Here is a 57671-nt window from a genome sequence, read left to right as displayed (position 1 = left end):
TGTTTTAATCGGTGGCGGGATCATGAGTGCAACCTTAGGGACTTACCTCAATGAGTTAGAACCTGACTGGAAGATCCAAATGTATGAACGCCTTGATCAAGTCGCCCAAGAGAGTTCTGCGGGCTTAAATAATGCGGGTACGGGTCATTCTGGCTTTATGGAAATGAATTACACCCCCGAAGTAAATGGTAAAGTAGACATTAAAAAAGCCATTGATACTGCTTCACAGTTTGAAGTCAGCAAACAGTTCTGGTCTTATCAAGTGAAAAATGGCGTTTTAGGTGAGCCTAAAAGTTTTATCAATCCTGTTCCTCATATTGCATTTGTTTGGGGTGACAGTGTTGCTTATATGAAAAAACGTCATGATGCGATGATTCAAAGTCCGATGTTTGAGGGCTTAAAATATACTGAAAATCCTGCCGAAATTAAGAAGTGGGCACCTTTGGTGATGCAAGGTCGTGATCCAAATCAAAAAGTTGCTGCAACACGTATGGAAGTTGGTTCAGATGTAAACTATGGTGCGATTACCTCCCAGTTAATTAATCATCTGAAAAAACAAGCTAACTTTAAAGTTAAAACTTCAACTGAAGTAACGGGTATCAGTCCAAATGCAGATAAAACTTGGACAGTTTCATTTAAGAACCTGAAAGATAAGACTGAAAGCCATATCAAAACACGTCATGTCTTTATTGGTGCAGGGGGTGCTGCTATTAGGCTTTTACAGATGACAGGACTTGAAGAAACTAAACAATATGCGGGCTTCCCGATTGGTGGTATTTTCCTGATGACGGATAATCCTGCGGTGACTTCACAACACACAGCAAAAGTGTATGGTAAGCCTGAGTTAGGTGCGCCTCCAATGTCAGTTCCACATATTGACACACGTTATATTGATGGCAAAAAATATGTTTTATTTGGTCCATTTGCGACGTATTCAAACAAATTCCTTAAAAATGGTTCTCAGTTTGATTTGATCGATGCGACCAATAAAAACAACGTGATTCCTATGGCAACGATTGGGCTTGAAAATCTGGATTTGGTGAAATATTTAATCAGTCAAGTTGCGATGTCACAACAAGATCAGTTTAATGAATTGAAGAAATATTATCCTGATGCAAAGTTTGAAGACTGGAAACTAAATCAGGGTGGTCAACGTGTTCAGATCATTAAGAAAGTTCCAGGCAAGGATGCAACTTTACAGTTTGGTACTGAGATTTTTGCCTCTAAAGATGGTTCGATCACAGCGTTATTAGGTGCTTCTCCTGGTGCTTCAACCTCTCCCTATATTATGTTGAATCTGATGGAAAAAGCATTCCCTGAACAGGTGAAAGGTAAGTGGAATCCGAAGTTACATGAGATTGTAAAATCGTATCAACAGGATTTGAATACTAACCCTGCTCTGCTTGATCAAGTGCGTACTTATACCAGTTCTACACTAGGTTTAAACTATACGCCTACACGTAAAGCTGCCAATGATGCAACGGTGAGTACACCTGCCGTGGCGAATGCCAACTAAAAGTATAATTAAAAATAAAAAACGAGCTTCGGCTCGTTTTTTATGGCTTGGTATTCTGTGATTATTCGATATCAAAGACCCATTTGTTAGCATCAAGATCACTTTATGTAAAACATACAATTGACCATTTGAATCTATGACTCTTTTAAAACATTGTGCTAACTTTTCAAATTTCTCAATAAGTTTATCTCGCGGATATATAACTTTTTTCTGTTTTAAACTATCTCGAACTATACAGTACACATCGCTATCACTAAACGGATTTTCGTCATCTGCCAATTGATAAGAAAAACTACCATTCAATTTTAAGATATCTGGTGAAATTTTTAAGATGTTGATTAAATTTGAAAATAAAGCATATGCTTGTATTGCCCCTTCTGTTTCAAAAACAGTTATCGCATAGTAGTCCAAACCAGTTCTTTTTGTATTAATAATAGGACTATAAGTGGGAATCCATTTTAAATAATCCATAAAATACAAAATGAAATCATCATGTATAGATACATCATAAGGTATATCTTTCATAACTATATCGCATTTTGAATACGGATAATTTACTTTATCTAAGACAACAAAATCATGTACTAAAGCCATTTATTCACCATTATTTTTTAAGTAATTTTCACGCTCTATTAAATCATCCCATTCTTTCCAACTATAAATTTTTAAATTTTCAATATTTGTTCCCACTAATAAAAACCGATCATCCCACGTTAAAACTTCATTTAAATCACTGGGTATTTTCTCAGAAAATTTCGGAAAAGCTTCAGGTTTAAAATCCATCAAACCATTTTCAAGCAAGGCTTTTACTTCTTTAGGATTTTCAGGAATTAAATGAAATGCAGGAATATTCTTAAAAATTTGTTCTACAATTTCGTTAATGTCATCATATAAATCATCTAAATACCATTTTTGGTCTGAACATCGCCATAAATATAGATCACATTTTTTCTGATGAATATTCAAAGTTTCTGTAATTGCATCAGGATCCTGATACCAAACTGAAAATTGCAAACTGCCCGTCGAAATAATTTGAAATTTAGGTAGTACCATGCAGTCATAAGGCTGCAAAATTTTCAAAAATAAGTTTTTTAAATTTTCTAACAAAATTTCAACATCATCCGTACTTTGAAAAATGTGTACAAACTCCGTCCTATAATCTTCTAAATTTGAAATGCTTTTCATTTTTATAATTAAAAATAAGGGCTGATAAATCAGCCCTTATTTTAACTACTTAATCAATTAAGACAATTGAGCAGCAGCAATTTTCTTCGTATCTACATCAGCAGCAGCATCTGTATATGTTTCCATCTTATCAAAGTTCAAGTATTGATAGATGTCAGCAGACATGCTGTCAATTTGAGCTGCATATTGTTGATATTCTTCTGGCGTTGGTAATTTACCAAGTACAGCAGCAACAGATGCAAGTTCAGCAGACGCTAAGTAAACGTTAGCACCTTGACCTAAACGGTTCGGGAAGTTACGAGTAGAAGTCGATACACAAGTTGTGTTCGGTGCTACACGTGCTTGGTTACCCATACACAATGAACAACCTGGCATCTCAGTACGCGCGCCAGCTTTACCATAAGTGTTATAGAAACCTTCTTCCATCAATTGACGCTCATCCATACGTGTTGGTGGAGCCAACCATAAACGCGTAGATAAAGAACCACTAGGAACTTTCTCTAACAATTTACCCGCTGCACGGAAGTGACCGATGTTCGTCATACAAGAACCAACGAATACTTCGTCAATTTTCACGCCTTGAACGTCAGATAATAATTTCGCATCATCTGGATCGTTTGGACAGCAAAGTACTGGTTCAGTGATCGTTGCAAGGTCGATCTCATATACTTTCGTATATTCAGCATCAGCATCAGCTTTAAGAAGTGATGGATTCGCTAACCATTTTTCCATGTTCTCAACACGACGTGCCATCGTACGAGCATCGCCATAACCTTCAGAAATCATCCACTTAAGCATAGTGATGTTTGAACGAAGGTATTCAGCAACTTTTTCTTCAGAAAGCGTGATCGAACAACCCGCAGCAGAACGTTCAGCAGAAGCATCAGAAAGTTCAAACGCTTGCTCAACAGTTAAGTCAGTTTCCATTTCTGTTAAGTCGATCTCAAGGATACGACCAGAGAAGATGTTTTTCTTACCTTTCTTCTCTACAGTTAAGTCACCTTCTTGGATCGCAACATAAGGAATCGCATGTACAAGGTCACGTAGTGTGATACCAGGTTGCATTTTACCTTTGAACTTAACAAGAACAGACTCAGGCATGTCAAGTGGCATAACACCAGTCGCAGCAGCGAACGCTACAAGGCCTGAACCTGCTGGGAAAGAAATACCGATTGGGAAACGTGTATGTGAGTCACCACCAGTACCTACTGTATCTGGAAGAAGCATACGGTTTAACCAAGAGTGGATGATACCGTCACCTGGACGAAGTGAAACACCGCCACGGTTCATGATGAAATCAGGAAGCGTGTGTTGCATTTGCACGTCAACTGGTTTTGGATATGCAGCCGTGTGACAGAAAGATTGCATAACTAAGTCAGCAGAGAAACCTAAGCATGCTAAGTCTTTTAATTCATCACGCGTCATAGGACCTGTCGTATCTTGCGAACCAACAGTCGTCATCTTCGGTTCACAGTAAGTTCCTGGACGAACACCTTGACCTTCAGGAAGACCACATGCGCGACCTACCATTTTTTGAGCTTGTGTAAAGCCTTTGCCTGTATTTTCAGGTTGAACTGGTGTACGGAAGAGTGTAGAAGGTGCAAGACCTAATTCTTCACGTGCTTTTGCAGTTAAACCACGACCAACGATCAAGTTAATACGACCACCCGCACGTACTTCGTCTAAAAGTACAGGAGTTTTCAGTTCAGCTTCAGCGATTTGAGCACCATCTTTGAATGCAGTTACTTTCGCAGCAGCATGGTCGATTTTTAATGTAATTTCATCACCCATGTTCATATTTTGAACATCGATTTCTACTGGTAATGCACCCGCATCTTCCATGGTGTTGAAGAAAATCGGCGCAATCTTAGAACCTAGGCAGTAACCACCATCTTTTTTGTTCGGGATGTGAGCGATTTCGTCACCAAAAAACCAAAGAACAGAGTTCGTTGCAGATTTACGAGATGAACCTGTACCAACAACGTCACCGACATAAGCAACTTGATTGCCTTTCGCAATGAGTTCTTTGATTTGGTTGAGTGGACCAACTTCACCAGGAACTTCTGGGTTGATGCCATCACGCACGTTTTTCAACATTGCATTTGCATGTAATGGAATATCTGGACGGCTCCAAGCGTCTTGTGCTGGTGACAAGTCATCAGTATTGGTTTCGCCAGTGACTTTGAACACTGTCAGTTTGATTTCTTCAGGAACATCTTTACGACTTGTGAACCATTCAGCATCAGCCCAAGATTGCATAACCGCTTTTGCATTTGCATTGCCTGCTTTTGCTTTGTCAGCAACATCATGGAACGCATCAAATACAAGAAGTGTTTTCTTCAATGCTTCAGCAGCTAACTCACCTAACGCTGCATCATCAAGCAATGCAACCAATGGGGCAACGTTATAACCACCAAGCATAGTACCTAGTAAGTAAACCGCACGTTCTTTAGAAACTAATGGAGAAGTTGCTTCACCTTTTGCCACAGCAGCTAAGAAAGCAGCTTTTACATAAGCAGCTTGGTCAACACCTGCAGGAACACGATTTTCAAGCAAATCAACTAAGAATGCTTCTTCGCCTGCTGGTGGATTTTTTAATAATTCAACTAATGCAGCAGTTTGAGCATCGTCAAGTGGCTTCGGTGGGACTCCGAGTGCGGCACGTTCTTCAACGTGTTGGCGGTAAGCTTCTAGCACGGTGTTATTCCTCTTTTTTAAAAAATTACTTGTAAATTCCAGCTTAGTAAAAGCTTTACAAGTAATATGGACTGTCAAATTTTACTAAAAATCAAGTCAAAAGTTAATGCAAGCAGCGTGTTAATTCGTGATGACCGTTATTTTATAAATAAATAGTGGCTGTATTTCACTAGATTTTATCCAACACATCTCACTTTGCCTAATTTCTTGCTCATTTATAAAATGAAAATGCTTACATTACGTTTAACAGATTATCATTCGTAAAAAAGGCAACTTATGTTGCCTTGATTGAATAGATTTTTAAATACCACCTTAGTGGACTGTGGTACTGCGTAAATAGTCTTGAAACGCGTCTTTACACCCTTCAAATTTGATGCAAATCTCATCTTCATGCAGCATTGCATGTGCTGCACTGGCAAATGAAATATGAACTTGATAGATCTTAGCACGTTCATCAATGATCTGACGAATATGCACTTGATCACCTAAACTTAACACATAATGACTTCCGCTAATCACAGCGACAGCTTGGTCATCTTCAACGAGCAAGTCAGCATTATGTAAATATGCTACAACTTCCATTTTGATGCTCCTTTGTTATTGTGCTTTCTATTTCTATATTTTATATATGCTTTTCAGTTTTTATGCTAATCATTTTTTATTGCAAAATGGTTCAAAAACACACTTAAAATGCAAAAAGCCATGCTGTACAATGGCATGGCTTAAGTTATTTCATTTAAATCTCTGCCAACTTAAGTTATTGGACATTCAATCGCTGTATAGACTTTTCCATCGACCATACTTTTCACTTCACGACAACCTTGTGCATCGGTTTGTGAACGCTGTAACATTGCAATGGCTTCAGGCACACCTGCGACAGCCGCTTCTTGTATCAATTGATAAGCTTTGTCCTGATCCTTTTTAATACCTAGCCCTTGATAATAGGCAAGCGCAAGATTTACTTTTGCTTTTTCCTCACCTAGTTCAATCGCTTTTTCTAATAATTGCACTGCTTTTTTGTGGTTTTGTTTTACACCATCACCACGACTATAAAGTGTCGCTAAATTGGTATAGGCTAACGTATTATTCTGCTTCACACCCTTTTCTAAATACTCAACTGCTTTTTTATAATCTTGTTTTACGCCTGTACCTTTATAATACATCCAACCCAAGTTGTTCAGCGCCAAGCCATGATCTTGTTGAGCAGCCGCTTCTGTCCACTTGATTCCCAAAGCCATATTTTTAGGTAAAAGCTCACCAGTTAAATAGTAACTCCCTAAAGTCGCTTGGGTGTGTGCATGTCCAGACTCAGCAACATCAGTTAAATATTGAGTGGCTTCTGCAATGTCTTGTTGCGATGGATTTGTACGATGCAGTAAAATCATCCCTGCCATATATTTTGACTGTGCATCGCCCAATGTTGCACCTTGTCTTGAGTACTGTAATGCTTTCTGGTCATCCTTACTAACTGTTTCTCCTTTGCCATACATTGCAATGAGTTTGTGAATAGCATCAATATCACCTTGCTTAGCTTTTTGAATCAGTTGTTTGACATCGGTTGAAGATGATTTTGAGTCTGCATAGGTCGGAATAGCGAATCCGATTAAGCATGAAAAACCGATTGCGTAAAAATAACGTTTCATTTGAGTAAATTGCATAACAACCTATAAATGCTCATTTTAAAATTTTATGATGTATTACATTATTATATTTAGAATAATATTTTAAGCCTAAATATTTTATTCCTCATTAGATATAAAAAACCGCTCTAATTAGAACGGCTTATAATCTGGCATTTTTTTAGGATCATGCGGTGTATTTAAACATTGCTCATAAGCTTGCTGTTTAAACTTCATTTGTACAGCATCTTTGTCTGCTTTTAACTCAGCATCAGGCACTGCATAAATTTTTTCTAAATACTCTAAAATAAAGCCTTTAGTCGTAGGATCTGTCACTTTATTGGCATAATCTAAAGCTTCTTTTTGAGTGATACCATTTTGACGATCTAAAGTAATTGAACGTGCTGCATTCCCAATACTAGTGCAATAACCTTTCCAAATTTCTTCAGGAGTTGCTGGCTTTTTTTCAGCACAACCCGATAAGACCACAACTGTACCAAGTACAGCGCAGATAACTGACTTTTTCATAAATCTCTCCTATCGTGGCTAATGATACTGAATTTAGAAGAAATTGGGAGTTTTTATTGTCAATTTTACCAAATTAGTTAACTCAACAAAAAACGAAGAGCATCAATGCTCTTCGTTTCTATAAAGCTTCTATTTTTAAGAATAGAAATGATGGTCTTTCGGTTTAAAGTTATTGGTTTTTAAGTGGTAGGTAAAACTAAAACCTGGATACATTGCAATAATGTGTCCACTTTTATTTTTATACCAACTATCACAACCACCTGTTTTCCAAACCGTTTTATCCATTTCTTTATGAATCATCGTGGTATATTTATCTTCTGCTTTTTCAGTTACTTCGATGGCTTTACGACCTTGATCGAGCGTTGCTTCAATCGCCTTCATAATATAGTTCATTTGTGATTCGATAATGAAAATTGCTGACGTATGTCCAATGGCTGTATTTGGTCCAATCACCATAAAGAAGTTAGGAAAATCAGGAATCGTTGTACCTAAATATGCACGTGGAAAATCGCTCCATTTATCGCCCAATGCCTGTTTCTTTTTACCAATGATTGGATAAGAAATTGGTCCATCTGTTGCATCATAACCTGTTGAATAAATAATTAAATCTAAATCAATATGCTCACCTTTGCTGGTGTTAATACCTGTTTTATCAATCGAGGCTACACTTGAATCTTTGGTATGCAAAGTAACATTATCTTGGCACATCGCAGGATATAAGGTATTAGAAATAATGATACGTTTACAGCCAATAGTATAGTCAGGTGTGACTGCGGCACGTAACTTCGGATCTTTGATTTGTTTCTTAATAAACTTTTCTGCCTCCCGCTGTGCAATCAAGCCGAGTGCTAATTTTGAATATTTAAACCCAATTAAGCGAGTTTCAAGTTGCCAATACACGGCTGTTCGCACAGCTTTATGAATGTATTTATTCCCGATCATTTTTTGTTGAATTGGGCTAAATTTATAGTCTGGTCGAGGCAATACCCAATGTGGAGTACGTTGGAAAATATGTAACTCTGCAACATCCCCCGCAATAGCGGGAATCACCTGTGCAGCACTTGCCCCACTGCCAATCACAGCAACTTTTTTACCTTTATAATCATAGCCATGATCCCAGTCATTGGTATGGAAGCTTTTGCCTTTAAATGTATCTTTCCCTTTAAAATCAGGAATAACTGGCGTACTTAATGGACCTGAGGCATTAATTAAAAACTGCCCATAAAAAGTTTCACCCTTTTCAGTTTCAACAGCCCAATGATGCTGTTCATTATCCCATTCAACTTTGGTGACATTACAGTTGGTTTTAGTTTTTTCACGTAATTTATATTTGTCAATCACATGGTTCGTATATACTTCCAGCTCTTTCTGATCGGCAAACATTTGACTCCATGCATAAGGTTCGTGCGAAATTGAATATAAAGGTGATTGCACATCCACCGCAGCCCCAGGATAACTGTTTTGGCACCATGTTCCCCCTACAAAATCTCGGCGCTCAAGAATAACAAAATCAGACATTCCTCTTTTTAACAAGTTAATCGCAGCACACTGCCCACCAAAACCACTTCCAATAATAATCGTTTGATATTTTTTCATATGACAACTCCATTGAGTTTATTTATTTTTACTCAACTCATAATTTCAATTTTCTGAACAAATTGTGGCGCCACTATCAAAATAAATCTGACAATGAATATTGTCAATATAAACCATAAAAAAATTATGTGATTTATTTATAAGCATAATAAAGCACACTCATGGTGCAACAAATATCGGTATTTGTCGGACAATATCCCTTTATTTTTAAAATTCTGACAAAAACATGAAAATACAAAACTTCTTTCAATTATTTATTTTATTAAATTAAACAATTATTTATAAAAAATAATCTACATTTAACAGCTAAATAGACTTTTAATTTACTAAGGTAGGTTTTGGATAAGTGGTTATTCAGCAAATAAATATTTATACCTCAATGATACATTCATCTCCAAGCCCCCCTAGGAAGGAGAGTTTTTTGTAATCATTTCATTTTAAACGTGTACTCAAATTATACTTTTGACCTTTAACTAACTTTGAGAATGCACTGATCATAAGATATTTTTAAAATATGTATAAAAGTACTTTGACAAACGCAGGTTTTTACCCCAATATTTTCTTACTCTTTAACACCTTAATAAAATCAATAAGTTATACAACCACGAAAAATTTGGGTATTTTGTGATTTTTACTGCTAAAGCCCTGTTATTTTAATGTTTTATTGCTTAATATTACTGTTCACTGCCATATAGGCAGCTTAGAAATGTTTCTATACATACACCGTTTTCTAATGTTGGTTCACTGCCATATAGGCAGCTTAGAAAGCCACGTCTAAGAACTTTTGCAACTTGAGAAGGTTCACTGCCATATAGGCAGCTTAGAAAAATTGCCGTTACTTCACCAGTTACAGCTTCTAGTTCACTGCCATATAGGCAGCTTAGAAATTTTTGATCTTGGAAATCACCCTCTGATTTATGTTCACTGCCATATAGGCAGCTTAGAAAATATAAATTTAATCAAGATTTTGCAAATAAAAGTTCACTGCCATATAGGCAGCTTAGAAAGCATGAAACGCCTACGACTGTATCGCTAGAGGGTTCACTGCCATATAGGCAGCTTAGAAATTGTCAAAATCACCGTAAATCGGAACAACACCGTTCACTGCCATATAGGCAGCTTAGAAAAAACTCACTAAACAGCTTCATTGCTTGGTCAAGTTCACTGCCATATAGGCAGCTTAGAAATTTAAGTAATCGACCTAACCAATTCCTAAGCAGTTCACTGCCATATAGGCAGCTTAGAAATCAATCGCATATGGTACTTTCAACCCCGGAGTGTTCACTGCCATATAGGCAGCTTAGAAAACTAACACAATACCGTGCGTTAGAAACGGTCAGTTCACTGCCATATAGGCAGCTTAGAAATTTATGTCTTGAATGGATTATTTTGCTTTATATGTTCACTGCCATATAGGCAGCTTAGAAATCGATGAACGATTATATAAAACTCGTGCATTGGTTCACTGCCATATAGGCAGCTTAGAAAGCACGAAACGCCTACAACTGTATCGCTAGAAGGTTCACTGCCATATAGGCAGCTTAGAAAACACGGCAAATCAAATCAAGCGTTAATGTTCCGTTCACTGCCATATAGGCAGCTTAGAAAAACCGAACAGCATCCAACTTATTTGGTGACATGTTCACTGCCATATAGGCAGCTTAGAAAAGTCGACAATTAGCACAGAACAGGGCTTTACTGTTCACTGCCATATAGGCAGCTTAGAAAAATCGATGAGCGAGGCATTAGAAATTTACAGGCGTTCACTGCCATATAGGCAGCTTAGAAAAAGTGCTTTGATCAAAAGTATTTGGGATGATAGTTCACTGCCATATAGGCAGCTTAGAAATCCATGATGAGAAGGTATCAAACATCATTCTGGTTCACTACCATAAAGGAATGCTTAAACCATAACCCTATAAGTTAATGCGAATTAAATTAAAATAGACTTTAACTCATAACCTTAAAATCTATTTCAAATAAACTCGCATGTTTAAACAGATTTAGAAGCGCCAGTGATAGAACAAATCAATCGCTTTTTCTAAAGACTGACTTGCTTCTAGATACAATCGTTTGTTCATTTGATAACGTAGGGTCAGCTTGTTCACTGGCGTAAATACGCCCACACCATAACGGATATATAAATCAGGAGTGATATAACCTGTTAAGCTGACTTGAGTATCATCACCTGTTCCTTGTGCATCTAATGCTAAACCACTTAGACCAAAAGTTTGTCCGATTTGGTTAGTAAAGGCGCGTGTTCCCCCCAAACCTAAACTAATTCCTGCAGCAGCAATGGTATTATTTACATCAGATTTAAAGCCCGCTTCATTGCTTAAACCGCTCGAACCTTCATTGATTCGTCCTGTGATTAAAGCATTCATCGCTTCTTGATCAGATAATCCTGCATCATTATAAACTTGAATATTTGGACTGCTTGCTGTGCCTGTAACACGTAAACCGACAATACTGCCTGAAATCGTTTTATTGGTATCCACATCCAAAGTTGGGTTTGCTAAAGCACCATTAAAACGAGCAATGGCACGATTTAGATCAAGTTTTTGCCCATAAGCTTCGATGGTTACTTTCTGACTCACGCCAATCGCACCATTTGCACGCATTGCAGTTTCTAAACCACGTTGCGACAAATACACTCGCCCAATCAATGGGATACGACTATTAAAGCCTTGGAATATCACTTTATTGCCTAGACTAACATCAATATCTGCACGAATATCCCAAGGTTTTGCTGATTTTAAAATAGCAAGTTGATCATCACCTTCATGCACTACACGTACATCTGGCGAAACATTGACAACAGTCGCACTTGACTCAGGCATTGAAATTAAAGCATTCGGTACCTCAACTTTACCTTTGACCGCAATACGCTTGCTTAAAGGATAAGCATCCATGGTCATATCCGTATCTACAACTGCCGTAATCAATGGCGCTTGACGTACTAAGAGTTTGTCACCTTTTAACGCCAATTGAATCCGAGGATCATTTTTCCAGTCAATACTACCAGTTAGCTTTCCTACACCACGACCACTGTTAAATGCACCATTAATGGTTGCTTGATCTTGATGAATATTGGAATATAACTGTACATTGGTCAGATTTACTGGCAATGAAATCATACTAATTGTGCCATTTTTCAGGCGCAATGCACCATCAAACAAAGGCTGTGACAAGGTACCATTAATTTTTCCAGCAAGGGACAGTGTTCCTTCCAGCTTACGTACATCTGCAATAAATGGTTTCAAAATTTGTAATTGCACTTCGTTAAATGCAACTTCACCCCGCATGTTTTTTTGTGCAGAATAAGGATCAATCACGACACTAGCATAACCTGTACCGACATTTGGCGCTTTCAGATCAACACGTGCCAATAAGCCTTCTGCAACACTTTTGATGATCACACTGGCTTCGTCATAATTCATAGAGGTTGCAGGGTCGTCAGGGTTTTCTGCTGCAATACCAATTTGCCCTTTTCGTGTCACCAATTTTGCATCAATTTTTGGTTTGCTATTTTGTGCCCAAGTTGCTTTGGCATAACCGTTAAGCTGACCTGTCAGTGCCAAACCTTCTGGCATAAAGGCTGCAAAATCATTTAAATCTAAATTCTGTGTAATGAATGACACATTTCCTTTGGCTGGACTGACCCGTACAGGTTGATCAAAACACAATTTACTTTGCTTACTTGACCAACAATGTTGTCCCACATACAGCTCAGATTTTGCTGAAGTAAAGATCACTGGTGCAGCTTGATCTTGAAGTAAATGCGCACGAACTGAGTCAAACTCACCTTTTTGAATTTGCCCTAGCCAATCGTTCTGTGCGTTAAAACCACCTGCAAATTGCATATAGAATTTAGAATAATAGTTCCAGCCTTGCAACTGTAATAAATGTGCTTTACGTGTCCCTGTTAAAGTGATCCCTGCATATTGAATCTGCCGTGTGCCACTGCGTAAATTATCCATACGCGCCACCATTTTTGCAGGTGTAGTATCTGAGGTTGGTAACTCACCAATTAAACTCATTTTTTCAATACTTATCGTATTGTTAAAACCAAATTTATCAACTTTTAAATTGGCTGTTGCACTAAGACGTGGTTGTGCTTGCAGGTTTAAATAACCGTATGCTGTACCTCGTAAACCTGGATATAACTCATATAGAGCAGGTGCATTAATTTTTAAACGTAAATTCTGTGCATTGCCTGTGGCTTGTACTTGGTTTTGTGCATAAGACAAAAATAAGTTATTGGCTTCAAACTGCTGTGGCATAAAGCCTTTTTGATTTGAATTTAATACAATGGCGAGGTTTCCTTTACCACGTAAAGGTTTATTATTAATTATTCCAGCCAAATTCAAATTTTGAATATTAATACGTTTTAAACGCTCTGACCAAGTGCCTTGTGTTTTAACATGACCCGATACTTCACCACGCACAGAGGATACAAAGTACTGTGGTTTAAAACGTACTAATGACGCATTCACATCCCAACCAATGCCATTGCTCAGATTCACCAAGCCACTGGCTAAGATTTTTCCTGCAATACCATCATGGCGTAATTCTGCAATTTTAATTAGCTCAGGTGTGCCAGAAACACGTACTTTCAGTAAGCCACTGCCTTGTTTTAATTGTGATGCATTTAAACTACCATCATAATTTACGGCAAAACCTTTGAAACCACCACCGGCTTTTTCATCTTTAAAAATTATTGCAGCAGTACTCGTCCCTTTGAGTTGAATAGTTTCAGCTTTGGCTTGATCGGCCATACGTCCTGTCAAATCAATCGCAGTGAAATGAATAATTTGCTGATTCGGTTTTGCATAGCCATTGGCTTTAATTCGACCATTTAATAAATTGACAGGGGCAGCGGTTGCAACTGTTTGTGGATTAAAGTCTTTTGCATTGAGTATCGCATTCCACTTCAACTGACGTTTTTCACTCGGCAGCTCCACTACAGCATTGCCTGTTAAGCTACCTTTAGCCGCCTGATAACGAAAGCTAGGCACATGTAGATTATTACCTTTAAGGTCAAGTTGGGCATTATATTGTCCCGCAGGCAATGAACCTTTTTCATGTTGACGCACTACGGTTGCCACGTGAATATTTTGTTTTCCTTCTACCAATGCTAATTTCACTTGACCATTTTCGCTGCTTAACCAACCAATATACGGCACTGCTCGATCAATATTTTTCCACTGCACATCCAACAACATCGGCTCAGGGGTTTTCTTTTTCTGCTCTGCCTGATCGAGTTTGACATGCCATGCTTCATATTTGTCAAAATCAACATTGGCAGTTAAATGCATACCTTGTTGCAATGCGCCTTGTGAAGCAATATTTGCGTCCAAACTTGGCGGTAGAAAATCTTGAATCGCTTGAGGAATCAATTTATCTTTTGGATTAATGTGGTCTAAACGTCCTTTCACATCCCAGCGAACCTGATCTTTCCAACTCACCAAACCGGCAAGATTGATTGCACCCCCCATGACTTGACCGTTAAAGTTATTGATATTTAACTGATTCATCAAATCGGTATGTGCCAAGGCTGTGTATTGACCTTGTGGAATATTTGTGCCACTTAGATCGGTATTTAAGTCTAGATCTAAACCGTTAATGTCCCCTTTAAATTTGGCAATACCATCTTTTGCTAACAGCTTTTGCTCAGGGAGAATGGGTAAATGATAATTTTTTAAAATCAATGCACCATTCATCGGGACATGTGGACGCATGGGATGTAACACTGCCCAACCTGTGAGCAAATCAGGTGTCTGAGTGGCTACACCTGCCTGAATCGTGTCTAAACTACCTCGTGCATGTACATAGATGTCTTTCACATTTAAGCTATGTAAAGAAGGAAGATTGACAATAGCTTTGGCTTTAAGTGGATATTTACCTTTAAAATCCATCATCCCTTCGGCATTCTTAACCGCCAAATAGCCCATATCCATACGAGAGTTTTTAAATTTCAGCTCTGTGCCAGACCATAAAGCTTCTTCTAAATGTACATCATTAAAATCAACCTTGCTGCTTGACGTTTGAATTTGTAGATGATCTACATCAGCTTGGTCTAAACGTAATACGAAAGGTAATTTAATTTCACTAAACTTAAATGGTTCATCACTTGGTGGTGATTTGCTAATCACTCTTAGATTTCTTACATCAGCATGACTTAAATGAATCTCTTTATCTAAAATTGCTCGCCATCCCAAAGACACATCGGCACGGTCAATTTTGACATCCACTGCGGACAAGGTAACTAAAATATTTTTTAAAATAATCCCTTGCAGTAAATTTCCACCTTCATATTCATAATGAATAATTTTTTGACTTGCCGCAACACGATCGAGTAAAAACTTACTCCCTTTATCTGTCGAAAACATCACAGCCAACGCAGCAACCAATAAAACAATTACCAAGCCGATTGAAAGCAATATATTGCGTAATATGTTGCGCTTTTTCGGTATCTGCTCAGCGTTTTGCTGAGGCGCTTGATCATTATTTTGAAGATCTTGCTGTTTTTCGTCAGCCATAATTATCCCAAATGCAAATTTTTATTGAATGAATTAAAGTTGTGAACCAATAAAGAAATGTAAACGTATTGGATGATCGGGATCAGAAATCCCTGATGCAACATCTAAACGAATCGGACCTATTGGTGATTTCCAGCGAATCCCTACACCGATCCCATATTCTGGATCATTAGAAAATTTTTCATCAAAGGCATTACCAAAGTCACTAAAGATTGCTGCACGCCAACCTTCTTTGAATTGATAATTGTATTCTAAAGAGCCTACAGCTAAAGCTTGACCGCCCATTTTATAGCCATATTCTTCTGGAGATAGGCTCTTATAGTCAAAACCACGTAGACTCTGATCACCACCTGCAAAGAACCGTAAATTATAAGGAACTTGATCAAAATCTTTGGCAAAAATATAGCCTGTTTCTAAACCTGCAACAAACTGATGGTCATCATTTTCACCAAGTGAATATAACCCTTTCCAAGTTGCATTAACGATCGCCATATCCGTATCAGACAACAAGCTTTTACTGCCGAGTTGGACTTTATAAGATTGTTTAAAACCACGTGTTGGATTTAGGCGATTATCACTGCTGGTTTTAGATGCCTCATAACCTACCAATAAAGACTCTTGCTCTTGATTTGCTCCAGGTACCAGAAATGCATCAGGAATATCATTGGCATCTACAATTCCTGTTTGTGTAACTCGATCTAAACGATAACGTAATCCAAAAACATGTTGCCACTCTTTACGAGAACCTTTAATCACACGGTCTGCCCCTGCTACTGCAGACTCAATGACCAAATTCATGTCATTGCCGATACCATCACGTTCTTCACGCTCATAACCGCCTACTAAGCTGATATAGTCATTCAGCGGATGGTTATAAGGAATATTATATCGACCATCAAAAGATTGGCGGATTTGTGAAAGCTCCATATTGGCATCAAATGAATGTCCATAATGGTTAACGATGGCACGGCGATATTGTCCACGTAAACGAACACCTGTGTCCGTACCATAACCAATACCTGCTTCCACACTATTTAAACGATCTGCATTTAAGGTCACGATTACAGGAATAACTTTTTCATCTCGCGCTTTTTGCTGTAATCGCTCAGTTTCTGATTGCTTTTCTTGTTGTTGTACTTGTGCGACCCGTGCACTTGGATCAATTTCAGCGGAACTTGTGCCTGCAAACTGCTTCTCATCCACCACATTTTGTGTGACTTCTTTAGATGAGAATTGCTGTTTATTGGCTTCTGCTTGATCTGTAAATGCCACCTCAGAGCGTTTTTCTTGATCAACCAAAGCTTGTAAATCTGGTGGCAGCTCTAAAGGTTTTTCAATCGGATCAGGTTTCACTGCATCAACCAAGGTATAGTTAAAATAACGAGAGTTGGTTAGATTGTTCGCCAAGGCGTTTACACGCCAAGCAGTATAATCAGCACCAGCTTTCCAAGGTGCCATAGATTGCAAAACTTTTAAATCAATTGGCAAAGGCTTACTCGGATCGCTCATTCTAAATTCGACTTCACCTAATTTATAGCGCTCACCTGTTTCATAACGAAGGTTAATATCTGCTTTATTTTGTGGTTGTAATACTTTGACATCATGTAAACGCCAATAGCTATCAAAGAATCCATTATTGTTGGCTGCATCGACGATACGGTTTTTTGTGGTTTCATAATGCCCATGATGTAAAATATCCCCTTCCTCTAAATCAGGAAGTACGCGAATGACTTGGAATTGGGCAAGATTTTCACCTGCACCAGAAAACTCCAGATTTTGCTTTTCAATCATCACAGGATCATTAGGTGTAACGATAACTTTGACTTTATGACCATTTTCTTTTTGAAATTTAAATTGTGCGTCATAATAACCTACAGCTTGTGCAGCTTGTTTTGCCAAAGTCCGAAGTTGGGGAACTGCAGAGTTAAAATCAGCAAATGACTCAGTGGTAAAACTAGAAAGTTTTGCCTTAATATTATCTGCCAATACTTTAGGCGCACCTTCAACCTCAGCATTGATCCGAGGAACCGTTGCGGTGTCAAATTTTGGTGGGCGGATACGATATAAAACACGTTTAAAAATATTGGCTTCTTTTTCTGATGCTGGCTGTTCTGTGGGTAATTCTGCTAAAGTTTTCCCAAACTCATTTTCTTGCACCACAATTTTATTATCAGCTTCAATGGATTGCATCAATTGGTTGATATCCACAGGTGCTTGCGTAATTTCAGTAATCTCTTGCTGAGTTGCATCATTGACTACGATTTCAGGCGCTTTTGCAGCGCCATTACGAAAGTTTTGCGCCTCAAGTTTAGCCTCTTCAGCGACTTTAAAAATCTCATTGGCTAAGTTGGCATCTACCGTATTTTCTGGTAATTCTTCCAATTGCTCAAATTCAATCGGTTTAAACTCATTTAAGGTTGCCGCAGTGTGTTCTTGTTGTTGCAACATTTCTACACTGTCTACAGCGATGGCTTTTTGATTTAACGCCTCAATTTTATCGTCTATTTTATCAATTTTGGCTTGTCCCAAGCCTTGTTGTTCAGCTGCATTTTCTAGTTGCTCTTGGGTATTTCCTGCAACAGTCGGTTCGACTATTTTGGTTTTAGATTCGTCAGCAGCATGTGTGATGGGTGCAGCAAATACACTCAAAAAAATACTTGTACACAACAGTTTATTTACATCATTTGTGCTAAAAATATTTTGCATACAATGTGCAAGTGCGGATTTTTTAAATTTGATTTTTGCTAGCATAGCAAGCTCTAAGCACCATAAAATATGATTGGAAAATGAATGAGTGATAAAAGTCCCCAATTCAACTTAAAATCACTTGGCTTTTCACATTATCTTGGAAGTTAAAATATCATACATGATTTTGCGATATAGTTACTAAATCCTCACATTTCTTAATATAACTTAAATGAATGGTTTTTCGATGGAAAAAAATGAACACATCTTAGGAACTCGCCGTTTTTTGCCCATGTTCCTGACCCAGTTTTTCGGGGCATTAAATGATAATGTTTTTAAGGGCTCATTACTCCTCGTCATTACTTATGGATGGATTCATTTAAATGGCATTGCAATCAGCACCTTGAATAATCTTGCTGCCTTACTCTTTATTTTGCCTTATTTTATTTTCTCTGCAACAGCAGGACAAATTGCAGATAAATACGAACGTTCCACTTTGGTTCGTATGATTAAAATTCTTGAAATTATTATTATGTTATTGGCAACTGCTGGTTTCTTAATGGGGAATTTGTGGATTTTATTATTTGCCTTATTTTTAATGGGAACACACAGTACTTTTTTTGGTCCTATCAAATATGCGATTTTGCCTGAAATATTAAAACCCAATGAACTCATGTCGGGTAATGCTTTATTTCAGTCAGGGACATCTATTGCGATTTTACTCGGTACCATCATTGGCGGTGCAGTTATTTCAGTTTCTAAAGGTAATTTATTATGGATTAGTTTAACCGTCGTTGCTATTGCTGTGATTGGTTTTATTGCCAGCCGTTTTATTTTAAAACAACCTACATTTAATCATCAGTTAAAAATTGATTGGAATTTTTTCCGTACCAGTTATCAAACTATCAAATATGCCAAAAGCCTGCCTTTAATTTTTATCGTTTTGTTAGGAAACTCGTGGTATTGGTTTTATGGTGCAACTTATTTAACCCAAATTCCACAAGTCACTTTGCAAAATCTACATGCCAACGAAAATGTCTCAAGTTTATTGTTAACTTTTTTCTCTGTCGGCATTGGGATTGGTTCTTTACTGTGTCGTAAGTTCGGCGGCAGTGAGGTTAATATTAAAATGGTACCGATTGGGGCGATTGGCTTGACTTTATTTGCATTTTATTTTGCAGCAAGTTTAGCTTTTATACCCGTACATACAGGTGAACTGCTGGGCATTGCTGCAGTATTTCAAGCAGGTTGGGCATATTATCATGTGATGTTTGCTGTGACTTTATTGGGGGTTTGTGGCGGTTTTTATATCGTGCCTTTATATGCCATGATGCAAGCCTATGCCCCAAAATCACATCGAGCACGTATTGTTGCTGCCAATAATATTTTTAATGCAATTTTTATGGTTTCATCCGCAATCTTCTCTATAATCATTTTAAGTCTGCTAAAACTCGATATTAAAATATTATTTAGCATGACAGCGATTTTAAGCGGCATATTTTGTATTTGGTTGTTAATGCGTTTAAAACCGTTAATAGCAACAACTCAAATCACACTGGAGGACTGACATGCGTCATTACACTGGCATCGACAAGTTTATTCATTCTTTTGATCAAGCCTTAAGAAGTTTAGTGCCTGGCACAACTTCTGCACAACGTAGCAATCCTTCTGAAAATACTGAAACTAAACTTGCAGTCAGTGAAGCGCGTCATGTGGCAGGTTTGATGCGTGTCAATCATAGTGGCGAAGTTTGCGCACAAGCGTTGTATCATGGGCAAGCTTTGACTGCAAAGCTACCAAATGTACGCCGTGAAATGGAATTTGCAGCCATTGAAGAACAAGATCATTTGGCTTGGTGTGAAGATCGTTTAAAAGAGTTAGACAGCCATACCAGTTTACTCAATCCTGTTTGGTATGGTTTATCTTTTGGTATGGGCGCAATTGCAGGTATTGCGGGTGATAAATATAGCTTGGGTTTTGTCGCTGAAACTGAACGCCAAGTGAGTTTGCATTTGCAACACCATATTAGTCAACTACCACCCCAAGATGAGCGTTCACGCAAAGTTTTAGTACAGATGAATGAAGATGAGTTACATCATCGTGATACTGCTTTGAAAGCAGGCGGTGTGGATTTACCACTCCCAGTCAAAATCACCATGACTGCGATTTCTAAGTTAATGACAAAGACCAGTTATTTTATTTAGACTTGTATCCGTTTATAGAATTAAGGAGAACAAGATACCGTCTCTCCTTAACTCCAAAACTTTAGTATCATAACAGGGTGCTATATATTTACATAGATTTACGCATATATCTCACCGCTATAACTGCAGTAAAAATAAGTATCAAAACCGACCATAAACCTAAAGCCCCACCACCTTTTTTATGTTCTACTTCTGGCGTTGGTTCTGGAGGATTGACTTGATTACTCAAATCTAAATCTACAATAATCGGATCATGATCTGAAGAGCGGAAAGCATCTGCTGCATAAAAATCAGCTTTTTGTGCCTCTGTTTTATACTCTTCATTATAATCCAAAGCTGTTGGTTCATCCGCATTAATATGCCACGCAAATGCGCGTTTCACCATTGGATAGAGATTTTGATCCGCAATAGCGTGATCTAAATTACCTGCGCCACCATAACCATTGGCATCACTTGCCACACCAAAGACATAACTATAAGCGGTTTTACCTTGTCCAACTTTTTCATCATTTAGCAGTACTTTGTATTTGGCATTTTCTAGTTCTAAAATAGGCGCTTCCCTGGCATAGCTGTTGAAGTCACCAACCAATAGATAATTAGGCTTACTGACTTGCGTTGGATTTTTAGCGATCCATTGGCTCAGTTTTTGTACTGCGGTTAAACGCGTTTGATTGTAACACCCTTGTCCATCTTTTTGATCAATGTCCAAACCTTTAGCATCATCACACCGTTTAGACTTTAAATGGTTTGGAACAATGGTAAAGTTTTTACCACCCGCAATTGGTTGGAAAGTCTGTGCCATCGTGACACGGTTCATCATGCTGGCATCATCATAAACTACGGCTACACCCACAGGTTTCACACGCTTACTGTTATAAATAATCGCAACAGCAATCGCATCTGTACCTAATTTATCCATATTTGTTGGAATTACATATTTCCAATCTGCACCTAATGCTTTCGTTAAGTAAGCGACTGCGCTTTTATCACCGTAACCATTATTGGCTATTTCCATTAAACCATATACATCAGCATCAATACTTTTCATCGCACTAACAATTTTGTCATGTTGACGATTAAACTCTGAAACAGTGTTTGCACCACGATCAGGTTTTACACCAATTAATGGAGAATTGTCGTAATTTAGGACATTAAATGCTGCGACTCGAATTTGCTGTATTTCTTTGGCTTGAATATTTGATCTTGGATTTGAAGTGCTGATCACTTGTGGTTTAGGTTTATTTTGAATCGGTTGAATGCGCCAAGCATTAAAACGATATTCTAAAATTCCCTCTACATTTTGGATTTGATTCCCTGCTCTTAAAGTATTTTTTGCATTAAAAGCATCAGGTAACCATGGTGTTGTATTTTGATTGTTATAACCATCATCCAAAATAATTTTAGATAATAGATTTTGTTGGGCTAATTTTTTTGCTTCAATAGAATTTGCGCTAAATAAGTTGGTAGGAATATACAAACGACCCAAACTCAGCGAAAGTTCACCAAAACGACCATAATTATAATTTTCACTGACGGTTAAGGTTTGTGGCAGTTTTACGAGCATGCCTTGATAACGCTTGGTCGAATGTCCTGAAACATCTGTTAAACTGTGAAATGGCAATTGTACACTTTGCGCTGTCACCCAATGAGCTGCCGAAGAATTACAGGTTTGAATATTGCTACTTAGTTCATCAATTTGCAGTTGATTTTGATAATTTTTTAAGCGTCCTTTAAAAATTACTTCCTCACCAACTTTTCCACCCACCACTGTGCTGGCATTCGGGATATAAACAAAAATTCCGTTACTGAGATTGGCTTTGGCTTTAGCATCGGGCGTTTGCACATAAAAACCTGAAAAACCATCTTGGTAACGATAATCTGCAGTAATCACCCCACGTACCACATATTGCTGATCTTGCATAGCAGTCTGTAAGTCCGCAATTGCTGTATCTGCTGTACTACAGTTGATATTGCTAACAGGAGGTAAACTCGAATCGCCTGATAAATATTGATCAAATGCATTACGATCTGACCATACTTTCCAAGCATTATCTAAGTTAAAAATAGCCCTTGGATCAATCGAAGCCTGATTATTTTGCGTTTCGATACGACTAAAACTTTTACCTTTACTGCCTGCACTGCCCCAACCATTGTTTGGTTGTTCACCTACTCGACCAAAACGGTCAATGGGTGTCCCTTTGTAGAGTAAAACAATTGCATCATCACCATTAAAACTTAGTCCAGCAACTTGCTTGACCTTTGCTCCAAGCGCATCTTTTAATTCTTGACGACCAATCACAAATTTTTCTTTACTTTTTAATGAGCCTTGCAAACTCACTGCAAAAGTTTGAGTTACAGCACCATTACTAAATTGTTGAATTTCATAATCGGCTAAATTTACCGTACTGGCATCTGGATTATAAATTTCTAAACCTTTTTTATTGCTAGACCCATCCATATATTGACTAAACATTAATTGAGCATGTGTGGAAAATGAACAGCCCAATAGACTTAAGCTCAGCGCTAAATATTGCAGTTTTAATCTTTTCATAGTTTTGACTTTTTGTTAAATACATTTTATTGAATGATCAAAGAGCATAATTTTAATAAATGACATCTCTATGAAAATCCTATCTTGTGTATATCTGACTTCCCAACTTCAGCATTTCCTATCCGAAACAACAAAAAAGTTTGACTTGATAGGTAGAGGACTTAAAATACGCCTTTTGAATTTTTGGTAATCCCCAAGCTTATGTCGAACGATCAAATTGAAGCGCAAGTTGTAGAGTTAGACAATTTGCATGAGCACCGTGAAATTGTGACCTTTATGCGCCGTTCTGCGCCATTAAATACTTCACAACGATCTGCGCTTGAACAACATCGTGATTTAATTTTGGAATATCCTGTGGGTGACTTGCGTCAGCATTTTCCACATCCAGAACGTCCTTTGACTGTAGAAATTGGTTTTGGTATGGGACGTTCTTTGGTGCTGATGGCAAAAGCAAATCCTGAACGTAACTTTGTCGGCATCGAAGTGCATGTTCCAGGTATTGCACAGTGTGTATATGAAGCAGGTATGGCTGAACTGAAAAATTTACGTGTTTTGGATGCAGATGCAATTCAAGTCTTACGTGAAATGCCAGATCACAGCATTAACGCTGTACAATTATATTTCCCTGATCCTTGGCAAAAGAAACGTCATTTTAAACGTCGCTTTGTATCACATGATCGCATGCCATTGGTTGAAGATAAATTAGAAATTGGTGGTACTTTCCATGCAGCAACCGATTGGGAACCATATGCTGAGTGGATGTTAGATGTTTTAGAGAATCGCCCACGTTTAGAAAATTTGGCAGGTAAAGGCAACAGCTACCCTCGTCCTGAATGGCGTCCCCAAACAAAATTTGAACGTCGTGGTATTGAAGCGGGTCATAAAATTAATGATTTTATTTTCAAAAAAATCAATTAAGTGGCAGTACTTCAAGTCTTAGGATAGGTTTCTTTTTAGATCAGTTTTTTGGAATCATTATGTCGAAACGTGTTTCAATCCCAACCACCCTTGCAAATCGTGCGCTTGCAGGAAATGCTGAAGCACAATTTGAACTTGCTGAACTGTATATGCAAAGTGAGCATGATGATGACATTGAACTAGCCGAAGAATGGGCATTGAAAGCGGCTGAAAATGGTCATGTAGAAGCAATGTACTGGCTCGGTGAAGGTTATACCGTATATGCCAAAGAATTACGTCAAGAACAACCTGATGAATCCAAGTCACATTTTGAATTGGCATATTATTGGTTAAGCAAAGCCAATATTTTAAAGCACCCTGCTGCAACTTTAGAGTTAGCAGGGTATTTTCGTCGCGGTGATGTGATCGAAAAAGATATCGAAAAATCCGTCAAGCTTGTCAAACAAGCAGCTGAATGGGGTGATGTTCAAGCAATGCGTGATTTAGCCTGTATTTATGAGCATGGTTTGGGTGTGGATATCGATGAAGATAAAGCAGACTATTGGCATGACAAATCGCAAACTAATCATCAATAAGGCTAAAATTGTCTGTATCGATACTATTTTTCCAACCATCATCCACATATAATGCTTAATCAACCCAATGATATTCTGCACTTTTATTGTAAACAACTTAGTAAGAATAGATTAGATTGATTTAAGGTTTAACTATTTTTGAAATTAAACTAACCAACTCGCCATTTTGAATTTCAAGTTTTTTGACTTGTACTGTAGTTTGTTCTAATAGTTCATTTTGACCATGTACATTGTTGGCTAAATCATGCATGAGCTTTAAAGTTTTGGCTAAATGCTCCTCATGATGAATCAAACGTTTTTCTTGTTCAGCCAATAATTTTTCAGTTTGAATGGCTTGCTTTTTTAAAGCAATGAGTTGCCACAACAAAATCAAAACTGCTAAATACGCCACCCCTAAACAGATTAAAATAATACTCATAATGTCCCCTTAAGTTTTATTGTATTTATTTTCAAAATGATGATAAGTACTTTATTTAAAAATAAAAAGACTCACACAAATCAAGTAAGCGGTTTGCATAACCCCATTCATTATCATACCAAGCAAAGACTTTGGCTTGATGTCCCACCACCATCGTTTGGGTTAAATCGACTACCAATGAATAAGGGGAATGATTAAAATCACTTGACACTAAAAGCTCATCTGTCACTGCCATGATTTCTGCATAATCATATTTTGCAGCAGCAGTTAATTTCTGGTTAATCAGTGCGACAGTCACCTCAGCAGGTGTTGTAAAACTCAAATCAATCGCAGCCACATTAATCGTGGGTACACGGATCGAATAACCATCGATACGATTTTCCATTTTCGGCATGACTTGTTTTAAAGCACCTAAAGCTGAAGAAGTCGTTGGAATAATATTTTGCCCCGAAGCACGTGCACGGCGTAAGTCACGATGAGCCCTATCTAGCACAGATTGATCTGCAGTGACTGCATGGATTTCCGTCATTAATGCGGTATCAATCCCAAATTCATCATCTAAAATTTTAACCAAAGGTACAAGTGCTTGCGTAGTACAGGATACACTGGAAATGATTTGATCGGTTTTTTGCACATCATGATGGTTCACGCCGTAAACGATTGCTGCATCTACGGTATCGAAAGGTGCCGCACCAATGATTACTCGCTTCGCCCCTGCCTGAATATGTCGAGTTGCTGCTTCTCGTGAACGGAATAAACCTGTACATTCCAACACCACATCTACATTTAAAGCACGCCATGGTAAATTCTCAGGCTTGGCTTGTTGTAAAATTTGCACTCTAAGTTTGGTTTGACGTGCATCTATACAGAGGTAAATATTGCCATTTTCATGTTCGACATTCACCGCACCATCAAAACGCCCATGTGTTGAGTCGTATTTAAAAAGATGCACCAAGGTTTCAACATCTGCAACATCATTAATCGCAACAATTTCAAAATGAAAAGGTTTTGGATTTTCAAACCAAGCTCTTAAAACATTTCGCCCGATTCGACCAAACCCATTAATTGCCACACGTTGCATCGTTTTTCCTTCGAATGATAAAACTTTCTGTACCTCACCCTATGTTAATAGATTTAAGCCGCACGAAGATATAGCGAAATACAAACAACGCCATTTAAAATCAATTTAAATGGTCGAGGACAGTTAAGCTTTAAATCAAAAGTAACTATTAGTAAGTTACATTCTATCGGTTATTTTTAAAATAAGCAGATACTGAAATAAAAATATGGAAAAAACATCCTTATTCCCCCCAAAGAGTGTTGCTAATGGCTAGTGAATATTGAGCGGATGCTCCTACCTGAATGATGTCTGTTATGCGTACACTCGCGAAATTTCACTCAAACATTAATTTTAATTATTAATCGCAGTTATTCCCCTGAAAATCATTGGTGGATCAAGCTTTTTCCGTTATAATTTGGCGTTTTAAAAATTTTAAGCCAGTTTATCAAGCCAGCTTTATTTCTAAGTAAGACGCGCTTGCTATACTTTTTGCCAAATCTGAGATTTATGGAGAGACTTGATCGTGAGTACTCGTTTTATGACATCCGCTGAAATTCGCGAAGCTTTTTTAAGCTACTTTGAATCGCAAGGGCATACACGTGTCGCGTCAAGTTCTCTGGTTCCTGCAAATGATCCAACCTTGCTCTTTACGAATGCAGGAATGAACCAATTCAAAGACTGTTTCTTAGGTCTGGAAAAACGTGACTATGTTCGTGCGACGACTTCACAAAAATGTGTGCGTGCAGGCGGTAAACATAACGACTTAGACAATGTCGGTTATACAGCACGTCACCATACTTTTTTTGAAATGTTAGGGAATTTCTCTTTCGGTGATTATTTCAAACGTGATGCATTAAAATTTGCGTGGGAATTTTTAACTGGCGACAAATGGCTGGCATTACCCAAAGATAAACTTTACGTCACTGTTTACCATACCGATGACGAAGCATTTGATATTTGGAACAAAGAAATTGGGCTAGATGCAAGCCGTATCATTCGTATCGGTGATAACAAAGGCGAAAAATACGCATCAGACAACTTCTGGGCAATGGGTGATACAGGTCCTTGTGGTCCTTGTTCTGAAATCTTCTTTGACCATGGCGACCACATTTGGGGTGGTTTACCAGGTACACCTGAAGAAGATGGCGACCGTTTCATCGAAATCTGGAACAACGTATTCATGCAGTTCAATCGTACTGCGGATGGCGTACTTCACCCTCTTCCTGCGCCGTCTGTTGATACAGGTATGGGCTTAGAGCGTATTTCTGCAGTTTTACAACATGTTAATTCAAACTATGAAATTGATTTGTTCCAAAACTTGTTGAAAGCTGCTGCTGAAATCATTGGTCTAGAAACCACTGAGCTTGAAGCGAAAGCACAAGCAGAAAACAAACCAATTGAATATCCAGCTTCACTGAAAGTCGTGGCTGACCATGCCCGTTCATGCTGCTTCTTAATTGCTGATGGCGTCAACCCTTCAAATGAAGGTCGTGGTTATGTATTGCGTCGTATTATTCGCCGTGCAGTTCGCCATGGTAATAAACTCGGTGCAACAGGTACATTCTTCTACAAAATGTTGCAACCTCTCATTGATGTCATGGGTGCAGCTTATCCTGAACTTGAAGCAAATAAAGCTCGTATCGAGGCACAGCTCTTAAAAGAAGAAGAACAATTTGCCAAAACTTTAGAGCAAGGTTTAAAACTGCTTGAAGGTGAGTTAGCTCAGTTAAAAGGCAATGTCATCGCAGGTGAAACTGTATTTAAACTTTATGATACTTATGGCTTCCCAACAGATTTAACTGCTGATATTGCGCGTGAACGTGATTTAACCATTGATGAAGCAGGCTTTGAAGTCGAAATGGCTGCTCAACGTCAACGTGCCCGTGATGCTGGTAAATTCGCTGTTGATTACAACTCAATCGTTAAAGTCGATGGCGAAACGCAGTTTGATGGCTACGATGCAACGCAAGGTCAAGGTCAGATTGTTGCCATCTATAAAGATGGTGAACTCGTTGATGAAGTCGTTGAAGGTGATGAAGCACTCATCGTCCTCAACCAAACCCCTTTCTATGCTGAAAGTGGTGGTCAAGTGGGTGATACAGGAGTCTTCAAAAACGATACAGGTATTTTTGAAGTTCAGGATACTAAAAAATCGGGCGGTGCATTTGTTCATCAAGGTATCGTCACTATGGGCAACCTGAAAGCTGCTCAATCTGTTGAAGCCATTGTCAAAGCGGATATTCGTGAAGCAACCTCACGTAACCACTCTGCGACGCATCTTTTACATGCGGCTTTACGTCAAGTTTTAGGCGAGCATGTACAACAAAAAGGCTCATTGGTTGCGAGTGAGTTATTGCGTTTTGATTTTGCCAATGATCAACCTGTAACATTTGAACAACTTCAACAAATTGAACGTATTGTTAATAATGAAGTCATTGCCAATACCGCAGTTGAAACTGAACTTTTAGACATCGAAGCAGCAAAAGCAAAAGGCGCAATGATGTTGTTCGGTGAAAAATACGGTGATGAAGTTCGTGTACTGTCTATGGGTACAAGTCAAGAGGAGAAAAACTTCTCAATCGAGCTGTGTGGTGGTATCCATGTAAAACGTACGGGTGACATTGGTCTGTTTAAAATCACTTCTGAAGGTGGTGTTGCAGCAGGTGTACGCCGTATCGAAGCAGTCACAGGTACAAAAGCACTTGAAATCGTACAAAAAGTGGATGCAGACATTGTGCATATCAATGAATTATTGAAAGCACAAAAAGATCAAACAGTTGAAAAAGTTGAGCATTTAGCTGCCAATGCGTCGAGCTTACAAAAGCAGATTGAACAACTCAATCAAAAACTTGCCAATTTCCAAGCAGATGAATTGCTTAGCCAAGTGCAAGAAATCGCAGGTCGTAAAACATTAATCACCACTGTACACAATACCGATGCCAAAGCATTACGTAATTTACATGATGGTGTGAGGTCTAAACTCGACAATGCAATTATTGTGATTGCAGGTGTTGATGCAGATAAAATCAGCTTCATTGCGTCTGTCGCAAAAGAATTTACTGCAACAGTAAAAGCAGGTGACATTATCAAACACTTAGGTCAAGAGCTCGGTGGTAAAGGTGGTGGTAAACCAGATATGGCACAAGGTGGCGCACCGTATAGTGATCAATTAGCAACTGTAATGACTCGTTTAAATACATGGATTGCAGAAAAATAATCCATTCAATATTTCATGATTCAACAAGGCTTTGTATGCGCTTACATTCAAAGCCTTTTAAAAAGCTGAAAAATACTTTTGAAATATGAAATTTACCTCTTAACTATGTTGATCAAAAGATTGTAACCGTTACTGTTTATAATCAAATCTACATAAAAGCAACCTGTAAAACTAGAATTCCTTTAGGATTCAAAGCCATTAACAGGATGAAAATAATGGAGTTTTTAAAGGTGGAGATTGCCTTCACCTTTTAGGCACTCAGTATCAGTATCGACGTTTACTTTTTTAAAAAGTAGAAATACATACTACGTGGTATTTTGAAACGTGTTTTTATTCACCGTTTTAAATATGTGTAAGTGTTAAGTCGTTTGACTTATGACTTGGTAAGGATAGTTATGGCATTAATCGTTCAAAAATATGGGGGTACCTCAATGGGTACGCCAGAGCGCATTTTAAATGTTGCTCGTCGTGTAAAGCGTTGGCATGATCATGGTCACAAAGTGGTTGTGGTTGTATCCGCAATGAGTGGTGAAACCAACCGCTTATTGGCTTTAGCGAAAGCCATTACCGAAACCCCTGATCCACGTGAACTAGACCAAATGGTGTCTACAGGTGAGCAGGTGACGATTTCAATGTTATCTATGGCACTGAACTCTATTGGTGTTTCAGCTAAATCTTTGACAGGTCGCCAAGTTGGCATTAAAACCGACAGCGCTTTTACCAAAGCACGTATTGAATCCATTGATACTGATGTAATGTCAACCCTGCTGGATGCGGGCAATGTCATTGTTGTTGCTGGATTCCAAGGTGTAGATGAGCAAGGTAATACCACAACTCTAGGTCGTGGCGGTTCAGATACAACAGGTGTTGCACTTGCTGCAGCATTAAAAGCAGACGAGTGTCAAATCTATACTGATGTTGATGGTGTTTATACCACTGACCCACGTGTCGCACCAAAAGCGAAAAAAGTTGATCGCATTTCATTTGAAGAAATGCTTGAAATGGCATCACTTGGTTCTAAAGTTTTGCAAATTCGTTCTGTTGAATTTGCAGGAAAATACCAAGTGCCTTTACGCGTATTATCAAGTTTTGATAATGACGATGATGGCGCATTCGACGAAGAGTTCAAAAAGAATGTCGGAACACTAATCACCACTGAAGCGGAAGACAACATGGAAAATCCTATTATTTCAGGTATCGCATTTAATCGTGACGAAGCAAAATTAACTATTTTAGGTGTGCCTGATGAACCAGGTATTGCCTCTAAAATTTTGTCACCGATTGGTGCTGCAAATGTTGAAGTGGATATGATTATCCAAAACGTTGAAGAAGACGGTACAACTGATTTTACGTTTACAGTTAACCGTGGCGAGCTCAAAAAAGCCAAAGCGATTTTAGAAGACACAGCCAAAGCCATTAATGCACGTGAAGTTGCGACCCGTGATGACATTGTTAAAGTATCCATCGTAGGTGTAGGTATGCGTTCACACGCAGGCGTAGCAAGTAAAATGTTCACTGCACTTGCAGATGAAGGCATCAATATCTTGATGATTTCAACATCTGAAATCAAAATTTCAGTAATTATTGAAGAAAATTACTTAGAACTTGCAGTTCGTACCTTGCACACCGCTTTTGGTTTAGACCGTGAGCATGGTGAATCTAGCACCCGCGCTTAATTTTTGAGCAAAATTACTTATTATTGGTAATTCTGACCTACAAAATAGCTGAGCCACTATAGTTTTTTATAGTGGCTCTGTTATATTAAGTGTTAAGGTTGTAAAAAATTTCGTCAGAGTGATTTAAAGTGAAAACTTAATCACATTATTCTGTTAAAATGCTCTCTGTTTTCAAGGTTGCTTTCTAAAGAAATTCATTGCAGGTTTAGCGTTTTTGCAAGGAGATAAACATGCTGATTCTGACCCGTCGTGTCGGAGAAACATTAATGATTGGGGATCAAGTCAGTGTCACTGTGCTTGGTGTTAAAGGTAATCAAGTTCGTATTGGTGTGAATGCACCAAAAGAAGTTTCTGTCCATCGTGAAGAAATTTATCAGCGTATTCAACATGAACGTGCGATGCACGAACATTTGCAACACATTGATCAAGATTATCAACCTTCATTTGAAGAAGATAATTACTCACAAAATAACAATAACTTTAATCGTTAAGTGGTTGTTGTTTTGGAAGGTATAAAGCGGCTCTAGAGGCCGCTTTAAATTTTTCAGTTTTCTTCAAAATAACCCTTAAAACTACAATACTATTCAACTAATCCAAGTGCTTTTTTTACTGGAGAATAACTTCTTCGATGTTGAGCAATCACCCCATGTTCTTCAATCGCTGCAAAATGTGCTTTGGTTGGATAACCTTTGTGTTTGGCAAAACCATATTGTGGATACACAGCATCTAGTTCAACCATTTCACGATCTCGTGTCACTTTGGCTAAAATACTTGCCGCTGAAATTTCTGCATGTAACGCATCCCCACCAACCACTGCCTCACACTGCATTTGCAAACCTTGTGGTATTTTATTCCCATCTACAAGCACATATTCAGGTATAATTTTTAAAGCTTCTACTGCACGGCGCATGGCAAGCAATGAAGCTTGTAAAATATTCAGCTTATCAATTTCCTTATGCGACGCTTCAGCAATTGCCCAAGCTAAGGCTTTTTCTTGAATTTCTTTAAATAACTTTTCACGTTTCTTTTCAGTTAATTTTTTAGAATCATTTAGACCCTCAATTGGATTATTTGGATCTAAAATAACTGCAGCAGCTACAACAGAACCTACCAAAGGTCCACGCCCTGCTTCATCTACACCAGCAATTAACATCAAAATTTTCACCCATAAAAAAAGAGGCTGAAAAGATCAGCCTCCTAAGAGTATAGCACAAATTATTTTACTGCTTCTGCCACACAGGCATTAATGGTTTTGGTGACGGCATTGGATACGATTGTTGCACGTGCTTCTGGATCAATTGCGGCAGTTGCCAAATCGACAGCTGTTACACTTTGCGGTGCTTTGTCACTGACACATCCACAAATCTCACCTTGAATATTAGTTTTTTGTTCAGCTGTCATAAGTTTAGTAGCAGTCTGCCATGCAGGTAAGTTGTTCAACTCAGTCGTGCATTTTGCATTAATGGCAATTTTTAATGCTGCTGTACCGAGTTGTTGGGTAGTAGTAGTTGCCGTTGAATTTCCCCCAGTTGTACCTGTAGTTGAAGCACAAGCTGTTAAAGCCAAAGCGATTGGCGCAAGTAAAGCAATGAGTTTTTTCACAATTTATTCCTTGTTATGAAAATTCAGTGTGCCTATTGTGCCGAAAGTCACATATAGTTTAAACCTCAAATTTTCTATATAAATGTAATTTCCCCCAATATTGCTTATTTTTACATCATGTTATCGCTATTTTTGACTAGCGTTGCAAATACAAAACAATTCGTTGAATTTTTAGTGCTGAATTTGATTAAAAAAATAAATATGATGCCTCTAAACAAATTCATGGAACATCATCCAATGTCACAAAAATCAAAATATTATACGAGAACAGCGCAGTGGCTACATTGGCTGATGGCAATTATTTTTATCGTTGCTTATATCATTGGTTTTTATAGCGGTAATTTTTTAAGTTATGAAACAGATGGTAGTTTTAAAGGCGATGTCATTACCTTGCATAAAAATATTGCATCTGTAATGATTTTTTTAGTAATTATCCGAATTTTTTGGCGCTATACTCACCCTGCACCTACATTACCAGATAGCATGTCACCAAGCATGAAGAAAATGGCACATTTAGGTCATTTAGGACTGTATTTCATGCTTTTGGCACTTCCAATTACAGGTTGTTTGTTTAGTTGGAGTGCAGGACATCCTGTACCTGTATTGTATTTATTTGAAATTCCAAAACTTGTACAAGACAACCCTGATTTAACTGCGATTGTAAAACCCTTACATATTTATATTGCTTGGGCAGCAGGTTTATTGTTAATTGGTCATATTGCAGCAGCTTTGAAACATCACTTTATTGATAAAGATAATGTATTACGCAGTATGACTCGTCAGCATGACTAACTGTACGCAACAGTCAAAATAGCTTGATTTTAGGGAATACTAAAACCCACGATTTTAAAAAATAACCCTACAATCAAAATCATAGGTGCAAAAATAAAATCAATCAAGAAGGCTTTCACTAAGCCTTCTTTTTACATAGGGACTTTTTTTCTTGTGTTAAAGTTAAATTAAAGTATTCAATTTGATGACTTTGTGCAGCTAGATTTTCAGGAAAATGTGTCAGCGTTTCCACACATACAGGACGTTTTAATTTAAAATTTTGCAAAATTTGATTTAGAATATCCGCATAATGTTGTGCCTTTGCACGGGTATAATTCTCGTCATCATCAATCTCTCGAATCTCAATATCCATCACCGTTTGCTGTTCAGCATGAGAAATAAAAGCTTTTTTAGGAAAAATTGCAAATACATTGGAAGCTATTGCAATAAGTAAGGCAGACTGATTGGGCTGACATTATGTGGATTTTTATTTTTCTACACGTGCAATTTGAACAATACGTTAATGCAGCAACTCTGTATATTCTTTTTAATTTATTTGCGACCAATACGGATTTAGAAAAGCGCCATGCATAGCCAACACCATGCCAAAACATAACAAATGAATCACGAGATAAATATAGAGAAATTTTATTAGATTCAATTTAAAGACTTTTATTTTATCCGTCAAATCAGTTTGAGTATCAAATGGATAAAGCAATAACAGCATACCGCTTTATCCCATTCAAAAATCAATTCAATGCAGCAATTTGCTCAGTCCATTTTTGCTTTTCTGTATCAGAAATAAAGGATGCTTCAAATGAGTTTTGTGCAAGCTGTTTCAATTCAGCATGGCTCAAATCCAAAGCCTCTGCAATCGCAAAGAAATTGTCATTCATATAACCACCAAAATAAGAAGGATCATCTGAATTGACAGTGACGTGCACACCCTGTTGTAACAGGCGTTGAATGTTGTGTTGAACCATATCGTCCACCACACAGAGTTTTAAATTACTCAATGGACAAACCGTAAGTGGCATTTTTTCTGCAATCAAACGCTCAAGTAGTTTTGAATCTTCTTCAGAACGCACACCATGATCAATACGATTAACTTTGAGTAAATCCAAAGCTTGCCATACATACTCCGCAGGACCTTCTTCACCCGCATGCGCCACGATCAAAAATCCTGCTTCACGGGCTTTGGCAAAGACACGTTCAAACTTTTCAGGTGGATGCCCCACTTCACTTGAGTCCAAACCTACACCAATAATTTGATCTTTATATGGCAATGCTTGCGCTAAAGTTTCAAATGCGGCTTCTTCAGTTAAATGTCGTAAGAAACACATAATTAAATGTGAACTAATGTTTAATTTTTCACGTGCATCATCACAAGCACGTTGCAAACCATTGATCACCGTTGCAAATGCCACGCCACGATCGGTATGGGTTTGTGGATCAAAGAACATTTCGGTATGTACAACATTGTCTTCAGCACATTTTTCAAAATATGCCCAAGCCAAATCATAAAAATCTTGTTCATAAATCAAAACCGCAGCCCCTGCATAATAAATATCCAGAAAAGACTGTAAGTTATGAAAGTTATAGGCTTGTTTAACTTCTTCAACAGATTTATACGGAATCTCGATCTGATTACGTTGAGCAATCGCAAACATGAGTTCAGGCTCAAACGTTCCTTCAATATGCACATGCAATTCTGCCTTTGGCAAAGCACGTATGAGTTCATTTCTATTCATGTTTATCCTCAAATTTCCAAAATAATTTTACATTCATTTCAAAATAAAAAAGGGTGCAAACTGAGTTTACACCCTTTTCCTAATACAGAAAATTAGCCACCAAATGCAACAAATTTAATCACCCAAAGTACTGCAATAATCCATACCATATATGGTACAGTTGCTGCTTTACCTGTAAATAATTTCACCAATGCGTAGCTGATAAAGCCCATCGCAATACCGTCTGCAATTGAATATGTAAACGGCATAAATACAATGGTTAAAAATGCAGGAACCGCTTCTGTGATGTCATCCCATTCAATATTGGTGATGCCTTGAATCATCAACACCCCTACAAATAATAACGCTGGTGCCGTAGCAAAACTCGGTACTGACTGTGCCAAAGGCGCTAGGAATAAACACGCAATAAATAACACGCCTACAACAACTGCCGTTAAGCCAGTACGCCCACCTGCTGCTACACCTGCCGAAGATTCGATATAAGGGGTGGTGGATGATGTACCAAGTGCAGCACCTGCCACAATCGCTGTCGAATCGGCAAATAATGCTTTTTTCAAACGAGGTAATTTACCCTCTTTCAATAAACCTGCACGATGCGAAACACCAACCAATGTTCCTGTTGAGTCAAACAAATCGACAAGGAAAAATACGAAAATGACACCAATTAAACTTGCAGTAAATAGACCTTCAAAATCCATTTGCATAAACGTTGGCGCAATAGATGGAATCGAGCCAACTACACCTTTAAACTCGTTATAACCCAAAACAGTAGATAATGCGGTAATCACTAAGATACTGATGATAATTGCACCACGTACTTTAAAATGATGCATGATTACGACAAGGAAAAAACCAAATAATGCCAACAACACAGTTGGTTGTTTTAAATCCCCTAAACCGACCAAAGTGGCTGGATTATCAACAATAATTCCTGCATTTTTTAATGCAACCAAAGCAAGGAATAAACCAATCCCGCCACCGATGGCAAACTTTAATGACATCGGAATCGCATTCACAATCGCTTCACGGATTTTGAACATACTGATCGCAATAAAGATCAGACCAGACATAAATACAGCGGCTAATGCTGTTTGCCAAGGCACACTCATACCGATACAAACTGAATAAGTGAAATAGGCATTCAGCCCCATACCTGGTGCCAGCGCAATTGGGTAGTTTGCAACAATCCCCATCACCAAACAACCAATCGCTGCTGCTAAACAAGTTGCAACAAATACTGCCCCATGATCCATCCCTGTCTCAGAGAGAATTAAAGGATTCACAATGATGATGTAACACATGGTTAAAAACGTAGTTACACCAGCAAGGATTTCAGTTCTGAACGTCGTTTTGTTCTCACTGAGTTTGAATAAGCGTTCAAGCAAACCCGTAGAAGGATTTGGAGTCATCATTGTTGAGCCCCTATGAAAATTGAGCTATGTGTTGATAAGGTTTTTTGTACATAAATCAAGTGAGTCTTATCAAAAAAATTTGAAAAATACATTCAATTTATAGACCAAAATGACAGAAATGATAAAGAACTTTGAACTAAAAAAGCTGCAAAAATGCAGCTTTCTATACATTCTCAGGTTTGCTTCAGTGGCGACCTGTTCTTTATCTAAATACGATTGGCAAATTATACCATATTGTTTATTTATTTTTTTAAAATAGCGAAATCATGCTAAATAATTTACACATTACTTTGCTTCTAACAAGTTACTTTATGGATTATTTCCCACAGACAATATACTGCTATCGGCTTCTTGAGCGAGTCTAAGCATTTCTTGTTCTTTACGTTTATTTGTATCCACATATACCCAATATCCAACTGCAATAATTGCGGTAATAACAAAGAATACGATGACCTTGACCATGAGTTTTTTATTTATCGAGAATTTCATTTATCTTAACACCAAAAATGTGATTAAGTTTGCATTTTATTGAATTTTGTTAAAGAATATTTTTAGATATGCTAAGAATATCCTTTAACTGAGTTTTAAAGTTATGGCTAAAAAGTTTTGATTTAAATAGATCTATCAAATCATAGATCAAAAAATAGCACTTGTAAAAACTATTTTAAATACAAAAAGATATTTTAAATAAAACATAAAATTATTAAGTTATTTTTAAAAATAAAACATCCCATCTACGCTCATCGTCATTTAATACTGACAATTCACCTCTGGAAAAGCGTGTCGAGGATGCAACAACATCTCATGTTGCCAAATCTCATACATAGGAATTTTCACATCTAAAGCCAAAGGCAGTTTTTTAGGGTTAAAATACATATGATTTAAATCTTGTCCCCAAGCAATTAAATCAATATCTAAAGAGATATGATGGGATGGGCGTACACGACCTGAATCTGATTCCATTTTTTTTAACAATGCAGTCATCTCCAGGATAGATAAATGACTCCGCAATAAACATGCCGCATTGCAATAATCCTCACCGATATGATCTCGACAAGGAATCAAATAAATTTTAGAAAATGTCACTTCACCCAAAGCTTTAATTTGTGCAAAAGCATTTTTAAGATGTTGTTTTGGTTGGTGATTACTCGCCAGTGCGAGGGCAAAAATCGTTGCGGTGTCGTTCAAGACGAATTCCTACAGAGTTTGCTTGCGGGATGATTGCAGGCTTACGGATGCTAATCATAATAGATTCAATTGCAGGAAAGGTAGTAAAAAGTGCATGCAAAACCAATTTAGCTGCATGTTCGATTAATTTTGGTGCAGCATCTTGAATGACTTTGCTTGAAATCTCACAAATTTCTGCATAATTCAGTGTATCTTCAAGCTCATCCGAATTTGAAGCCTGTTCCAAATCAATATGTATAGTCAAATCCAACAACAGGGGTTGAATAATCTGGCGCTCCCAATTAAAGCATCCAACGACCGTATCGACTTTTAAACCTTCAATGATAATTGCATCCATGACTCAAAATTCTCTATTTTAATTAAAAGCTCCCCCTCTCAAAAGGAGGAATAAGAGGGATTCAATAATAAAATACCCTCCCTTACCAAACACAGTTGCTCACATTGAAACAAGGAAAGGCTTTAAATCACTGCTTTAACAATGTCGCAGGATCAAGATTTTGCACCATTTGTAAACGTTGGTCAGCATAAATATCAGTATATGGTGCTAAAACACGCATGAAACGATCAAAATACAACATTTGTTTAAACAGCAAGGCAAAGTCACGTGGGAAACGGATGCCATGACGCTCACCGACCGCAACCATATCCAGCATAATGTCATTTAGATCAGACGGATTAGATGTCATGATTTGCTGAGGATCAGCGAGTAGTACACCACTAAATAAACGCTCTAAATCATCTGCCAAAACTTTGGTATCAATTTTCTTATCGGTCATGCCCATTTTCAGCATGTTTTCAGCCATCAATTGATAATTGGTATGTTGTAAGGCATCCATAAATGCAATACATGCCGTCCACACTTGCGGGTTTAACTGCCCCACAATCCCAAAATCAATAAAACCCACTCGCCCATCTTCAAGCAACATCAGATTACCGGCATGCAGATCGGCATGAAAACTTTCACACATCATCAAACTACCGAACCAAGTGTTCATGGCCGTAATTAAAACCTGCGAAGGGTCTTTGGCTACTTTTTTAACCACTTCAAAGTCGGTTAATGGTACACCATACAAACGTTGCATGGTGAGTACACGGCGAGTTGAATATTGAGGATATACCTTAGGTGCTGTTGCTGCCTGATTTTGTGAAACATTCAAATAATTCACAAAATCCTCTAGGTTTTTGGCTTCTTCAATAAAATCAACTTCACGTACCATACGCGTTTTGATCTCATCAACAATATCCGCCAGTGATGCAAATTTAACTTTTGGTACTGCTTTTTCAAGCAGTTTTGTTGCCCAATGCAGCACATTTAAATCTGTATATAAAATCGTTTCGACACCTGGCTTTTGTACTTTAATCACCACATCTTCGCCAGTGACAAGTTTGGCTGCATGCACTTGTGCAATTGATGCAGATGCCAATGGTGTTTCCTCAATGGAAGCAAAAATTTCAGACAAATCACGTCCTGCAAACTCTTGCTCTAAAACACCTTGTACATAACTAAATGGTAAATATGGTGTCTGATCTAAACAGCCTTGGAATTCCTCGACATATTCTCGTGGGAATAACGAAGGTGTACTGGCAATAAATTGACCGAGTTTTATATAGGTTGAGCCTAAAGACTCAAAAGTTTCTCGCATCAGTTTGGCATTGCTCGGCTTTTCAGTGGCGTACTTAATGCCCGCTTTGGCTGCGATGACAGCCGTTTCACCCACACGAGCAACGGAGCGTAGCCCGTCTAAAAATATATTATTTTTCATGATGTCAAATACAAAGTAATTAATAGCAATAAATTAAGCCAAGTTTAGCAAATTATATACTCCTTGCTGTATGACTTGCCTGACAGTTTGCACAATCTTGATCTTTTTCAAAGGCTAAAATTCGTTGTTTCATTGTTAAGCCATCCCAAATAAGTAATTTTTGTTTTAAAGCCATCTGATTTAAACCTAAATATAATAAAGCATGATGTGCTTGCAAACTCGCCATCACATTGGGTGTGGTTGCTAGCACCCCAGAATCCGCACAACGTAAACTTTCATTCTCATGATTTTCTTTAGGGAATAGACATTCATAACATGCTGAATGTTCTGCTACCATAAACAGTTGTCCTTGAAAACCGATCGCCGATGCACTGATTAAGGCAACATGATTTTGCGTACAGGATTGATTGACCAAATATCGTGTTGAGAAATTATCACAACCATCTAAAACCAAATCTTGTTGTGCAATCAAGTATTGGGCATTTTGCTCATCTAGTTTTTCTGTCAAACTTTCAACTTGTAAAAATGGATTAATCAGACGTAACCTTTTCGCTAATATTTCAGCTTTATAAAAACCAATATCCTGTGCTGTATAAGCAATTTGTCTTTGTAAATTACTGATTTCAACTGTATCTGCATCTATAAGTGTAATCTTACCCACACCAGCACGTGCAAGTAATTCAGCGGTTGTGCAACCAATCCCACCACAACCAACGATCAAGATATTGGCTAACTTCAATTTTTCTTGCGCTTCAATATCCCAACCATCAAGCAAAATTTGACGTGAGTAAAGCTGCATTTCTGCATCATTCAGCTCTAAATCTAGTGCAGGTGCTGTTGTCACAAGCATTTCCTATCCAAGTAATCTGTATAACTTCATAAATATTATAGTTGATCTTAACCGCGATGGAGACTTAACTTTAGATATGCCGTGAAAAATAGTTAAAAGCCATAATAGTAAATTTAAATTATTGAAATTTGAAAACATTTTTAATTTATTGTATAGTAACATCATTCAATCAAGCCGCATTCAGCTTATTTAACTCTTAAATAGGCTTAGGGTCTTTTTATCTTTTAGTTGGGAGTAAATGGCAAGTGTTTAAAGCATTTAAACAATTATTCTGTAAACATCATTTTGTTGAGTACGAAATACAACATCTACACATTGCTGAATGTGTAAAATGTGGTTTGCAATTTCCACATTAATTTTAAAATTAAGTCAAAGATTTTGTTAAGTTTTAAGTATTCTCTGAAAAAAAGCACCCTTTCGGGTGCAAAGAGACAGACTGCAATCAATTAAACCGCTTGTTGGATACCTTGTAATTTTGCGATTTCCTGCTGTTTTAATAAATTACGCTGGATTTTCCCACTTGACGTTTTGGGTAAATACTCAACAAACTCAATTTCTCTTGGGTATGAATGCTTCGATAAACGAGAACGAACATATTCTTGTAAACGAGTTGCCACAGCTTCTGATGCCGAAGCTTGCGGTTTAAGTACCACAAATGCTTTTACAATCTCTGTGCGTTCTGGGTCAGGCTTTCCAATGACAGCAGACTCTAACACTTCAGCACATTCTAAAAGTGTACTTTCAACATCAAAAGGTCCAACCCGATAGCCTGACGTTGTAATCACATCGTCAGCACGACCAACAAAGTCTACCCCACCAAATTCATTGAGCTTAACGGTATCTCCTGTTAAATAGTAATTTCCTACAAATGACTTACGATTATGCCCCCCATAACCTTTAAACCAGGTTAAAGGAGATTGTGAAAAATCTATCGCCAATGTTCCAATACCACCACGTTCAACTTCTTCGTAATTTTGGTTTAACACTGCAAAACGATGCCCAGGGTTTGCAAAACCTGCTGAACCCACTTTAATCGGATGAGCAAGCGCATGATGGTTGCCAATCACCATCCCAAGTTCAGTTTGTCCATATTGATCAAAAATATTGACATTTAAATCGTGTTTAAACCAATGAATGACTTCTGGCGTTAAGGGTTCACCTGCACTACTGACGACTCGTAAATGTGTTTTAATCGAATCATCAAATTTTTCTTTAAAGCCAAAGAACATACGAAATGCGGTTGGTGATCCTGTCAGATTACTCACTTTATACTTTTTAATGATCTCAAGAGCATGATCTACGCTAAATGCACGCTCATCCATAATGATGCTATGCCCTAAAGCTAATGGACCTGCAATACCATAATACAAACCATACGCCCAACCTGGGTCTGCCAAATTCCAAAATGAATCCTGTTCAGTTAGTCCCACCACATGACGCATATATTCTTTAAATGCCACTACAGCTTTTAAGGGTACAGGTACTGATTTTGCTAAACCTGTCGTGCCTGAAGTAAACATCATTAAAAAATCATCAGCAAAAGTCAGCGAGACTGACGTACATTGTTCAGATTGCTTTTCTAGTTCTTGCCAAAAATCAGGGTCTAGTTTTTTCTCATCCGCATTCTGATAAACCGTTAAAATACGATGAACTTCGATATTATTGAGTTTGACTCGTTGTTCTTGATTGGTCACGACCAATTGAGTATTTGCGGTTTCAAGACGATGTTCAATCGCTTTGGATTCAAAAGCCGTAAATAAGGGCTGATAAATCGCCCCGATACGCCAAGTTGCTAAAATCGTGATGAGTAATTCAGGTGTGCGTGGCAATAATCCTGCGATGCAGTCGCCAGTTTGAATGCCAATACTGCTAAAGTAATTGGCTAATTTTCCTGAAGCGTCAGCAAGTTGCTCAAATGTCCATTGTTCTGACTCAGCATTTTTCCCTTGCCAAATCAAAGCAACTTTGTTTTGCCCAACATAACGCCCACAACACTCGTTATATGCATTGATCGCATCAACTGTGCCAACCAATTGTTCAGCGATCAATTTTTCAAAATCAAATTCTTGATGTGCTTGCTCTAACGTCTTCATGACAATTCATCCTCTATTCTGCATACAAACATTCATGTTTTGCTGAGAACTTTTACATTTTTGTTTTGAAAGTTCACTCATTGAACATTTCTTAAGATGTCTATAGATAATCATGAATAAAATTATGGGACAATTTCCAAACACCGCAATTCACATGCAGCTTTTGGACAATAAAAAATCAAATCCATTGACTAAGTGAATCCTGCACCAGTTTAAGATGTCATTTTAATGTGATACACAATCAATTTTTAATGCTTTAATAAAAGTAAGTTACTTTAAATCATTAACTGAAGCATATTTGAAGTGAGTCAAATTTAACGATATACTTTGCAAAGATAAAGTTTCATATAATTTCAATCTACTGAAATTTAAAACTAGAAAATAAAGATCCCCGCTATAGCAAGGAAAATATATTTGCCTCTACTACAAATCAGTGCAGCGCTTGGCCCTGCTGAATGTGAACTCGCTGTAAAATACACGCTACAAGAAATGCAAAAAGAAGCCAAAACTCAGCAAATCAATTTAGAAATTATTGAATCGAATGCAACGCACTATGGCTATTCTTCTATTTTATGTAATGTTGCTGAGGATGCACAAGTTTGGTTAAATACTTGGCTAGGCACAATTCAATGGACGTTTCAAAGTAAAATCCGCCCCAATCACAAACGTAAAAACTGGTTTGTGGGGGTGACGCAATGTCAACAAATAGCGCAACTTCCCCATGATGACACAATTATTTTTCAAGCATGTCGTGCATCGGGTGCAGGGGGACAACATGTTAATACAACAGATTCTGCGATTCATGCAACGCATATCGCATCAGGGATTAGTGTTAAAGTCATGTCTGAGCGCAGTCAACATGCTAATAAACGCTTAGCGAAAGAATTAATTACCCTTAAACTTCAGCAACACGCAGAAAATGCAAAAGAAACTCAGAAACAAACACAGCATTTACAACATGCGCTCGTTGAAAGAGGAAATGCTGTCCGATCTTTCAAAAAATAAAGACTTAGATCTGTTCAATATTTTTAAACTTTTACAATATTTTGTTTATTCTCTAAAATCTCAGGCAAACTACGCTCAATCCAAGTAATTAAATAATTCAATTTTTCAGCCGCTTGTGCACCTAAAAAAGTTAATTGATATTCAACCTTTGGCGGAACTTCAGGATAGACTGTTCTTAAAATAAAACCATCTTGTTCTAATGTTTTTAGAGTTTGCGCCAACATTTTTTCACTCACACCTTCAATTTTTTGTTGCAATTCACTAAAACGCAATACTCCTTCGCTTAAACTTTTTAGAATCAATACCGCCCACTTACTCGTAATATGTTCTAATATTTGCCGTGAAGGACATTCACTCGACAAAACTTGCCCGATTAACTTACTGGTTGCATATGTACTCATCAAAATCTCTCTTCCGTAAATAGCTAACTTCTAGCTATATACTTACAATTTGTTAGTATTGATTTTAATATCATAGCACTAAGTATAAAAAATATACAACCAATCGTAGTAATCTATAATAAAGCCATGATTAAGACATTTCTTTGAGGCTAAAAACTTAACCACTTAAGAGCAAGTTTAAGCATTTTGACTCGTAATTGTTTACATGATTCTTATTCAATTAAGGATGTATATTTTTGATAGGTAAATCAATCTGTAAACCTAAATCTGCTAATGATTGACGCTCACGGTTGTACATTGTGGCATTAAACTTGGTAATCTTTTTCATGGTCATTGGATCATTAAGATTCAATGTTGGTCTAAATGTATGCTTTACATATAGATTCAACATATCATCAAATTCAAATTGCACAGGACCACTAAACATAATTTTAATCGGCAATTGATAGGTACGTTTTAAATGAAATGGCACATCCAGTTGCACAGGAATATCAACTTTTATTGGAAACTTTGGTAGTAATTTATTCTTATAAATTAGGTCTGTATCGGCATCCAATGGCATGATGGTGTTAATTTTAATACTGGTCTGATAGTCAATATCTACAGAAATGGGTGTTTCTACAACAAAAGCCAAATCAGCAGGATAACGCCCTTTTAAAGGCAGATTTAATTTACGTTCGATATTCAACTCAGTATCTAGACTTCCGATTGCTTGTGTTTCCAAATAGTTCCCTACATGGATTTGAGTTGGTAGAGAATCTGACAACTGTATCTCGGCATTTTGTGCGGAAACTTGCATGGATGCTTGAACATTCAAATAAAGCCAAAACAAAACCGCAACCAATAAAACAACCACAATAAAGCTAATCATTAAATTTCTAACAGAATGAAAGACAGCCATCGCCTTACTCCTTCACTTTCTGAGGTGTAGAGCTCGTTTGATCTTGGATTTCAGTATCGCTTTTAGACAACTTAATGCTATTCAATGGGATTTTTAAATCACCTTTTTGAATTTTCACTGGTAGCGTATTTTTCACATCGACTGTTGCATCCAAACTAGATTTAATTGGTACATTTAGATGCCCTTGAATTGGAATATTGGTTTTTAAAGTCGCATTTAAGGGAATTCTTAAATTTTCTTTAAGTACGGCTCTAACAGGTGCATCAAATTTTAAGTGAACACGTTGATTTAATGGAACTTGTAAGTTTATCGGCACTTCCATTTTAATCGGAATAATACCTTTCAACGGTAAGGTAATATCTTTGCCCATTACCCTCACTTGAACTTTGGTATCAATCGGCATATTCTGATCGACTTTCAAAACTTCTTGTACTGGGATAACAGTCTGAATTGGAACGAGATTATCAAAGTATACACGTGGAGTAAGTGCTTGAGTTATGGGTAAATTCAGATTTTCATGAATTGGAATCTCAGCATTGACACGCCCTGTCACATCAACATCTAAAGCTTCATGGATTTTTACTTTCGCTTGTAAAGGTTCTTTTAAATCAATGCTCACAGATTGATTTTCAAGCGGTATGTAAATATTAAAATGTTTAAATACCCATATCGCAATCAGTACACCACAAATTGCTGCAAAAATGATAAAGCATAAACCAATCACTAATTTCTTAAATTGCAATGTACTATCCTTAGCTTATCTACTTGTTTTAATGCACCTATTCTAACCTTAATGTGACACTCTTAACGTATATTTATGTTCGACAACTGTCTACTTTTTTCAAACTTTGCGCCACATTGATTCATTTTTTATCAAAAATGGATGGCTATTCTATTTTCAGTATATTGCAGTAGATCACTTGCAATAATACAGTTTTCTTATTCTTCATTTGTATAATACTTTAATTTAAATCGCTTATAGTATTTTATAAACATCCTGCCAATTAAAAAAGAGCCTCAATTGAGGCTCTTTTTATAACTGATTTACAAATTAAGCAGTGGTTTCAGCAGGCACTTTTGGATAGCTTACGCCGCCCATTTGTTCAGCGATACGCAATACTTGGCAGCTATAACCCACTTCGTTATCGTACCAGATGTATGCAGTTAAACGGTTACCCGACGTAATTGTTGCTTGAGCATCAAATACGCCCGCAGTGCGTGAACCGATAAAGTCAGACGATACAACTTCAGTCGAATTTGTATAACCAATCTGACCTTGAAGATTTGAATTGATTGAAATTTGACGAATGTATTCATTCACTTCTTCACGATCAACTTCTTTATCTAAAGTTAAGTTTAAAATCGCAAGCGAAACGTTAGGTGTAGGCACACGTACAGAGTTACCAGTCAATTTACCTTGAAGTGCAGGCAATGCTTTTGCAACTGCTTTTGCAGCACCCGTTTCAGTAATCACCATGTTTAATGTTGCAGCACGACCACGACGATCAGCTTTATGATAGTTGTCGATTAAGTTCTGGTCATTGGTGAATGAGTGAACAGTTTCAACATGACCATTAATCACCGTATATTTGTCATGCAATACTTTTAAAGTTGGTGTAATAGCATTGGTTGTACAGCTTGCAGCAGAGATGATTTTATCTTCAGCTAAAATGTCAGCTTGGTTCACACCAAATACAACGTTCTTCATGTCACCTTTACCAGGTGCAGTCAAGATTACACGTGCAGCGCCTGGGCATTGTAAATGTTGTGCAAGACCGTCATTGTCACGCCATTTACCTGTATTATCAATCACTAATGCATTTTCGATACCATATGCTGTGTAGTCTACTTCAGCAGGGCTAGATGCATAGATCACTTTGATAAAGTTACCATTTGCAATGATTGCTTCATTTTCTTCATCTACAGAAATCGTTCCTGCAAATGGACCATGAATAGAGTCACGGCGTAATAAAGACGCACGCTTTTCTAAGTCACCATCAGATGATTTACGAACCACGATCGCTTTTAAGTTTAAACCACGACCCAAACCAGATTGGCTAATGATTAAACGTGCAAGGATACGACCAATACGACCAAAACCATATAGTACAACGTCTTTAGGCTCTACAGATGCAGCATTGCCTGTCAAAGATTGCACTGCATTTGCAACAAATGCATCAACATCGCCACCTTTTTCTTTAAACTCAACTGCAAGTTTACCTAAGTCTACTTCAGCAGAACCGATATTTTCTATTTTCGCTAAAGCTTCTAAAATAGGGAAAGTATGAACAACAGAAAGTTCAACATCTAATACACGTGTACGGCGATGTGTTTTTAAGATTTGAATCACCGAACGGTTCACTAAAGAACGACCGTAAACAGAAGTGACAATATTTTTTTCACGGTATAATTGTCCGATTAAAGCAATCATACGTTCCGCGATTTCTTCACGGTTTTTCCAACGACCTTGATGCTCTGCGTGTAGGGCGATGATAGTGTCTTTGCTCACAGATACGTCCTCTATTTTATGTATATCTAGACTTAGTTTAAAAACCCCAATATTGTAATGGAATTCTCTCTAAGAATGAATCGAAAGCTGAGCCAGCAAAGTACTTTTTGTTGTATATTCATTATAAAATTACAAAATAGTCATAATTATTCTGATTATTTCTAATCTTAATCACCAAACCACATATTTAAAATCTGTTTTACATGCAGATTTAGGATTTATTTTTTTCGATACGTTGTTGTACATTCTCTACATTTCTGATGAGATTCTGTGCATTACGCTTTTGTGCATACAAATGTAAACTGCCTTCAATGACCAAAATTCCCACTGCACACCAAATCGGAATATAAGTCAGCCATTCATCTGGAGTAATATTTTCCCCCAATGCCAAAGATGCCAATGCCAAAAGTACAGGTTCTAAATAACTCAACAAACCAAAAAGTATCAAGGGTAAATAGCGACTTGCTAAAATATAACTGCCTAAACCTATTGCACTGAGTAAACCAAGTCCTGCAACCACCAACCATAAATAGCCATTCTCCATAAACAAGGCAAAAGGTGTATTTCCCATTTGCACAAAATAGATCGCGACTGGCATGCAAATGAGAAGATCCCACCAAAAACCACCCAAGTTATCGGTTTGAATTTTCTTACGAATGAGGAAATACAGTGCATAACCCACAGCTACTGCCATGGTTTCCCATGCAATACTGCCCAAACGCCAAATTTCATGCCCAACGCCAAATACAGCACAACCCACCGCCAACAACTGTAATTTGGATAACTTTTCTTTGAAGAAAATACTGCCTAGCAATACCAAAAACAAAGGCAATAAAAAATAGCCCAAGGATACTTGCAGTCCTCGTCCATTCATCGGTCCCCATAAAAACAACCATAGTTGGAAACAAGTAAGTGCAGAGCTAAGCATCAAAATAAGCAATAAGGCAGGTTTGGCGATAATACGTTGGTAAATAGTTTTAACGTGTGCCCAATCACCACTATAAAACATAAATAGCGTTAAAAAAGGCAAAGTTGAAATGATGCGCCACCCAAAAGTTTGTTGATTATCAAAAACATGTAGCAATTGACTATAAAAATATAAAACGCCAAAAGTGACCGATGCCAAAACGGATAATGCTACACCTTTAAACATCTGTCACCTCTAGATCATTTTAGCGAGGTATTATAAGCATAATTATTCAGATATATTTGAAAGTTCAAGTATAAATGATTTTTATCACCACTAAGGCTCAGTCTGTTCAGAACGAATCATATCTTTTGTACTAAAACCCAAGGTTTGAGCATAACGTAGATATTCTTTGACTTTTTGTTCATCAGGATGCGGTGTACGTGACAAAACCCATAGATACTTACGTTTCGGTTCCCCCACTAAAGCCATTTGATATTGAGGATCGACCTTTAAAATCCAATAATCACCTCGTCCAAAAGGCATCCAACGTACAGCTTCAGGTAAAAAACTCACTTTTATTTTTGAGTTATACGGTTCATTACTAATAAACCCTTCTCCCAAAGAGCGTAATTCATTACCTTGCTCATCAATACAACGATTATCTACAGCCAAATTGCCATACTCATTAATGGTATAGCGTGCCGTGACATCTTTTTGACATTCTTTTTGAAAATATAATGGCTTACGTGCAATCTCATACCAAAGCCCAAGATATTTATCCAGTTCTACATGCGGCACAGTGGCAAGTGAACGATCCTGTGCATAGAGTTGAGTACTGAATGCCAGTCCCAAAAACAAAAAGCCTCGAACCAGCATTTGGCTATTTTTATTCCTCATCGTGGGTATTTTTTTGATTAAACTCACACTCTACCCTCATATTTCTTCAAATTTATAATTATTAAAATAATCATAAATTTAAGCTTAAATTGTAGCTTTATGTATCTTTTAATTTCATGAAAGCCACAATCTAACTTGTGCTTAGTTCCGCTATTGTAACATTAATGCTTTAAAACGCAGAATTTCATCACGGATTCGTGCTGCCTGCTCAAACTGTAATTCCTTCGATGCTTTTAACATTTCTTTTTCAAGTTTAGAAATATGCTTCGCCAATAACTTTGGATTTGACAATAAATGTTGCTCATCTGCACTCATGACACGGGCTTGATTCATGATTTTTTCATCAATTTGATCATCATCTAACACTTCGCCTGTATCAATTTCTTTAATCGCTTGACGAACAGCACTACGTGGCACGATGCCATGTTCTTGATTAAACTGAATCTGTTTATTACGACGACGTTCTGTTTCATCGATGGCTTTTTGCATCGAATCGGTAATTCGATCTGCATATAAAATCGCTTTACCTTTGATATTTCGTGCCGCACGACCAATTGTTTGGATCAATGAGCGTTCTGAACGTAAAAACCCTTCTTTATCAGCATCCAAAATAGCCACCAGAGATACTTCTGGCATGTCTAAACCTTCACGTAATAGGTTAATCCCGACCAAAACATCATGTACGCCTGTACGTAGTTCATGAATAATTTTTACTCGTTCAACGGTATCAATATCAGAATGTAGATAGGCAACTTTGATTCCATATTCTTTCAAATAAGACGTTAAATCCTCTGCCATACGCTTGGTCAAGGTAGTAACTAAAACCCGCTCATTCAAATCTTTACGAATATTAATTTCTGATAAAACATCATCGACTTGGGTCAAAACTGGACGGATTTCAATTTCAGGGTCAATCAATCCTGTTGGACGCACCACCTGCTCAGCGACTTGCTCCGATTTTTCGAGTTCATATTTTGCAGGTGTGGCACTGACATAAATCGTAGTAGGAACGATTCTTTCCCATTCCTCAAATTTCATTGGGCGATTATCCAATGCACTTGGCAATCGAAAACCATAATTGACCAAATTCTCTTTACGTGAACGGTCACCTTTATACATTGCGCCAATTTGCGGTACAGTCACATGCGATTCGTCAATAATTAACAAAGCATCATCAGGAATATAATCAAATAAAGTCGGGGGGGCTTCTCCCGCAGGTCGCCCAGACAAATGTCGTGAATAGTTTTCGATACCGTTGGTGTAACCCAATTGTTGCATCATTTCCAAGTCATAACGAGTACGTTGCTCAATCCGTTGTAATTCAAGCAGTTTGTCATGCGTTTTAAAGTACGCTTGACGTTCTTTAAGTTCTTCTTGAATCGTGCCAATCGCACGCTGTAAGTTATCTTTTGGTGTCACATAATGACTTTTTGGATAAATCGTAACACGTGGCACTTTGCGGATCATTTTCCCTGTTAAAGGGTCAAACCAACGGATCGAATCGACTTCATCATCAAACAGTTCTATACGAATGGCATATTGATCTGATTCGGCAGGGAAAATATCTAAAATTTCGCCACGAATACGGTACGTACCACGTAAAAACTCCAGCTCATTACGAGTATATTGCATTTCGACTAAACGGCGAATAATGTCATCACGAGCAACACGATCACCTTGTACCACATGCAACAACATACTCATGTAAGCATTGGGGTCACCCAAACCATAAATCGCAGAAACGGAAGCAACAATAATCGCATCACGACGTTCTAATAATGCTCGCGTTGCAGAAAGTCGCATTTGGTCGATGTGATCATTGATCGAAGAATCCTTTTCGATAAATGTATCTGAAGATGGCACATACGCTTCAGGCTGATAATAATCATAATAACTGACGAAATATTCCACCGCATTGTGAGGGAAAAATGCTTTAAATTCGCCATACAACTGTGCAGCAAGAGTTTTATTATGCGCCATGATAATGGTTGGACGTTGCGTTTGTGCAATGACATTTGCCATAGTATAGGTTTTTCCTGAACCTGTTACCCCAAGCAAAAGTTGATCATGCAAGCCTCTATTGACCCCATCCACTAATTTTTTAATTGCTTGTGGCTGATCACCCGCAGGCTGATAGTTGGTGACGAGTTCAAAAGGTTGACCTTCTTGCATACAAATACTTCGGTATCAAATAACAATGTCTTTATTATGAGGGCAAAGCGTATAGATACAATGTCATGATCAATGAGTTTTTAGTAAAACTTTTTATCAAATGTGGGGGACAAGTCCTCTGAATTTTCATATTTATGTGTTTACTTCTATAGCGATATCTCATATCCACAATTTCAGTGACAAAATCATCTTACTTACACATTTTCCTCAAAATATGAATCCGTTCGCACTCCTCAGCTCTTTTTTATTTTCAATGTGTTATTTTCTTTTAATATCATATCTAGACCACTTGACCATTCTCCAATTCAATTGCAACATGAAGCATAGCCATATTATGGAAGCATAGCAAAATGACTTACCAATATCATGATGAAAGTATTATTAAAAACTTACCAGAAGATACGGTTTTCGTTTTTGGGAGTAATATGGCAGGTACACATCAAGGCGGTGCAGCCAAAATTGCACATCAATACTTTGGTGCAATGAAAGGTGTTGGGCGTGGTTGGTCAGGTCAAAGTTTTGCGATTCCAACCATGAATGAGCATTTACAGCAAATGCCATTGTCACAAATCCAACATTATGTAGATGATTTTAAAATTTATACTAAAAACCATCCTAAAACCAAATATTTTGTGACTGCGGTCGGCTGTGGGGTTGCTGGATATAAGGTGGAAGAAATTGCACCTATGTTTAAAGGTATTTCACATAATGTGATTTTTCCTGTTTCTTTTCGTCCTTTTGTTGAGAAAACATTACCAAAGCTTACACAACACTCACTACAAGCTTTCATTCAAGAAGCGATAATTTTCAGTGAAGACCTCTCTCAAAGCATCCAAGCTTTGGATTTAAATGAAGCTGAAAAAAGTTTAGCGAAAATTGTGATTAATACTCCTATGTATCCAACCGACAGTAATGGACGAGATCGTAGTTATGAAATAACTGATATTTTAAATACCTTAAAAAATAAAAATGTATTACAGCTTGATATTCAAACTGACGCGACTAAAACTTTAGGTGGAGTCATTTTGGCAATTTTAGAGTTATACACAATCAATGAGCACGATTTTATAGAAGCATGGCAAGGGCAAAGAGAGATTATGCCTCCTAAAGCAGCCAATCGAGCCAAAAAATAATTCGTTTTCATAGTAGATGTTTAGTTATATAACCCTTCGTACTCGATAAAGGAATTCAAATATGGAGAAAGTCGATTTATCTATTTTCAACTTATCTCCTATGGCAATGTGGATTCAGGACTTTAGTGCGGTCAAAAAATATTCCAGCAATGGATTGATGATGGTGTTCAAGACTTAAAACAATATTTATTGGAAGACCCTGAACGTTTACAACCTTGTTTAATGGTCATTAAAACTATTTTAGTCAATCAAAGCACTTTAGACTTGTATGAAGCTGCTGACTTAAATGAAATATTATCTAGCTTTTCACGTATGCATGCCGAAAAAATTAGCATTGAAAAAGTCAACTTTTTTATGGCACTTTGGAACAATCAAGCACAATATATTTGCCCTTCTATTAACTATACGTGCAAAGGTAAACAGATTGATATTCAACTGAGAGCAAGCTTTATGCCAGGGCATGAAAATAGTTGGGAACGCTTACTACTCACCACTGAAAATATTTCAGACTATCAAAATGCGCGCCGTTTTGCAGAGTCATTATTTATTCACTCGCCGACTGCGCTTTGGGTAAAAGATTATAGTGGGATCAAAAAAATATTCACCGAGTTACAACAACAAGGTATCGTGGACTTAAAACAGTATATCCAGCAACATCCCGAATTTTTATTGCTCTGTTTTCAAACAATTCGCTCAATTGATGTCAATCAAGCACTATTAACACTCTTTAAAGCTGAAAATAAACAACACTTTTATCAAAATATTCGCTCGTTATTTAATGGAAATAATCAACAACATTTCCAAGATGAATTATTATATTTATGGCAAGAACACCATCATTTAGAACGTGATTGTGAATATAAAACGCTTCGATCGGACACTATTCATGTGCGTGAACAGTTTATTATTTTTCCAAATGCACATCAAACATGGGATACTGTTCAAATTGCCTATACTGATTTTACTGCACGCAAACAGTTTGAAAATTATTTAAAATATATGAGTCATCATGATGAGTTAACTCAACTATTTAATCGTAATTTTTTTAATGCAGAAGTTAAAAGAATACAAAATGAAGCTATTTTCCCTACATCTTGTATTTATTTAGATATTAATGGGCTTAAAAGTATTAATGACTTAAAAGGTCATCATTATGGTGATCTTTTATTAAAGCGTTTTGCTCATATTTTACGTAAGTCTACTGAAAATACTGCTTATTCTGTTTCTCGAATTGGGGGGGATGAGTTTGTGATTTTGATGCCACATGCAACAGAAACAATGGCATATAAACTATTAGAAAAAATTCAAAACTACATTGTTCAAGAAAATCAAAATTCTGATCAACTATCCATTAACATTGCAGCGGGTGTCGGTTGTACTGATACTGAACCCAATATAGAAAACTTAATTCGATTAACTGACTTAGATATGTATGAGCAAAAAAATCAATATTACCAAAATTATCGCTCTTAAATATTTTTTATTTATTTTTAATAATAAATACCCATATTACATATAACCTAAACAATATATTTTTCCACGCTTTAGCCTATAAAGAATTACAAATAAAAGTGTGAAATAAAATGCATTTTTAAAAATAAAGTTCTTTGCTATCACGTAATAATTAATGTTATATTTCCAATATTCACTTGATTAACCTACTAAAGCACTAGGAATATAAAAATGACGATTTTGGAGTCATCAATTTTTGATCTATCCCCGATTCCAATGTGGTTAGAAGATTATAGTGCCGTTCAAAAACAATTCGAAATTTGGAAAAAACAAGGTATTACGGACTTAAAATCCTTTTTAGAAGAGGACTTAACTCGTGTTACTGAGTGTGCACATAAAATTAAAATATTAAAAGTAAATCCAAAAACATTAGAAGTATTTCAAGCAAAAAACCTTCATCATTTATGTGAAAATTTGCATATTATTTTCCAACAAGAAATGTTTCAATCACATATTTCTGAACTCCTCGCTTTATGGCAAGGTCAAACAGAATTTTCAAGTACAACAACAAATTATACTATCTCTGGTAAAAGATTAGATATAAAACTTAGAGGAGTTGTGCTTCCTGAAGGGCAACATGACTTATCTTGCGTATTGCTTACAACAGAGGATATTAGTGATTATCAAAATGCATGTCGTTTAGAAGAAAAAAACCGTCGTTTGGCTGAATCGCGCTTTATTTACTCACCTACGTCATTATGGGTAGAGGATTTTAGTCGTGTAAAATTAAGACTTGATCAATTGCGCGCAATGGGCATTGAAGATTTTGTCACTTTTTTAGATGTACATGCAGATTTTATTCAGCAATGCGTAGATGACATTATTTTACTAGATGTTAATCAAGCCACTTTAGATTTATTTAAAGCACCGAATAAAGAAACTTTATTTAAAAACTTACATAAAATTTTACCCAAAGAAATGCAACAAACATTTCGTGAACAATTAATTGATTTATGGAATGGAAATATTCATCATCAACGTGAAGCAATTAATTATGCACTAGATGGTTCGATTCGTAATGTGTTGCTTCAATTTACTGTTTTTCCTGGTTATGAACAGGATTGGGGACTAGTTCAACTTGCGCTCACAGATATCACTGCCCGTAAAAAAGCGGAAAGTTATTTGGAGTATCTTGGCAAACATGATGTGCTGACCAAACTGACCAACCGCTCTTTTTATACAGAAGAAATTAATCGTTTAGAACGCAGTTTAGTTCGCCCTACTTCTGCTATTTTTATCGATATGAATGGCTTAAAATCTACCAATGATCAATTTGGACACGATGTTGGTGATGATTTGCTACGCCGTATGGGCAATCTTTTAAATCGTGCCATTACCAATACCTCATTTTCAGCATCGCGGATTGGTGGCGATGAATTTGTCATTTTAATGGCTGGTGCAGATGAGAAAACCGTAGATGAGTTAAAGTTAACAATTGAAGAGTTGTTGAATATTGACAATCAATACTATGCCTCACAACCGATTCATTTAGCGATAGGACAAGCAACTATCCAAGCGAATGAAAGTATTGAACAAATGTTAAAACGAGCCGATCAAATGATGTATCAGAAAAAACAAGATTTTTATGATCTGTAGAATTTGAATGCAGTTCACATTGTATTTAGACTGAAAAGAAATATTTGCTCATCGTTTCAATTGAATATCTGTAAACTTTTGAATATCTCCTCTTTGAATTATGCATTATCCTCCTCTTTTTTATAAAGGTGGCAAAAATGATCAAATATTTATCAAACAGGTTAAAATCAAGATAAATACTGCATTTTTTCCTTGACCAAAGATCATTGCATCAATAAAATGCGTCTCAGATTCTCCAATAGCTCAGTCGGTAGAGCGACGGACTGTTAATCCGCAGGTCCCTGGTTCGAGCCCAGGTTGGAGAGCCAAATTCTAAAAACCCACTCTTTATGAGTGGGTTTTTTCTTTATAAGCTTTGCTTTGATGATTTCACATTCATCTTCAAAATTAGAAAATGTTCTAAATGCTACTCTCTTCATTGCTCAAGTATAAAAGTTAAAGTAATGAGAGATCAGTTATATTATTTTTAAAAACTGTTTGTTTAAGCAAAGCACAATCTATTTAGTTTTAAAAAACCATTAAGGCAATTGCTAGCTAAATCTATCAAATAAAAAATAGAGGTATTTCCTCTATTTTTTGATTTAAATTACTCAAGCTCTTATTTATTCTAAAAATTTAACCACAGCGCCTTCTTTTACTTTTCGCCCTAAATCATTGGCATCCCAATTGGTTAAACGGATACAACCATGTGATGCAGTTTTAGAAATTAAAGAAGGATTAGGTGTTCCATGAATCCCAAAAGAAGGTTTACTCAAGGCAATCCACATATTTCCAACTGGACCATTTGGACCTGGCGGTAAAGTTAAAGGTTTTTTATTAGCACCTTGCACAAAGTTTTTAGGTGAATAACCATAATATGGATTTGCAGCAACTTTCACGACTTTATGTGTGCCTTTTGGCGAGGGCGTATTTGCACCACCAATTGTTGCAGGAAAAGAACCCACCAACTGATTTAAATGGTTAAATAGATACAGCTGACGTGCGCCTTTATGTGCCACGATCAACGTAATATCATCAGATAAATCATTGCGCACATTGGGTACAATAATACTTTGACCTACTTTATTAAAATTGGCTTTTGGGTTAATTTGTCTTAGAAACTCTTCATCTATATGAAATTTTTCACCTAGCATTTCAGTTATTCGAGTGTAATACAAGCCTTTCATTTTTGCTTGTAAAGCATAGTTTCGAGGAATACTTTTTGCAAAAGGACCTTTTAAATCTTGTGCAGTAATACTGTATTCAGTAAAAGCTGGTTGTTTTTGTTGTGCAACTAAACTATTCCAAGTTACCTGATTTAAAACCCCAGTGATCTCCAAGCCATTCATTTGCTGATATGCCGAAATTGCTTTTAAAAAGTTTTTTCCACTTTTTGCATCAATCGGTCCTGGAGACGCATGTAAATTATTTAACATTACTTGCGCCCGCGCATAAGCAGGATATTGCCCACGTGCTAATTGTGCTGACCAGATAGCATTATTCATCGCCTCTTTGCTCCAGCTCACTGGTGCTTTAGCTTGTGTAGTTTTTTTCTCTTCACTGGCAGTTTTATTCACTGTTGCATAAACGGATGAATTAAAAATGGTGAAGCATGTAAATAACATGATGAATGGCACAGTTTTGCGCATTTTTTACTCTCTATTCATCTCATTCTAAATATTAAAAAATAAACTGTGAGCTAGCCTAGTGCAGCCTATGCAATTAATTTTTTAAAATACCCAATCAAGATCATTTGCTTTATTAAAAGCAAATATAATTTAAATATTTATTTAATATCAGTTTGTTAATTATACTAAAAAATAAATATAGTACAACAGCCAGACAAACTGAGTCCTCCTCTTAAAACGTGACAAATTTACCACTTTATCTAATAAAAAGTGAATCTATTATTTCTTTTTAAGCAATAAATTAAAATTTTAATTCATCATCAATAAGATATTTAAATTAATTAATTTACAATTAAAATATATTTACTTCTTAATGCAAAGTTTATATACATGGTTATTTTATAAGCTTACCAAATCGCTATTTAAATTTATTTTAAGTGTTAAATTTTGCTTAAAAAGTAGCATTTTAGCGAAGAGAATAGTTTTGCTGGCAGCTAAGTTTAAAATAGCGGTTACCATTTTAGTAGGAATAGATTATCATCTACTTTATTTTTCAGTAAGAATTGCCTTGAACACGATTACTCTGCTTCAGCCTGATGATTGGCATGCTC

At 37.1% G+C, this 57671-nt stretch carries 45 protein-coding genes, 1 tRNA gene and 1 CRISPR repeat array (2 of these 47 only partly in view); of the genes, 15 read left to right on the top strand and 31 right to left on the bottom strand.

Annotation, left to right across the window (positions count from 1 at the left end; all coding sequences use genetic code 11):
- Nucleotides 1-1516, top strand: partial view of a malate dehydrogenase (quinone) gene (gene mqo, locus DJ533_RS08060; RefSeq protein ID WP_065991903.1) — the 3' portion only. It extends 128 nt beyond the left edge of the window; 1516 of the gene's 1644 nt are visible here — the last part of the coding sequence; its start codon lies beyond the left edge, outside the window; its stop codon occupies nt 1514-1516.
- On the opposite strand, the gene DJ533_RS08055 is transcribed toward mqo, so the two are convergent.
- The 9 genes from DJ533_RS08055 to DJ533_RS08015 all read right to left on the bottom strand — a co-directional run bounded on the left by DJ533_RS08055 (nt 1442) and on the right by DJ533_RS08015 (nt 18434).
- Entirely contained in the window at nt 1442-2110 is a 669-nt protein-coding gene (locus DJ533_RS08055) for a hypothetical protein (RefSeq protein WP_065991902.1), read from the bottom strand. The two genes, mqo and DJ533_RS08055, sit on opposite strands and share 75 nt — an antisense overlap.
- Nucleotides 2111-2701, bottom strand: coding sequence for a hypothetical protein (locus DJ533_RS08050; RefSeq protein ID WP_065991900.1), 591 nt, complete (start codon nt 2699-2701; stop codon nt 2111-2113).
- Between the two features lie 57 nt (nt 2702-2758).
- The gene (locus DJ533_RS08045) at nt 2759-5398 is read right to left on the bottom strand and encodes a bifunctional aconitate hydratase 2/2-methylisocitrate dehydratase (RefSeq protein ID WP_065991898.1); all 2640 of its coding nucleotides are present in this window, start codon (nt 5396-5398) and stop codon (nt 2759-2761) included.
- 312 nt (nt 5399-5710) lie between these two features.
- A complete protein-coding gene (locus tag DJ533_RS08040) occupies nt 5711-5980 on the bottom strand; it encodes a hypothetical protein (protein ID WP_065991896.1) in 270 nt (89 codons plus the stop codon).
- A 170-nt stretch (nt 5981-6150) separates the two neighbouring features.
- Nucleotides 6151-7041 (bottom strand): tetratricopeptide repeat protein, encoded by an 891-nt coding sequence (locus DJ533_RS08035; RefSeq protein ID WP_171488546.1) that lies wholly within the window; start codon nt 7039-7041, stop codon nt 6151-6153.
- Between the two features lie 129 nt (nt 7042-7170).
- The gene (locus DJ533_RS08030; protein ID WP_065991888.1) at nt 7171-7545 is read right to left on the bottom strand and encodes a hypothetical protein; all 375 of its coding nucleotides are present in this window, start codon (nt 7543-7545) and stop codon (nt 7171-7173) included.
- Between the two features lie 135 nt (nt 7546-7680).
- Nucleotides 7681-9141, bottom strand: a complete 1461-nt coding sequence (locus tag DJ533_RS08025) for a flavin-containing monooxygenase (protein ID WP_065991886.1) — start codon at nt 9139-9141, stop codon at nt 7681-7683.
- A 679-nt stretch (nt 9142-9820) separates the two neighbouring features.
- Nucleotides 9821-10990: a CRISPR direct-repeat array (repeat unit 28 nt; unit sequence GTTCACTGCCATATAGGCAGCTTAGAAA).
- A gap of 154 nt (nt 10991-11144) precedes the next feature.
- A complete protein-coding gene (locus DJ533_RS08020) occupies nt 11145-15683 on the bottom strand; it encodes a translocation/assembly module TamB domain-containing protein (RefSeq protein ID WP_065991880.1) in 4539 nt (1512 codons plus the stop codon).
- A 33-nt stretch (nt 15684-15716) separates the two neighbouring features.
- Complete coding sequence (locus DJ533_RS08015) at nt 15717-18434, bottom strand: autotransporter assembly complex protein TamA (protein ID WP_065991876.1); 2718 nt, start codon at nt 18432-18434, stop codon at nt 15717-15719.
- A 181-nt stretch (nt 18435-18615) separates the two neighbouring features.
- Here DJ533_RS08015 and DJ533_RS08010 point away from each other — a divergent pair, with 181 nt between their 5' ends.
- Nucleotides 18616-19935: an MFS transporter gene (locus DJ533_RS08010; RefSeq protein WP_065991874.1), complete on the top strand. Its 1320-nt coding sequence runs from the start codon at nt 18616-18618 to the stop codon at nt 19933-19935.
- 1 nt (nt 19936) lies between these two features.
- On the top strand, nt 19937-20572 hold the full coding sequence (coq7, locus tag DJ533_RS08005; protein WP_065991872.1) for a 2-polyprenyl-3-methyl-6-methoxy-1,4-benzoquinone monooxygenase: 636 nt from the start codon (nt 19937-19939) through the stop codon (nt 20570-20572).
- Between the two features lie 88 nt (nt 20573-20660).
- Here the strand turns inward: coq7 and DJ533_RS08000 are convergent, their stop codons facing one another.
- Entirely contained in the window at nt 20661-23123 is a 2463-nt protein-coding gene (locus DJ533_RS08000) for an ExeM/NucH family extracellular endonuclease (protein WP_065991871.1), read from the bottom strand.
- Between the two features lie 201 nt (nt 23124-23324).
- Between DJ533_RS08000 and trmB the strand changes: the two genes are divergently transcribed.
- A complete protein-coding gene (trmB, locus tag DJ533_RS07995) occupies nt 23325-24041 on the top strand; it encodes a tRNA (guanosine(46)-N7)-methyltransferase TrmB (protein WP_065991869.1) in 717 nt (238 codons plus the stop codon).
- A 59-nt stretch (nt 24042-24100) separates the two neighbouring features.
- The gene (locus DJ533_RS07990) at nt 24101-24616 is read left to right on the top strand and encodes a tetratricopeptide repeat protein (RefSeq protein WP_065991867.1); all 516 of its coding nucleotides are present in this window, start codon (nt 24101-24103) and stop codon (nt 24614-24616) included.
- A gap of 121 nt (nt 24617-24737) precedes the next feature.
- Here DJ533_RS07990 and DJ533_RS07985 read toward each other — a convergent pair whose 3' ends face one another.
- A complete protein-coding gene (locus DJ533_RS07985; RefSeq protein WP_065991865.1) occupies nt 24738-25034 on the bottom strand; it encodes a hypothetical protein in 297 nt (98 codons plus the stop codon).
- Between the two features lie 55 nt (nt 25035-25089).
- Complete coding sequence (locus DJ533_RS07980) at nt 25090-26115, bottom strand: type I glyceraldehyde-3-phosphate dehydrogenase (protein ID WP_065991863.1); 1026 nt, start codon at nt 26113-26115, stop codon at nt 25090-25092.
- Between the two features lie 502 nt (nt 26116-26617).
- Here DJ533_RS07980 and alaS point away from each other — a divergent pair.
- The 3 genes from alaS (at nt 26618) to csrA (ending at nt 31478) form a co-directional block, all read left to right on the top strand.
- Nucleotides 26618-29311 (top strand): alanine--tRNA ligase, encoded by a 2694-nt coding sequence (gene alaS, locus DJ533_RS07975; RefSeq protein WP_171488545.1) that lies wholly within the window; start codon nt 26618-26620, stop codon nt 29309-29311.
- A 395-nt stretch (nt 29312-29706) separates the two neighbouring features.
- Nucleotides 29707-30987: an aspartate kinase gene (locus DJ533_RS07970; RefSeq protein ID WP_065991859.1), complete on the top strand. Its 1281-nt coding sequence runs from the start codon at nt 29707-29709 to the stop codon at nt 30985-30987.
- Between the two features lie 230 nt (nt 30988-31217).
- Nucleotides 31218-31478: a carbon storage regulator CsrA gene (gene csrA / locus DJ533_RS07965; RefSeq protein WP_065991858.1), complete on the top strand. Its 261-nt coding sequence runs from the start codon at nt 31218-31220 to the stop codon at nt 31476-31478.
- An 89-nt stretch (nt 31479-31567) separates the two neighbouring features.
- Here the strand turns inward: csrA and rnhB are convergent, their stop codons facing one another.
- Complete coding sequence (rnhB, locus tag DJ533_RS07960; RefSeq protein ID WP_065992434.1) at nt 31568-32140, bottom strand: ribonuclease HII; 573 nt, start codon at nt 32138-32140, stop codon at nt 31568-31570.
- A 62-nt stretch (nt 32141-32202) separates the two neighbouring features.
- Nucleotides 32203-32589, bottom strand: a complete 387-nt coding sequence (locus DJ533_RS07955) for a hypothetical protein (RefSeq protein WP_065991856.1) — start codon at nt 32587-32589, stop codon at nt 32203-32205.
- Nucleotides 32590-32826: 237 nt separating this feature from the next.
- Here DJ533_RS07955 and DJ533_RS07950 point away from each other — a divergent pair, with 237 nt between their 5' ends.
- Complete coding sequence (locus DJ533_RS07950; RefSeq protein WP_065992431.1) at nt 32827-33381, top strand: cytochrome b; 555 nt, start codon at nt 32827-32829, stop codon at nt 33379-33381.
- Nucleotides 33382-33499: 118 nt separating this feature from the next.
- Here DJ533_RS07950 and DJ533_RS07945 read toward each other — a convergent pair whose 3' ends face one another.
- The 9 genes from DJ533_RS07945 to DJ533_RS07905 form a co-directional block, all read right to left on the bottom strand.
- The gene (locus DJ533_RS07945) at nt 33500-33733 is read right to left on the bottom strand and encodes a hypothetical protein (protein WP_065991854.1); all 234 of its coding nucleotides are present in this window, start codon (nt 33731-33733) and stop codon (nt 33500-33502) included.
- 376 nt (nt 33734-34109) lie between these two features.
- Complete coding sequence (locus tag DJ533_RS07940) at nt 34110-35111, bottom strand: adenosine deaminase (RefSeq protein ID WP_065991853.1); 1002 nt, start codon at nt 35109-35111, stop codon at nt 34110-34112.
- Between the two features lie 92 nt (nt 35112-35203).
- Entirely contained in the window at nt 35204-36523 is a 1320-nt protein-coding gene (locus tag DJ533_RS07935; RefSeq protein ID WP_065991851.1) for an NCS2 family permease, read from the bottom strand.
- Between the two features lie 309 nt (nt 36524-36832).
- A complete protein-coding gene (locus DJ533_RS07930; RefSeq protein ID WP_065991845.1) occupies nt 36833-37012 on the bottom strand; it encodes a hypothetical protein in 180 nt (59 codons plus the stop codon).
- A gap of 261 nt (nt 37013-37273) precedes the next feature.
- A complete protein-coding gene (locus DJ533_RS07925) occupies nt 37274-37711 on the bottom strand; it encodes a 2-amino-4-hydroxy-6-hydroxymethyldihydropteridine diphosphokinase (protein ID WP_065991843.1) in 438 nt (145 codons plus the stop codon).
- Nucleotides 37668-38048 carry a dihydroneopterin aldolase gene (gene folB, locus DJ533_RS07920; RefSeq protein WP_065991841.1) on the bottom strand — a complete coding sequence of 127 codons (381 nt, stop codon included), beginning with the start codon at nt 38046-38048 and terminating at the stop codon, nt 37668-37670. Before folB ends, DJ533_RS07925 begins: the two co-directional genes overlap by 44 nt.
- A 127-nt stretch (nt 38049-38175) precedes the next feature.
- Nucleotides 38176-39474 carry an ABC1 kinase family protein gene (locus DJ533_RS07915; protein WP_065991840.1) on the bottom strand — a complete coding sequence of 433 codons (1299 nt, stop codon included), beginning with the start codon at nt 39472-39474 and terminating at the stop codon, nt 38176-38178.
- Nucleotides 39475-39526: 52 nt separating this feature from the next.
- Entirely contained in the window at nt 39527-40324 is a 798-nt protein-coding gene (locus DJ533_RS07910) for a HesA/MoeB/ThiF family protein (RefSeq protein WP_065991839.1), read from the bottom strand.
- A 446-nt stretch (nt 40325-40770) separates the two neighbouring features.
- Complete coding sequence (locus tag DJ533_RS07905; protein WP_065991838.1) at nt 40771-42417, bottom strand: AMP-binding protein; 1647 nt, start codon at nt 42415-42417, stop codon at nt 40771-40773.
- Between the two features lie 414 nt (nt 42418-42831).
- Here DJ533_RS07905 and prfH point away from each other — a divergent pair, with 414 nt between their 5' ends.
- On the top strand, nt 42832-43422 hold the full coding sequence (gene prfH, locus DJ533_RS07900; RefSeq protein WP_065991835.1) for a peptide chain release factor H: 591 nt from the start codon (nt 42832-42834) through the stop codon (nt 43420-43422).
- 23 nt (nt 43423-43445) lie between these two features.
- Here the strand turns inward: prfH and DJ533_RS07895 are convergent, their stop codons facing one another.
- The 7 genes from DJ533_RS07895 to uvrB form a co-directional block, all read right to left on the bottom strand.
- The gene (locus tag DJ533_RS07895) at nt 43446-43823 is read right to left on the bottom strand and encodes a winged helix-turn-helix transcriptional regulator (RefSeq protein WP_065991833.1); all 378 of its coding nucleotides are present in this window, start codon (nt 43821-43823) and stop codon (nt 43446-43448) included.
- Nucleotides 43824-44043: 220 nt separating this feature from the next.
- Complete coding sequence (locus DJ533_RS07890; protein WP_065991832.1) at nt 44044-44724, bottom strand: hypothetical protein; 681 nt, start codon at nt 44722-44724, stop codon at nt 44044-44046.
- A gap of 4 nt (nt 44725-44728) precedes the next feature.
- Complete coding sequence (locus tag DJ533_RS07885; RefSeq protein WP_065991831.1) at nt 44729-45466, bottom strand: MFS transporter; 738 nt, start codon at nt 45464-45466, stop codon at nt 44729-44731.
- Between the two features lie 309 nt (nt 45467-45775).
- Nucleotides 45776-47233, bottom strand: coding sequence for a glyceraldehyde-3-phosphate dehydrogenase (locus tag DJ533_RS07880; RefSeq protein WP_065991830.1), 1458 nt, complete (start codon nt 47231-47233; stop codon nt 45776-45778).
- A gap of 211 nt (nt 47234-47444) precedes the next feature.
- Nucleotides 47445-48386: an EamA family transporter RarD gene (gene rarD, locus DJ533_RS07875; protein WP_065991829.1), complete on the bottom strand. Its 942-nt coding sequence runs from the start codon at nt 48384-48386 to the stop codon at nt 47445-47447.
- A gap of 90 nt (nt 48387-48476) precedes the next feature.
- Nucleotides 48477-49040, bottom strand: coding sequence for a lipocalin family protein (locus DJ533_RS07870; RefSeq protein WP_065992429.1), 564 nt, complete (start codon nt 49038-49040; stop codon nt 48477-48479).
- Between the two features lie 150 nt (nt 49041-49190).
- A complete protein-coding gene (uvrB, locus tag DJ533_RS07865) occupies nt 49191-51212 on the bottom strand; it encodes an excinuclease ABC subunit UvrB (RefSeq protein ID WP_065991828.1) in 2022 nt (673 codons plus the stop codon).
- A gap of 350 nt (nt 51213-51562) precedes the next feature.
- Here uvrB and DJ533_RS07860 point away from each other — a divergent pair, with 350 nt between their 5' ends.
- The 4 genes from DJ533_RS07860 (at nt 51563) to DJ533_RS07845 (ending at nt 55761) form a co-directional block, all read left to right on the top strand.
- Complete coding sequence (locus tag DJ533_RS07860) at nt 51563-52345, top strand: A1S_2505 family phage non-structural protein (RefSeq protein ID WP_065991826.1); 783 nt, start codon at nt 51563-51565, stop codon at nt 52343-52345.
- Nucleotides 52346-52534: 189 nt separating this feature from the next.
- Nucleotides 52535-53818 (top strand): GGDEF domain-containing protein, encoded by a 1284-nt coding sequence (locus tag DJ533_RS07855; RefSeq protein WP_228716525.1) that lies wholly within the window; start codon nt 52535-52537, stop codon nt 53816-53818.
- A gap of 210 nt (nt 53819-54028) precedes the next feature.
- On the top strand, nt 54029-55453 hold the full coding sequence (locus DJ533_RS07850) for a sensor domain-containing diguanylate cyclase (protein ID WP_065991824.1): 1425 nt from the start codon (nt 54029-54031) through the stop codon (nt 55451-55453).
- 232 nt (nt 55454-55685) lie between these two features.
- Nucleotides 55686-55761 (top strand) — tRNA-Asn (locus tag DJ533_RS07845).
- A 294-nt stretch (nt 55762-56055) separates the two neighbouring features.
- Here the strand turns inward: DJ533_RS07845 and DJ533_RS07840 are convergent.
- Entirely contained in the window at nt 56056-57081 is a 1026-nt protein-coding gene (locus DJ533_RS07840) for a L,D-transpeptidase family protein (protein ID WP_065991822.1), read from the bottom strand.
- A gap of 547 nt (nt 57082-57628) precedes the next feature.
- Between DJ533_RS07840 and pyrC the strand changes: the two genes are divergently transcribed.
- Nucleotides 57629-57671, top strand: the beginning of a protein-coding gene (gene pyrC, locus DJ533_RS07835) for a dihydroorotase (RefSeq protein ID WP_065991820.1). The gene runs 992 nt beyond the window's last position; the window shows 43 of its 1035 coding nt (coding positions 1-43); its start codon is at nt 57629-57631; its stop codon lies off the right edge, out of view.

The sequence above is a fragment of the Acinetobacter defluvii genome, from assembly GCF_001704615.3.
Lineage (GTDB): Bacteria > Pseudomonadota > Gammaproteobacteria > Pseudomonadales > Moraxellaceae > Acinetobacter > Acinetobacter defluvii.
The sequence above is the reverse complement of the archived record's forward strand: the minus strand, read 5'-3'. Positions and strand labels throughout refer to the sequence as shown.

Coding starts and splice junctions, on each gene's coding strand:
- DJ533_RS08055 (WP_065991902.1), bottom strand. CDS start 2,110: ATGGCTTTAGTACATGATTTTGTTGTCTTAGATAAAGTAAATTATCCG.
- DJ533_RS08050 (WP_065991900.1), bottom strand. CDS start 2,701: ATGAAAAGCATTTCAAATTTAGAAGATTATAGGACGGAGTTTGTACAC.
- DJ533_RS08040 (WP_065991896.1), bottom strand. CDS start 5,980: ATGGAAGTTGTAGCATATTTACATAATGCTGACTTGCTCGTTGAAGAT.
- DJ533_RS08035 (WP_171488546.1), bottom strand. CDS start 7,041: ATGAAACGTTATTTTTACGCAATCGGTTTTTCATGCTTAATCGGATTC.
- DJ533_RS08030 (WP_065991888.1), bottom strand. CDS start 7,545: ATGAAAAAGTCAGTTATCTGCGCTGTACTTGGTACAGTTGTGGTCTTA.
- DJ533_RS08025 (WP_065991886.1), bottom strand. CDS start 9,141: ATGAAAAAATATCAAACGATTATTATTGGAAGTGGTTTTGGTGGGCAG.
- DJ533_RS08020 (WP_065991880.1), bottom strand. CDS start 15,683: ATGGCTGACGAAAAACAGCAAGATCTTCAAAATAATGATCAAGCGCCT.
- DJ533_RS08015 (WP_065991876.1), bottom strand. CDS start 18,434: ATGCTAGCAAAAATCAAATTTAAAAAATCCGCACTTGCACATTGTATG.
- DJ533_RS08010 (WP_065991874.1), top strand. CDS start 18,616: ATGGAAAAAAATGAACACATCTTAGGAACTCGCCGTTTTTTGCCCATG.
- coq7 (WP_065991872.1), top strand. CDS start 19,937: ATGCGTCATTACACTGGCATCGACAAGTTTATTCATTCTTTTGATCAA.
- DJ533_RS08000 (WP_065991871.1), bottom strand. CDS start 23,123: ATGAAAAGATTAAAACTGCAATATTTAGCGCTGAGCTTAAGTCTATTG.
- trmB (WP_065991869.1), top strand. CDS start 23,325: ATGTCGAACGATCAAATTGAAGCGCAAGTTGTAGAGTTAGACAATTTG.
- DJ533_RS07990 (WP_065991867.1), top strand. CDS start 24,101: ATGTCGAAACGTGTTTCAATCCCAACCACCCTTGCAAATCGTGCGCTT.
- DJ533_RS07985 (WP_065991865.1), bottom strand. CDS start 25,034: ATGAGTATTATTTTAATCTGTTTAGGGGTGGCGTATTTAGCAGTTTTG.
- DJ533_RS07980 (WP_065991863.1), bottom strand. CDS start 26,115: ATGCAACGTGTGGCAATTAATGGGTTTGGTCGAATCGGGCGAAATGTT.
- DJ533_RS07970 (WP_065991859.1), top strand. CDS start 29,707: ATGGCATTAATCGTTCAAAAATATGGGGGTACCTCAATGGGTACGCCA.
- csrA (WP_065991858.1), top strand. CDS start 31,218: ATGCTGATTCTGACCCGTCGTGTCGGAGAAACATTAATGATTGGGGAT.
- rnhB (WP_065992434.1), bottom strand. CDS start 32,140: ATGTTAATTGCTGGTGTAGATGAAGCAGGGCGTGGACCTTTGGTAGGT.
- DJ533_RS07950 (WP_065992431.1), top strand. CDS start 32,827: ATGTCACAAAAATCAAAATATTATACGAGAACAGCGCAGTGGCTACAT.
- DJ533_RS07945 (WP_065991854.1), bottom strand. CDS start 33,733: ATGGATATTGAGATTCGAGAGATTGATGATGACGAGAATTATACCCGT.
- DJ533_RS07940 (WP_065991853.1), bottom strand. CDS start 35,111: ATGAATAGAAATGAACTCATACGTGCTTTGCCAAAGGCAGAATTGCAT.
- DJ533_RS07935 (WP_065991851.1), bottom strand. CDS start 36,523: ATGATGACTCCAAATCCTTCTACGGGTTTGCTTGAACGCTTATTCAAA.
- DJ533_RS07930 (WP_065991845.1), bottom strand. CDS start 37,012: ATGAAATTCTCGATAAATAAAAAACTCATGGTCAAGGTCATCGTATTC.
- folB (WP_065991841.1), bottom strand. CDS start 38,048: ATGGATGCAATTATCATTGAAGGTTTAAAAGTCGATACGGTCGTTGGA.
- DJ533_RS07915 (WP_065991840.1), bottom strand. CDS start 39,474: ATGAAAAATAATATATTTTTAGACGGGCTACGCTCCGTTGCTCGTGTG.
- DJ533_RS07910 (WP_065991839.1), bottom strand. CDS start 40,324: ATGCTTGTGACAACAGCACCTGCACTAGATTTAGAGCTGAATGATGCA.
- DJ533_RS07905 (WP_065991838.1), bottom strand. CDS start 42,417: ATGAAGACGTTAGAGCAAGCACATCAAGAATTTGATTTTGAAAAATTG.
- DJ533_RS07895 (WP_065991833.1), bottom strand. CDS start 43,823: ATGAGTACATATGCAACCAGTAAGTTAATCGGGCAAGTTTTGTCGAGT.
- DJ533_RS07890 (WP_065991832.1), bottom strand. CDS start 44,724: ATGGCTGTCTTTCATTCTGTTAGAAATTTAATGATTAGCTTTATTGTG.
- rarD (WP_065991829.1), bottom strand. CDS start 48,386: ATGTTTAAAGGTGTAGCATTATCCGTTTTGGCATCGGTCACTTTTGGC.
- DJ533_RS07870 (WP_065992429.1), bottom strand. CDS start 49,040: ATGAGGAATAAAAATAGCCAAATGCTGGTTCGAGGCTTTTTGTTTTTG.
- uvrB (WP_065991828.1), bottom strand. CDS start 51,212: ATGCAAGAAGGTCAACCTTTTGAACTCGTCACCAACTATCAGCCTGCG.
- DJ533_RS07860 (WP_065991826.1), top strand. CDS start 51,563: ATGACTTACCAATATCATGATGAAAGTATTATTAAAAACTTACCAGAA.
- DJ533_RS07850 (WP_065991824.1), top strand. CDS start 54,029: ATGACGATTTTGGAGTCATCAATTTTTGATCTATCCCCGATTCCAATG.
- DJ533_RS07840 (WP_065991822.1), bottom strand. CDS start 57,081: ATGCGCAAAACTGTGCCATTCATCATGTTATTTACATGCTTCACCATT.